This is a genomic window from Lentzea sp. DG1S-22 (genome assembly GCF_036321065.1).
GTDB lineage: Bacteria > Actinomycetota > Actinomycetes > Mycobacteriales > Pseudonocardiaceae > Lentzea > Lentzea jiangxiensis.
Map to the genome: position 1 here is coordinate 512,493 of NZ_CP143276.1, position 57,671 is coordinate 570,163.

At 69.9% G+C, this 57,671-nt stretch carries 46 protein-coding genes (2 of these 46 cut by a window edge); 25 read left to right on the forward strand and 21 right to left on the reverse strand.

Features of this window, described 5'->3' with window-relative positions:
- From V1227_RS02380 to V1227_RS02390, 3 genes are all read left to right on the forward strand, one after another.
- On the forward strand, positions 1-56 hold the final stretch of the coding sequence (locus V1227_RS02380; protein ID WP_329790783.1) for a hypothetical protein. 712 nt of this gene lie to the left of the window's left edge; the window shows 56 of its 768 coding nt (coding positions 713-768); the start codon falls outside the window, past its left edge; it ends in the stop codon at positions 54-56.
- A gap of 154 nt (positions 57-210) precedes the next feature.
- On the forward strand, positions 211-2,181 hold the full coding sequence (locus V1227_RS02385) for an RICIN domain-containing protein (RefSeq protein ID WP_329790785.1): 1,971 nt from the start codon (positions 211-213) through the stop codon (positions 2,179-2,181).
- On the forward strand, positions 2,168-3,061 hold the full coding sequence (locus V1227_RS02390; RefSeq protein WP_329790787.1) for a cellulose binding domain-containing protein: 894 nt from the start codon (positions 2,168-2,170) through the stop codon (positions 3,059-3,061). The genes V1227_RS02385 and V1227_RS02390 overlap by 14 nt, the downstream gene beginning before the upstream one ends.
- Here V1227_RS02390 and V1227_RS02395 read toward each other — a convergent pair whose 3' ends face one another.
- Positions 3,062-4,045, reverse strand: coding sequence for a LacI family DNA-binding transcriptional regulator (locus V1227_RS02395; RefSeq protein ID WP_329790789.1), 984 nt, complete (start codon positions 4,043-4,045; stop codon positions 3,062-3,064). It lies immediately after the preceding gene.
- A 75-nt stretch (positions 4,046-4,120) separates the two neighbouring features.
- Here V1227_RS02395 and V1227_RS02400 point away from each other — a divergent pair, with 75 nt between their 5' ends.
- From V1227_RS02400 to V1227_RS02425, 6 genes are all read left to right on the forward strand, one after another.
- Positions 4,121-5,293, forward strand: coding sequence for an MFS transporter (locus tag V1227_RS02400; protein WP_329790790.1), 1,173 nt, complete (start codon positions 4,121-4,123; stop codon positions 5,291-5,293).
- A gap of 303 nt (positions 5,294-5,596) precedes the next feature.
- Positions 5,597-7,780, forward strand: a complete 2,184-nt coding sequence (locus V1227_RS02405; protein WP_329790792.1) for a pectinesterase family protein — start codon at positions 5,597-5,599, stop codon at positions 7,778-7,780.
- Positions 7,777-8,652, forward strand: coding sequence for a carbohydrate ABC transporter permease (locus tag V1227_RS02410; RefSeq protein WP_329790794.1), 876 nt, complete (start codon positions 7,777-7,779; stop codon positions 8,650-8,652). Before V1227_RS02405 ends, V1227_RS02410 begins: the two co-directional genes overlap by 4 nt.
- Positions 8,649-9,530, forward strand: a complete 882-nt coding sequence (locus tag V1227_RS02415) for a carbohydrate ABC transporter permease (protein ID WP_329790796.1) — start codon at positions 8,649-8,651, stop codon at positions 9,528-9,530. The genes V1227_RS02410 and V1227_RS02415 overlap by 4 nt, the downstream gene beginning before the upstream one ends.
- A gap of 11 nt (positions 9,531-9,541) precedes the next feature.
- Positions 9,542-10,810, forward strand: coding sequence for an ABC transporter substrate-binding protein (locus V1227_RS02420; RefSeq protein WP_329790798.1), 1,269 nt, complete (start codon positions 9,542-9,544; stop codon positions 10,808-10,810).
- Entirely contained in the window at positions 10,807-11,952 is a 1,146-nt protein-coding gene (locus V1227_RS02425) for an enolase C-terminal domain-like protein (protein WP_329790800.1), read from the forward strand. The genes V1227_RS02420 and V1227_RS02425 overlap by 4 nt, the downstream gene beginning before the upstream one ends.
- Before the next feature lie 33 nt (positions 11,953-11,985).
- Here V1227_RS02425 and V1227_RS02430 read toward each other — a convergent pair whose 3' ends face one another.
- On the reverse strand, positions 11,986-12,750 hold the full coding sequence (locus V1227_RS02430) for a pectate lyase (protein ID WP_329790802.1): 765 nt from the start codon (positions 12,748-12,750) through the stop codon (positions 11,986-11,988).
- 169 nt (positions 12,751-12,919) lie between these two features.
- On the opposite strand from V1227_RS02430, the gene V1227_RS02435 reads away from it, so the two are divergent.
- From V1227_RS02435 to V1227_RS02470, 8 genes are all read left to right on the forward strand, one after another.
- Complete coding sequence (locus V1227_RS02435) at positions 12,920-13,852, forward strand: pectate lyase family protein (RefSeq protein ID WP_090096263.1); 933 nt, start codon at positions 12,920-12,922, stop codon at positions 13,850-13,852.
- A gap of 244 nt (positions 13,853-14,096) precedes the next feature.
- A complete protein-coding gene (locus tag V1227_RS02440; RefSeq protein WP_329790804.1) occupies positions 14,097-16,973 on the forward strand; it encodes a glycoside hydrolase family 48 protein in 2,877 nt (958 codons plus the stop codon).
- Positions 16,974-16,984: 11 nt separating this feature from the next.
- Positions 16,985-18,256 (forward strand): lytic polysaccharide monooxygenase, encoded by a 1,272-nt coding sequence (locus tag V1227_RS02445; RefSeq protein ID WP_329790806.1) that lies wholly within the window; start codon positions 16,985-16,987, stop codon positions 18,254-18,256.
- A 35-nt stretch (positions 18,257-18,291) separates the two neighbouring features.
- The gene (locus V1227_RS02450; RefSeq protein WP_143022565.1) at positions 18,292-18,708 is read left to right on the forward strand and encodes a hypothetical protein; all 417 of its coding nucleotides are present in this window, start codon (positions 18,292-18,294) and stop codon (positions 18,706-18,708) included.
- A 15-nt stretch (positions 18,709-18,723) separates the two neighbouring features.
- Entirely contained in the window at positions 18,724-20,469 is a 1,746-nt protein-coding gene (locus V1227_RS02455) for a glycoside hydrolase family 6 protein (protein WP_329790808.1), read from the forward strand.
- A 234-nt stretch (positions 20,470-20,703) separates the two neighbouring features.
- The gene (locus tag V1227_RS02460; RefSeq protein WP_236223055.1) at positions 20,704-21,729 is read left to right on the forward strand and encodes a LacI family DNA-binding transcriptional regulator; all 1,026 of its coding nucleotides are present in this window, start codon (positions 20,704-20,706) and stop codon (positions 21,727-21,729) included.
- Positions 21,730-21,914: 185 nt separating this feature from the next.
- Entirely contained in the window at positions 21,915-22,811 is an 897-nt protein-coding gene (mmuM, locus tag V1227_RS02465) for a homocysteine S-methyltransferase (RefSeq protein ID WP_329790811.1), read from the forward strand.
- Between the two features lie 853 nt (positions 22,812-23,664).
- Positions 23,665-25,188 (forward strand): non-reducing end alpha-L-arabinofuranosidase family hydrolase, encoded by a 1,524-nt coding sequence (locus V1227_RS02470; protein ID WP_329790813.1) that lies wholly within the window; start codon positions 23,665-23,667, stop codon positions 25,186-25,188.
- A gap of 69 nt (positions 25,189-25,257) precedes the next feature.
- Here V1227_RS02470 and V1227_RS02475 read toward each other — a convergent pair whose 3' ends face one another.
- From V1227_RS02475 to V1227_RS02485, 3 genes are all read right to left on the reverse strand, one after another.
- Entirely contained in the window at positions 25,258-26,553 is a 1,296-nt protein-coding gene (locus V1227_RS02475; RefSeq protein WP_329790815.1) for a cellulose binding domain-containing protein, read from the reverse strand.
- Between the two features lie 51 nt (positions 26,554-26,604).
- The gene (locus V1227_RS02480; protein ID WP_329790817.1) at positions 26,605-27,942 is read right to left on the reverse strand and encodes an extracellular catalytic domain type 1 short-chain-length polyhydroxyalkanoate depolymerase; all 1,338 of its coding nucleotides are present in this window, start codon (positions 27,940-27,942) and stop codon (positions 26,605-26,607) included.
- A gap of 340 nt (positions 27,943-28,282) precedes the next feature.
- On the reverse strand, positions 28,283-29,653 hold the full coding sequence (locus V1227_RS02485; RefSeq protein WP_329790819.1) for an endo-1,4-beta-xylanase: 1,371 nt from the start codon (positions 29,651-29,653) through the stop codon (positions 28,283-28,285).
- 478 nt (positions 29,654-30,131) lie between these two features.
- Between V1227_RS02485 and V1227_RS02490 the strand changes: the two genes are divergently transcribed.
- From V1227_RS02490 to V1227_RS02515, 6 genes are all read left to right on the forward strand, one after another.
- Positions 30,132-31,469, forward strand: a complete 1,338-nt coding sequence (locus tag V1227_RS02490; protein WP_329790821.1) for a glycoside hydrolase family 6 protein — start codon at positions 30,132-30,134, stop codon at positions 31,467-31,469.
- A 105-nt stretch (positions 31,470-31,574) separates the two neighbouring features.
- Positions 31,575-32,603: a LacI family DNA-binding transcriptional regulator gene (locus V1227_RS02495; protein ID WP_329790823.1), complete on the forward strand. Its 1,029-nt coding sequence runs from the start codon at positions 31,575-31,577 to the stop codon at positions 32,601-32,603.
- Between the two features lie 146 nt (positions 32,604-32,749).
- Positions 32,750-33,781: a GDSL-type esterase/lipase family protein gene (locus V1227_RS02500; RefSeq protein ID WP_329790825.1), complete on the forward strand. Its 1,032-nt coding sequence runs from the start codon at positions 32,750-32,752 to the stop codon at positions 33,779-33,781.
- A gap of 31 nt (positions 33,782-33,812) precedes the next feature.
- Entirely contained in the window at positions 33,813-35,267 is a 1,455-nt protein-coding gene (locus V1227_RS02505; RefSeq protein ID WP_329790827.1) for a non-reducing end alpha-L-arabinofuranosidase family hydrolase, read from the forward strand.
- A gap of 71 nt (positions 35,268-35,338) precedes the next feature.
- Entirely contained in the window at positions 35,339-36,967 is a 1,629-nt protein-coding gene (locus tag V1227_RS02510; protein ID WP_329790829.1) for a glycoside hydrolase family 27 protein, read from the forward strand.
- The gene (locus tag V1227_RS02515) at positions 36,964-38,907 is read left to right on the forward strand and encodes a family 43 glycosylhydrolase (protein ID WP_329790830.1); all 1,944 of its coding nucleotides are present in this window, start codon (positions 36,964-36,966) and stop codon (positions 38,905-38,907) included. Before V1227_RS02510 ends, V1227_RS02515 begins: the two co-directional genes overlap by 4 nt.
- Here the strand turns inward: V1227_RS02515 and V1227_RS02520 are convergent.
- Positions 38,894-39,133 carry a sigma factor-like helix-turn-helix DNA-binding protein gene (locus V1227_RS02520; protein WP_329790832.1) on the reverse strand — a complete coding sequence of 80 codons (240 nt, stop codon included), beginning with the start codon at positions 39,131-39,133 and terminating at the stop codon, positions 38,894-38,896. The genes V1227_RS02515 and V1227_RS02520 overlap by 14 nt on opposite strands.
- 11 nt (positions 39,134-39,144) lie before the next feature.
- Positions 39,145-40,662, reverse strand: coding sequence for an AMP-binding protein (locus V1227_RS02525; protein WP_329790834.1), 1,518 nt, complete (start codon positions 40,660-40,662; stop codon positions 39,145-39,147).
- Positions 40,663-40,807: 145 nt separating this feature from the next.
- Here V1227_RS02525 and V1227_RS02530 point away from each other — a divergent pair, with 145 nt between their 5' ends.
- On the forward strand, positions 40,808-41,221 hold the full coding sequence (locus V1227_RS02530; protein ID WP_329790835.1) for an NUDIX domain-containing protein: 414 nt from the start codon (positions 40,808-40,810) through the stop codon (positions 41,219-41,221).
- A 54-nt stretch (positions 41,222-41,275) separates the two neighbouring features.
- On the opposite strand, the gene V1227_RS02535 is transcribed toward V1227_RS02530, so the two are convergent.
- The 8 genes from V1227_RS02535 to V1227_RS02570 form a co-directional block, all read right to left on the reverse strand.
- Positions 41,276-42,361, reverse strand: a complete 1,086-nt coding sequence (locus tag V1227_RS02535; RefSeq protein ID WP_329790836.1) for an aldose epimerase family protein — start codon at positions 42,359-42,361, stop codon at positions 41,276-41,278.
- A gap of 13 nt (positions 42,362-42,374) precedes the next feature.
- Entirely contained in the window at positions 42,375-42,626 is a 252-nt protein-coding gene (locus V1227_RS02540; RefSeq protein ID WP_329790837.1) for a family 43 glycosylhydrolase, read from the reverse strand.
- A gap of 2 nt (positions 42,627-42,628) precedes the next feature.
- The gene (locus V1227_RS02545; protein WP_329790838.1) at positions 42,629-43,015 is read right to left on the reverse strand and encodes an immunoglobulin-like domain-containing protein; all 387 of its coding nucleotides are present in this window, start codon (positions 43,013-43,015) and stop codon (positions 42,629-42,631) included.
- A gap of 23 nt (positions 43,016-43,038) precedes the next feature.
- Positions 43,039-44,253 (reverse strand): multiple monosaccharide ABC transporter permease, encoded by a 1,215-nt coding sequence (gene mmsB / locus V1227_RS02550; protein WP_329790839.1) that lies wholly within the window; start codon positions 44,251-44,253, stop codon positions 43,039-43,041.
- On the reverse strand, positions 44,250-45,755 hold the full coding sequence (gene mmsA, locus V1227_RS02555; RefSeq protein ID WP_329793941.1) for a multiple monosaccharide ABC transporter ATP-binding protein: 1,506 nt from the start codon (positions 45,753-45,755) through the stop codon (positions 44,250-44,252). The genes mmsB and mmsA overlap by 4 nt, the downstream gene beginning before the upstream one ends.
- 27 nt (positions 45,756-45,782) lie before the next feature.
- Positions 45,783-46,868 carry a multiple monosaccharide ABC transporter substrate-binding protein gene (gene chvE / locus V1227_RS02560; RefSeq protein WP_329790840.1) on the reverse strand — a complete coding sequence of 362 codons (1,086 nt, stop codon included), beginning with the start codon at positions 46,866-46,868 and terminating at the stop codon, positions 45,783-45,785.
- A 788-nt stretch (positions 46,869-47,656) separates the two neighbouring features.
- Positions 47,657-50,227, reverse strand: coding sequence for a glycoside hydrolase family 9 protein (locus V1227_RS02565; RefSeq protein WP_329790841.1), 2,571 nt, complete (start codon positions 50,225-50,227; stop codon positions 47,657-47,659).
- Between the two features lie 143 nt (positions 50,228-50,370).
- Positions 50,371-50,970, reverse strand: coding sequence for a TetR/AcrR family transcriptional regulator (locus tag V1227_RS02570; RefSeq protein WP_329790842.1), 600 nt, complete (start codon positions 50,968-50,970; stop codon positions 50,371-50,373).
- An 86-nt stretch (positions 50,971-51,056) separates the two neighbouring features.
- On the opposite strand from V1227_RS02570, the gene V1227_RS02575 reads away from it, so the two are divergent.
- Complete coding sequence (locus V1227_RS02575) at positions 51,057-51,614, forward strand: NAD(P)H-dependent oxidoreductase (RefSeq protein ID WP_329790843.1); 558 nt, start codon at positions 51,057-51,059, stop codon at positions 51,612-51,614.
- A gap of 13 nt (positions 51,615-51,627) precedes the next feature.
- Here the strand turns inward: V1227_RS02575 and V1227_RS02580 are convergent, their stop codons facing one another.
- From V1227_RS02580 to V1227_RS02605, 6 genes are all read right to left on the reverse strand, one after another.
- Positions 51,628-52,650 (reverse strand): LacI family DNA-binding transcriptional regulator, encoded by a 1,023-nt coding sequence (locus V1227_RS02580; protein WP_329790844.1) that lies wholly within the window; start codon positions 52,648-52,650, stop codon positions 51,628-51,630.
- Positions 52,647-54,026, reverse strand: a complete 1,380-nt coding sequence (locus V1227_RS02585) for a GH1 family beta-glucosidase (RefSeq protein WP_329790845.1) — start codon at positions 54,024-54,026, stop codon at positions 52,647-52,649. The genes V1227_RS02580 and V1227_RS02585 overlap by 4 nt, the downstream gene beginning before the upstream one ends.
- A 2-nt stretch (positions 54,027-54,028) precedes the next feature.
- The gene (locus tag V1227_RS02590; RefSeq protein ID WP_329790846.1) at positions 54,029-54,841 is read right to left on the reverse strand and encodes a carbohydrate ABC transporter permease; all 813 of its coding nucleotides are present in this window, start codon (positions 54,839-54,841) and stop codon (positions 54,029-54,031) included.
- Positions 54,841-55,800 (reverse strand): carbohydrate ABC transporter permease, encoded by a 960-nt coding sequence (locus tag V1227_RS02595; protein ID WP_329790847.1) that lies wholly within the window; start codon positions 55,798-55,800, stop codon positions 54,841-54,843. The genes V1227_RS02590 and V1227_RS02595 overlap by 1 nt, the downstream gene beginning before the upstream one ends.
- On the reverse strand, positions 55,800-57,080 hold the full coding sequence (locus V1227_RS02600) for an ABC transporter substrate-binding protein (protein ID WP_374237528.1): 1,281 nt from the start codon (positions 57,078-57,080) through the stop codon (positions 55,800-55,802). The genes V1227_RS02595 and V1227_RS02600 overlap by 1 nt, the downstream gene beginning before the upstream one ends.
- 456 nt (positions 57,081-57,536) lie before the next feature.
- A protein-coding gene (locus V1227_RS02605; RefSeq protein ID WP_442916445.1) for a LacI family DNA-binding transcriptional regulator crosses the window boundary here: on the reverse strand, positions 57,537-57,671 show its 3' portion. Its footprint extends 888 nt past the window's final position; 135 of the gene's 1,023 nt are visible here — the last part of the coding sequence; its start codon lies off the right edge, out of view; it ends in the stop codon at positions 57,537-57,539.

The window sequence follows — 57,671 nt, forward strand, 5'->3', positions numbered from 1 at the left end:
GTGTGGACGCGCGGCCTCAGGGGCTGGAGCGCTTCGCCACCTGCTCGCTCGAATAACTCTCCTCGGGGTTCGAGCGGCAGGCCCGTCTCCTCGGGAGCGAGCGTTCCGAGAGGTCCTGCCGGTGGCCGCGCCTCCACCGGCAGGACCTTGACGCACCAGGAGGTTCTCGATAGATGTTAGCGTGAACATCGCGCGTTCAACGGAGAACCGATGACCAGACTTCTAGCTCTGCTCGCCGTTTCGGCGCTCACGCTCTCCACAGCGGCGCCCGCTGTCGCCGCCGTCGAGCAGGTGTCGGTGCGACCGGATCCGACCTACCAGCAGGAGCCGTTCCAGGGCTGGGGCACGAGCCTGGTGTGGTTCGCCAACGCCACCGGCGGCTACCCGGACGAGATCCGCGACCACCTCGCGGAGCTGCTGTTCGGCGAGGACGGCCTCAACCTGAACATCGCCCGCTACAACGTCGGCGGCGGCAACGCGCCGGACGTGCCGGGCTACCTGAGGGCGGGTGCGGCGGTCCCCGGCTGGTGGAAGGCGCCGGAGGGGACGACCCGCGGGGACACCGACTGGTGGAAGCCCGGCGACCCGCGCTTCTTCGACACGGCGGCCGATCCGCGCCAGCGGTGGTGGGTCGACCGGATCAAGCGGGACGTGACCCGCTGGGAGTCGTTCAGCAACTCGCCACCGTGGTTCCAGACCGTGAGCGGGTACGTGTCCGGCGGCTTCGACCCGAACGCGGACCAGCTGCGGGAGGACAGGACCGGTGACTTCGCCGCCTACCTCGCGCAGGCGACGGCCGAGCTGGAACGGGCGCACGGCATCAGGTTCGCGACGGTCGACCCGTTCAACGAGCCCAACACCTCCTACTGGCGCACGACCCTGGGACCGGACGGCAACCCGACGGGCGGCCGGCAGGAGGGCGCCCACATGGGTCCGGCGCTGCAGGCGAAGGTGGTGCCCGAGATGGCGGAGGCGTTGCGCGCCAACGGGCTCGGCGCCGTGGTCTCCGCGCCGGACGAGACCAACCCGGGGCTCTTCGCCGACGACTGGGCGGGCTACCCCGCCGCGGTGCGCGCGCAGGTCGGCCAGTTGAACGTGCACACCTACGGCACCGGACGCCGCACCTCGGCCCGCGACATCGCCAAGGGAGCGGGCAAACCGCTGTGGATGAGCGAGGTCGACGGGCACTGGGGCTCCGGGCAGAGCTTCACGAGCATGGACCCCGGCCTCGGCATGGCCGAGCGGGTGATCGACGACCTGCGCGAGCTGGAACCGCGCGCCTGGCTGCTCTGGCAGGCGGTCGAGGACTACAACAACATGAAGCCCGGCGCCGAGTCGCCGAACGGCATGAACTGGGGCGTCGTCCAGATCCCCTTCGACTGCGGGCCGCGGGACACGCTCGCCACGTGCCCGGCGCGCGTCAACACGAAGTTCCACACCCTGCGCAACTTCACCCACTTCGTGAAGCCGGGTGACCGGCTGGTGAAGGTGAACACCACGACCGACGTGGCGGCGGTGCGCGACACCGAGCTGAAGACCGTGGTGCACCTGAACAAGGCAGACCAGGCGCAGTCCGTGACGCTGGACCTGTCGGCGTTCGCGTCCGTGCGGCAGAACGCGTCCGTCCGGCCGGTCGTGACGGATCAGCACGGCGCGTTGGTGAAGGGCGCCTCCGTGCGCGTGCAGGACCGCAAGGCGACGCTCTCCGTGCCCGCCAGGTCGGTCACGACGTTCGAGGTGAGCGGGGTCGGCGGCGTGAACCGCGCGGCCGCGCTCGGCGGGGAGTACCGGCTCACCGGCGTGCAGAGCGGCAAGTCCCTTGCGCCGTCGGGCACCTCGCTCGTCCAGCGCACCACGGACCTCGCCGCGGCCGACCAGGTGTGGCGGGTGGAGCGGCGGTCGGGTGGTTACGACCACCGCGCCCAGTTCTCCATCACCAACTCCGCCACCGGGCAGCGCGTCGCAGCCGAAGGGGGCGGCGTCGTGCTGGGCGTCGCGGACGGCCCTGCCGCGCGGTGGGTGCTGTCCTCGACCGGGGACGGCACGTGGACGTTCGTGAACGCGGTGACGGGTAGTCTGCTCGACGTCATCGGCGAGTCGCGTGAGGACGGTGCCAGAATTGGTCTGTACCAAGCGACTTCGGGCGCGAACCAGCGCTGGTCGGTCGTTGCGCGCGGCTAGCGGACTCGTGGCGGCCCTGGTGCTGTTCGCCGGGGCCTGCACCGCGGAGCCACCGGCGCCGGCGCCACCCGGGACGCGGACGCCGTTCAAGCCGCCCACGCTCATCAACGAGCAGGTGCGGTCGGAGCGCGTGCTGCACGTCGTGCGGGACGTGGTCGACGGCCGGACCGTCGAGCTGGCGGACGGCACGGAGGTGCGCATCGCGCAGCTGGCGGCACCGGCCGAGTGCTGGGCCGCGGGAGCGCTCACCTTCGCCAGGGCGAGGTTGCTGGCGGCCTCCGTCCGCATCAGTCCTGTGCTGTCGGGAGACGTGAACCTCGCGCTCGAGGACGGCACCGACTACGCCCTGCTGGCCGTGCGCCAGGGCGCCTTGCGGCCCGAGGGCGTCGACGGGGGAGCGCTGCTCACCGCCGAGTCCGAGGCGGCGGCCGCCGACCGGGGGTTGTGGGGACCGCCGTGCGACGGCCAAGCGGTCGCGCCTCCCGTCGTGACGACACCTGGCGCGACGACCACGACGACCACACCTCCTCCCACGACCACCGCGCCACGGCCGCCGGCCAGGACTTGCGCCGTGGCCTACCGCGTCGTCGGGCAGTGGCCCGGCGGGTTCCAGGCGACTGTGACCGTGCGCAACACCGGTACGGCGCCGGTCGACGGGTGGACGCTGCAGTGGGCGTTCGCCACCGGACAGGTCGTGGACGAAATGTGGAACGCGACGCCGCGTCAGTTCCGCGGACTGGTCAACGCGGTCAACGTCCACTACAACCCGAAGATCGCCCCGGGCGGTTCGGTGGAAATCGGGTTCAACGGCTCGGCCAGGGGTGACAACGCGGTTCCGAAGGCGTTCAGCCTGAACGGCGCCCCGTGTTCGGTGGAATGATCAGGCGCTGTCCCGGACGACGAGCCGGGACGGGTAGAACGTCGCCCTGGCACCGTCCCCGCGGTCGAGCACGGAGGTCGCCGCGGCCGTGGCGATCTCCTCGACCGGGTGCGTGCTGGTCGTGAGCGCCGGACGGCTGAGTCCGGCGAACGCGATGTCGTCGAACCCGGCGACCGCCACGTCGCCCGGCACCCGCACGCCGAGCGCGTGCAGTCCGTCGAGGACACCGAGCGCGGTGAGGTCGCTGAGCGCGAAGACCGCGTCGGTGTCGGGCCAGCGCCCCATGACCTCGATGGCGGCGTCGGCACCCCGCGCCGCCGTGAAGTCGCCTTGGACGACGCGCGGCTCGCCACCGGTCTCGCGCAGCACCTGCCGGTACGCCTCGACGGCGCGGTCGCAGCAGAGCAGCCACGACGGCCCGGTGACCATCGCGATCCGCTGCCTGCCGGTGCGCACCAGGTGCCGCACGACGCCGTCCGTGCCGGCGCGGTTGTCGACGTCGAACGAGGGCACGTCGCGGGTACCGCCCCCGACCGCCGCGACCCGGCCGCGCAGCCGGCGCGGCACGGTCTCGAGCGCGGGCCGCGTCGGGTTGACGACCACGAGCCCGCCGAGCCCGCGCCCGTCGGCGAGCCGGGCGAGTGAACCGGGGTCGTCGAGGGGCAGCCAGTGCAGGGACACGCCGACCTCGCGCTCGGCGGCGACGTGCGCCGCCGAGGTCAGCACACGGCCCACGTACGGGTCGTCGAGCACGGCGGCGGTGTGCCCGATGACGGCGATCGCGAGCCGCGTGCCGGTGCGCGTGACCAGTGCGCGGGCGGAGGCGTCCGGCACGTATCGCAGCGCCGTCACCGCCGCGGTGACCCTGTCCCGAGCCCGCGGTGAGGCGGGGCCCTGCCCGGTGATGACACGGGAGGCGGTCGCCCGGGACACGCCTGCGGCCCGTGCCACGTCGTCCAGCGTCGCGGTGCGTTCTGCCGTCATACCGGCAGTATTGCTGTGGAAGCGCTTCCATGTGTGGGGTGAGCACTTCGTGTATCGAGAAAGGGAGGGACCGGGATGTCGGTCACGGTGCCACGCAGCCAGGTCCGAGCAGCCGCGGCGGGCGTGGCGGTCACCTTCGGGTTGAACGGCGTGGCGGTGGCGACCTGGTTCGCCCGCGTCCCCGCCGCCCGCGACGCGCTGGGCCTCACGCCCGGCGCACTGGGCCTGCTGCTCCTGTCGATGTCCGTGGGAGCCTGCCTGGCGATGCTCACCGCGGGCGAGGTCACCCACCGCCTCCGCCCGCGCCGCACGGTGGCGGTCTCCGCCGTGACCGTCGCCGTGGGCCTCGCGGTGGCAGGCGTCGGCATCGGCGCGCACCCGTCCGCCGTGCTGACCGCCATCGGCATCTTCACGCTCGGCTACGGCTCGGGCCTGTGCGACGTCGCGATGAACGTCGAGGCCGCCGAGGTGGAACGCGCGCTCGGCAAGACGGTCATGCCCCGCTTCCACGCGATGTGGAGCCTCGGCACCGTCGTCGCCGCGGGCCTGGCCTCCTTCGCCGCCTGGGCCGTCCTGCCCGTGACGGCCCACTTGGCCGTGGTGGCCTTCATCGTCGCCGCAGGCACCCTCGTGGCGTCGCGCACCTACCGGCTGGCGGTCGAGGCCGAGCACGGCGGCGGCAGCGGGGTCATGGCCGCGTGGCGCGAACCCCGCACCTTGCTCATCGGGCTCCTCGTGCTGGTGCTGGCGTTCACCGAGGGCACCGCGAACGACTGGGTGGCGGTCGCGTTCATCGACGGCTACGCGCTCGACCCGGCGCTGGGCGCCGTGGTGTTCGGCGTGTTCGTCACGACGATGACGTTCGGCCGGATCTTCGGCACGATCGCGCTGGACCGCTGGGGACGGGTGCCGGCGATCGTCGTGTCGATGCTGCTGGCGGCCTCCGGGGTGGCTCTGGCGGTGTTCGCCGGATCCGTGTGGCTCGCGGTCGCCGGGGTGGCCGTCTGGGGACTGGGGACCGCCCTCGGGTTCCCCGTCGGGATGAGTGCGGCGGCGGATGACCCCGAGCGGGCCGCCGCCCGGGTCAGCGTGGTCGCGGTGATCGGGTACACGGCGTTCCTGGCCGGGCCTCCGCTGGTCGGGTTGCTCGGGAACGGCGTGGGGGTGTTGAAGGCTCTGCTCATCGTGCCGTTGCTGTTGCTGCCCGCACTGGCGTTGGTGCCGATGTTGAGGCCGGTCGAGAGCTGAGCACCGCGCAGCCGCACCACCGCTCCTGCCGTCCGTGAGCCACGGGTCCTCCCGTTGCTCACGGACGGTCTTGTTCAGTGGCGCTGGGACGAGCTGGACATCGGTTCACGAGCATGAATTGATCACTCGCTGATCCACCTCACCGCGCATTCGACCGCGTTCGATTCGAACAACCGTCGAACGCGGTGGCGAATTGTCGAATGAATTCACTTCGTTGACGCACGCCGGACGCATTCGTAATACTCGTTTCACGATCGTGGACGCTGTTCAAGAATGTGAATCCTTTGCGAAGGGTATTCCGTCATGCGGCTTTTCGTTGGCGCGCTGGCCGTGGCCTGCGCGTGCACCGGGGTGGTGAGCGTTCCCGCGCACGCCGGCCACGACCCCGCCCGGCAGGTGCTGCCCGCGGGCGACGGCTGGGGATCGGCCGGCACGGGGACCACCGGCGGTGCGGCGGCGCCCAGGGGGAACGTGCACGAGGTGCGCACGCGGGCCGAGCTCGTCGCGGCGCTCGCGGCTCCGGCGCCGCGCATCGTCAAGGTCAGGGGTGTGATCGACGCGAACAGCGGCGACGACGGGAAGCCGTTGCGGTGTGAGGACTACGCGGCGGACGGGTACACGCTGGCCGGGTACCTCGCGGCCTACGACCCCGCCGTGTGGGGGTGGGAGCGCGAGCCCGAGGGGGTGCTGGAGGAGGCGCGGAAGGCTTCGGCGAAGAAGCAGGAAGCCGTCATCGCGCTCAACGTGCCGTCGGACACCACGATCATCGGTGTCGGCGGCGGGGCCGGGATCACGGGCGGGAGTCTGCGGATCCACAACGTGCGCAACGTGATCGTGCGCAACCTGACCTTCCGCGACACCCGCGACTGCTTCCCGCAGTGGGATCCCGCGGACAACAGCCCCGGGGCGCCTCCCGGCAACTGGAACTCGCTCTACGACTCGGTGTCGGTCCAGCGCTCCGAGAACGTGTGGGTGGACCACAGCACGTTCACCGACGAGCCGAACGTCGACAGCACCCAGCCGCTCCACTTCGGACGGCCCTACCAGGTGCACGACGGGCAGCTCGACATCACCAACGGCAGCGACCTGATCACCGTGTCGCGCAACGTCTTCGCCGAGCACGGCAAGACGATGCTGATCGGTTCGTCGAACTCGTCCACGGTCGACCCGGGCAAGCTCAGGGTCTCCGTGCACCACAACGTCTTCCGCAACGTGCTGGAGCGCGCGCCGCGGGTGCGGTTCGGGCAGGTGCACGTCTACAACAACCTCTACGAGGGCGCGCAGACCTACAGCTGGGGCGTCGGCGTCAAGTCGCAGATCGTCGCGCAGAACAACTTCGTCAAGGGCATCGCGCCGGAGAAGGTCGTCTACAACTGGGGCGGCACGGCGATCACCGACACCGGCAACCTCCTCGACGGCCGGCCGTTCAGCTTCGTGAACGCTCACAACGCCGCGTTCCCCGACAAGGCGCTCGGCACGGACGCGGGCTGGACGCCGACGCTGAACCGCGGCCTCGAACCCGCGCACCGCGTCAAGCACCTGAAGGCGGGCGCGCAGCCGGCGGGACGTCACCTCGTCGTCGGCAAGGGCTTCCCGTCCGTCCAGGCCGCGATCGACGCGGCGCCGGCCGGAGCCGTGATCACGGTGCCCGGGGGCGTGCACCGCGAGGTCGTCAAGATCCCGGCCGGCAAGCGGAACCTCACGCTGCGCGGTGCCACCGGCAACGCCGAGGACGTCGTGATCGACTACGACAACGCCAGCGGGACGAAGAAACCCGACGGCACGACGTACGGCACCACGGGCAGCGCGACGGCGACCATCGCCGCGGACGGGTTCACCGCGAAGGACATCACCTTCCGCAACTCGTTCGACCGCGCGAAGCACCCGGAGATCACGGCCACCCAGGCCGTGGCGGTCAAGGCCACCGGTGACCGGGTGCTGTTCGACCGCGTCCGGTTCGAGGGCCACCAGGACACCCTGTACGCGGACACGCCGTCCACGACGGCCCGGTCGCGCCAGTACTACCGGGACTGCGCGATCACCGGCGACGTCGACTTCCTCTTCGGGCGGGCGACGGCGGTCTTCGAACGGGCGACCATCACGGCGCTGAACCGGGGCCAGGACCCCAACGGGTACGTGACCGCGGCGAGCACCCGCAGGGACAACCCGCACGGCTTCCTGATCGTCAACTCGAAGATCCGCAGCGACGCCCCGGCCGGGACGTACTTCCTCGGCAGGCCGTGGCACCCCGGCGGTGACCCGGACGCGATCGCCCAGGTCGTCATCCGCGACACCGAGCTGCCGGCGGCGATCAAGGCCGGGCCGTGGACGGACATGTCCGGCTTCCCGTGGCGGGGCGCCAGGTTCGCGGAGTACCGCAACACCGGGCCCGGCGCGGGCACGAACGCCGACCGCCCCCAGCTCACCGACGAGCAGGCGCGGCAGCACACCAGGGCGGCCTACCTGAGCGGGTGGAACCCGGCGTGAGGACCCGCACCTGGGCGCCCTACGCCCTGATCGCCCCGACGCTCGTGCTGATGGCGGTCTTCCTGGTCTACCCGATCGCGAGCGTCGCCTGGTTCAGCCTGCGGCAGCACACCGTCACGCAGCCGTGGAAGAACGGCTTCATCGGCTTCGAGAACTTCCGGCGGATGCTGTTCGAGGACCCGCTGTTCTGGCAGAGCCTCGTCTTCAGCGCCAAGTGGGTCGTGGTCGAGGTCGGCCTGCAGCTGGTGCTGGGCCTGGTCCTCGCCCTGATCGTCAACGAGACGTTCGTGGGCAGGGCGCTGGCGCGAGCGCTGGTGTTCTCGCCGTGGGCGGTGTCGGGCGTGCTCACGACCGGCATCTGGATCCTGCTCTACAACCCGTCGACGGGCGTCTTCCAGCAGCTCGCGCAGTGGGGCATCGGTGATCCGGGCACGTCGGTGCTCGGCGACCCGGCGACCGTGTTCCCCGCGACCGTCGTCACCGAGCTGTGGCGCGGTGTGCCGTTCTTCGCGATCCTGCTGCTCGCCGACCTGCAGACCATCCCGAAAGACCTGTACGAGGCCGCGAGCGTCGACGGTGCCGGGAGGTGGCGCCGGTTCGTGAGCGTCACACTGCCGCACCTGCGCGACGCGATCGTGCTGTCCACGTTGCTCAGAGCGGTGTGGGAGTTCAACAACGTCGACCTCATCTACACGCTCACCGGTGGCGGCCCGGCGAACCAGACCACCACGCTACCGCTCTACGTGGCGCGCAAGGCCGTCGACTCGCACGACTTCGGCTACGGCTCGGCGCTCACCATGGCGGGCTTCGTGATCCTGCTGTTCTTCTCGATCCTCTACCTGAGGCTGTCCAAGTTCGGGAGCCGGGCATGACCCAGACGCTGATCCGCCCGGAAACGCCGGTCGTACCACCGCCGTCACCACCGAGGCGCAGGAGGCACCGCGACCCGAGCCGGTTCTTCCGGCTGCACCTGCCACTGGTGCTCTACCTGTTGTTCACGCTCATCCCGTTCTACTGGATGCTGGTGTTCGCGGTGCGGCCGGCGGGGGAGACCTCGCTCGTGCCGTGGCCGATCACGTTCGAGCACTTCGACACGGTGTGGAACGGCGTCGGCTTCGGGTTGTTCTTCCAGAACAGCCTGATCATCGGCGTCGGCACCCTCGTCACGGTCACGGTGTTCGCGCTGATGGGCGGCTACGCGCTGGCGCGGTTCAGGTTCCGGGGCCAGCGGGTGTTCCTGCTCGCGTTGCTGTGCACGCAGTTCATCCCCGGCGCGATGATGCTGATCCCGTTGTTCGTGATCTTCAAGTCCGCCGGGCTGCTCAACAGCCTGACGGGGCTCATCATCGCGGACACCGCGTTCCAGCTGCCGCTCGCGCTGATCCTGATGAGCGGGTTCGTGCGGAACGTGCCGGTGGAGCTGGAAGAAGCGGCCATGGTCGACGGTTGCACGAGGCTGCGGGCGTTCTTCGCGGTCACGCTGCCGCAGCTGCGCCCGGCGCTGGTGGCGGTCGGGTCGTTCGCGTTCATCGGTGCCTGGAACAACTTCCTGTTCGCGCTGATGTTCGCGAGCAAGCAGGACAAGTTCACGTTGCCGGTCGGGCTGAGCTACGCCCTCGGCGAGTTCAACACCGACTTCGGGGCGCTCGCGGCCGGCGGCGTCGTCGCCGCGGTGCCCGTCGTGCTGGTTTTCGCCGTGGTGCAGCGGTTCCTGGTGCAGGGACTGAGCGCCGGCGCGGTCAAGGGATGAGGGAGAGAAGCATGAGAAGACTGCTGCTCGCGCTGGCGCTCGTGCTGAGCGCCTGCTCCGCGGGAGGGGACGGACCCACGACGATCACGTTCTGGGACAACAACGGCGGCCCCGGCCGCACGCCGATCTACCAGGAGCTGATCAAGAGGTTCGAGGCCGCGAACCCGGACGTCAAGGTCGAGTACGTCGGCATCCCCAGCTCGTCGGTGCAGCAGAAGTACGACACGGCCATCGCCGGCGGCTCCACCCCGGACGTCGGCGGTGTCACGACGTCCTACCTCGCGCACCTGGTCGGCCAGGACGCGCTCGAGCCGGCCGACGAGCGGATCGAGAACGGCCCGCTCAAGGGCAAGCTGCTGAACGGCCTGCTGGAGACCGTGCGGCAGACCGCGCCGGACGGCAAGCTCTACGCCGTCCCCGCGTCGGGCAACATGGACGTGATCTGGTACCGCTCCGACCGCTTCGAGGAGGCCAAGATCGCCGAGCCGTCCACCTGGGACGAGCTGGCGAACGCGGCCGTGCGGCTGACCAACCCGGCGGCCAACCAGTACGGCTTCACGATCCGCGGTGGCGCCGGCTCGGTCTTCCAGCTGCTGTCCGAGGCGTACTCCTACTCGGGCGTCGAGAAGTTCTACGAGGGCGGCAGGAGCACCGTCGCCGACCCGCGCAACGCCGAGCTCGTGCGGAAGGTGGCCGAGCTGTACAAGAAGGCCACGCCCGAGGCCGACGTGAACAACAACTACACCCAGATGGTCGCCCAGTTCACCGGCGGCACGGTGGCGATGATGCACCACAACCTCGGTTCCACCGCCGACGTCATGAAGGCCCTCGGCCCGGAGCGGGTCGCCGCCATGCCGCTGCCGAAGGGACCTTCGGGCAAGCGGACCGTCGTGCCGAACCCGACCGACGGCTTCGCGGTGTTCAAGGGCAGCCGGAACCCGGACGCGGCCTGGAAGTTCGTCGAGTTCCTGACCTCTGCCGAGAGCAACGGCTACTGGAACGAGAAGGTCGGCCAGATCCCCGCCAACACCGACGTCCGCGGCGCGGAGTGGATCCAGAAGAACGCGGCCGTGAAGATGGCGCTCGGTGTGCTGGAGGACCCGGCGACCGTGCTCGTGCCCGCACCGGTCTACCTGCCCGAGTACTCGTCGATCACCAAGACCGACACCGAGCCGCTGTACCAGAAGGTGCTGCTCGGGCAGATGTCCGCGCAGGAGTTCCTCGACCAGCTCGCGGCCAAGCTCACGACCGCCCAGCAGGACTGGGAGAAGCGCAAGTGATCGAACGGGTAGCGGTGCGCACGTTCACCACGACGGCGTGCACCTCGGTCGACGCGGAGGGCCACCGGCACCCGGCACCCGAGCACGAGATCACCGAGGCGCTGCTGGAGATCACCGACACCGACGGCGCCACCGGCTACTGCGCGGTGCAGCCCGACCAGGTCCGCCCGGCGGTGCTGGACAAGCACGTGCGGCCGGTGCTGCTGGGACAGGACCCGTGGGACCGCGAACGGCTCTGGCGGCTGCTCGCGAGGCGTCAGCGCGGCTCGCACGGCGGTTTCACCGACCGCGCGCTCGGGTTCGTCGACACGGCGCTGTGGGACCTGGTGGCGCGCAAGGCGGGACTGCCCGCGTGGAAGCTCGCCGGCGGCGCGCGTGACCGGATCCCGGCCTACGCCAGCACGATGTGCGGCGACACGGACGGCCTGGCGACGCCGGGGGACTACGCGGACTTCGCGAAGCACCTCGTGTCGGTGGGCTACCGGGCGATCAAGCTGCACACCTGGATGCCGCCGGTCCCCGGCGCGCCGAGCGTCTCGCGGGACGTCGAGGCGTGCCGGGCCGTGCGGGAGGCGGTCGGACCGGACGTCGCGCTGATGCTCGACGCGAGCCACTGGTACTCCCGCACGGAGGCGCTGCGGCTCGGCAGGGCGTTGCAGGAGCTCGACTACTACTGGTTCGAGGAACCGATGGAGGAGGCGTCGGTCAGCTCCTACCGGTGGCTCGCGGACCAGCTGGACATCCCGGTGATCGGCCCGGAGGTGGCGTGGGGCAAGCACCACACGCGCGCCGAGTGGATCAGCTCGGGGGCCTGCGACGTCCTGCGCGCGGGTCCGGCGGGAAGCGGCGGGATCACGCCGGTGCTCAAGACCGTGCACCTCGCCGAGGCGTTCAACGTCGACTGCGAGATCCACGGCAACGGGTCGGCCAGCCTGACCGTGCTCGGCGCGACCGATGCGGGACGGTGGTACGAACGGGGCCTGCTGCACCCGCACGTCGACTTCGACCGGGTTCCGCCGCACCGCGGCTCGATCGTCGACCCGCTGGACGGGAACGGGAACGTGACCTTTCCGGTTCGCCCGGGAATCGGGGACGACTGGAATTTCGAACACATCGGAGTTCACACTCTTGAAGAATGGTGAGAAAAGCCCCGGCGGAGCGCCGGGGCTTTTCCTCTACCGATAGGTGATGTCCGAGGACTTGAACAGGCAGTGGGTGCTGTCGGAACCGGTTCCGATTTTCTTCGGTTCGCCGCTCGTGACACCCTGGTACTTGTCGCAGACAGCGATCTTCCTGCTGCTGTCACCGACGACGGTGATCCGCGAGAACCGGGCGGTGTCGCCGTAGTTGGTGTTGATGCCGGCGAGGTTCTTGCCGGGGGAGAACGCCGTGACGTTCTCCATCACGACGTGCCGCTTGTGCTGGGTCTTGCAGTTGCCGCAGGACCGGTAGAGCTTGCCGAAGTCGTCCACCTGGAAGTTGCGGATGATCATCGTGCCCGGCCCGTTGTGCTGGAACACCTTGTCGGAGGCCTTGCGCGCGCCACCACCGCTGATGGTCATGGTCTGCGAGGACGACGTGCCCTTGAACGTGGCCGCGTCCTCGCCGACGTCCTCCCACCACACGTTGGTGAGCGTGCAGGTGCCGAGGCAGTGGACGCCGTCCGCGGCCGGCGCGCCGAGCACGACGTTCTTCAGCGTCGCGCCGTCGGCCAGCTGGAAGATCGGGTCCTGGCCCTCGTTCTGGCCGCCGGAACCGAGGTTGCCGGTGCCGTAGAACCGCTGCATGCCTCCGTCGTACGTGCCGGCCCCGACCTTGATGGTCGCGCCGACGGGCTTCGGTCCCGTCGGCGTCGGGAATGTGCTGCCCGCCGCCTGTGCCACAGGGGCGAGAAACGCGGCCAACGCCGTGGTCAGAACCGCTGTCAGAACTTTCTTCATGTGCGCTCCGCTTGCAGGGGGATGCGCGGCGGTAATTCAATCCTAGAGCGGGCCCCGGTCGAGTCAACCGATTTCGATTGTTCGAGTCGAATATCGTCGAATTGGTTGACCGTTGTCTTTGTGACTGGTTGTCTGGTTTGTACCGCCGCTCACGAATTGGGAGCGTGGAATGATTCCAAAGCGTGCAGCACTAGTTTCCGCCACCGCGCTGGTCCTCGGTGCGGTCTTCGTCCCCCAGGCGACCGCCGCCCCGTTCGGGCTGGTCGGCTGGGCCACCCAGGGAGGAGGCACGACGGGAGGCGGCAGCGCGTCGCCGATCACCGTCACCACGGCGTCGGCGTTCGTCGAGGCCGCGAAGTCGTCGAGCGCCGCGGTGATCCGGGTCTCCGGCACGATCTCGCTGCCGAGCATGACCAAGGTCGCCTCGAACAAGACCATCGAGGGCGTCGGCTCCAGCGCGGCGATCACCGGGCAGGGCCTCAACATCGCCAACGCCTCGAACGTGATCGTGCGCAACCTCAACTTCCGCAGCTGGGGTGACGACGCGATCAACGTGCAGTACTCCACCCGCGTGTGGATCGACCACAACACCTTCTCCAACGGCTACGACGGTGCGGTCGACGTCAAGCGGGCCTCGGACTACGTCACGGTGTCGTGGAACAAGTTCACGAGCCACAACAAGACGATGCTGCTGGGCCACAGCGACGGCAACGGCTCCGAGGACCGCGGCAAGCTCCGGGTGACCTACCACCACAACTGGTTCGACGGAACGCAGCAGCGCCACCCGCGCGTGCGGTTCGGCAACCCGGTGCACGTCTACAACAACTATTACGGCGGTGTGACCGATTACGGCGTCGCGTCGACCGTCGAGGGCGGTGTCCTCGTCGAGGGCAACTACTTCGAGAACACGAAGGACCCGTTCCACCGCGGTGAGGGCAGCTCGCCCGGTGGCTCGCTCGTGGCGCGCGACAACCACTTCGTCAACTCGGGAACGGGTGACCAGGGCGGCTCGGTCAAGAGCGTGCCCTACTCGTACCCGCTCGACAGTGCGAGCAGCGTGAAGAGCGTGGTCACGGCCGGGGCCGGAGCCGGCCGCGGCTGATGAGGGAAGGGGACGCCCCGTCTGGCCGAGGGCGTCCCCGCCTTCGTCTGGGACCGCTCCCAGGATTCCACTCGAAGAGAGCAGTAAGAGGAACCGGCGGACGTATCATCGTTACGCCGCAAGAACTATCCACGAGCACCGTTCGGTTCAACTTCCGTTGCAACGGCGGCCGGTTGGCTGATGTGGCCCACGTTACAGTGCCGTGAACTCTGGGAGCGCTCCCAGTTGTCGAGAGGGCGGCGGCATGACTCGGCGAACATTGGCGTTGACGGTTGCGGCGGTGGTGCTGGCCGGCGGGGTTCCCGCCGTCGCGGCACCGGCCGCGGTGGCCTGCACCGTCACCTACCAGATCACCAACGAGTGGAACACCGGATTCGGCGCGGCCGTGTCGATCCGGAACGACGGGGAGGCGCTGAACGGCTGGAACCTCACGTGGACGTTCCCCGACGGGCAACGCGTCACGCAGGGCTGGAGCGGAACCTTCACGCAGAACGGCGCTGCCGTGAGCGTGACCAACCCGCCCTGGTCCCCGACGCTGGCCGCGGGCGGCACCGCGCAGGTGGGCTTCAACGGCAGCAAGGGCTCGACCAACCGGCCACCGACGGACTTCGCCGTGAACGGCGTGTCCTGCACGGGACCGAACAAGGCGCCCTCCGTGGCGCTGACGGCGCCCACGAGCGGCAGCAGCTACACCCTGCCCGCGGAAATCCCGCTGGCGGCGACCGCGACGGACACCGACGGCACGGTGGCCAAGGTCGACTTCTACGCCGGCGACACCCTGGTCGCGACCGACACCAGCGCGCCGTTCAGCGGCACGTGGACGTCGGCGCCGGCCGGTGACCACAGCATCACCGCGCGGGCCACGGACAACCGCGGCGCCGTGACGACCTCCGCGCCGGCGGCGGTCAAGGTGCTGTCGGGACCGGCGGTCCTCGCGTCACCGAGCGCGGTCTCGGTCAAGCAGGGCCAGACGGCCACGTTCGACGTCTCGCTGGCCACGGCACCGAGCCAGCCCGTCACGGTCACGATCGCCCGCAGCGGCAGCACGGACCTGACGGCGACCCCGGCGACGCTCACGTTCACCGGCACCGCGAAGCAGACGGTGACGGTGACGTCGGCGAACAACGGCGGCGAGCTCGGCACGGCGACCTTCACGGCGTCGGCCACCGGCTACAGCCCGGCGAGCGTCACGGTCAAGGAGCTCGACCCGTCCACCTCGGACTTCAACAAGGCGTTCCTCGACCAGTACAACAAGATCAAGGACCCGGCGAGCGGCTACTTCCGCAAGTTCGGCGACCTGCTCGTGCCGTACCACTCGGTCGAGACGCTGATGGTGGAGGCACCCGACCACGGCCACCAGACGACGTCCGAGGCCTTCAGCTACTACCTGTGGCTGGAAGCGAGCTACGGCCGCGTCACGGGCGACTGGGCGCCGTTCAAGTCGGCCTTCGCGTCGATGGAGAAGTTCATCATCCCGGCGAAGGCGGACCAGCCGACCAACGACAAGTACGACCCGTCGAAGCCGGCGACCTACGCGCCCGAGCACCCGAGGATGGACCAGTACCCGTCGACGCTCGACGGCACCGTCCCGGTCGGCCAGGACCCGATCGCGGCGGAGCTCAAGACCGCGTACGGCAACTCGGACGTCTACGGCATGCACTGGCTGATCGACGTCGACAACACCTACGGCTTCGGCCGGTGCGGTGACGGCACGACGGCGCCCGCGTACATCAACACCTACCAGCGCGGCTCGTCGGAGTCGGTGTGGGAGACGATCCCGCAGCCCTCGTGCGACACGTTCAAGCACGGTGGCCCCAACGGGTTCCTGGACCTCTTCACCAAGGACTCGTCCTACGCCAAGCAGTGGAAGTACACCAACGCGCCGGACGCGGACGCCCGCGTGGTGCAGGTGGCGCTGCTCGCCCAGCAGTGGGCCACGGCGCAGGGCAAGGCCGGTGACATCTCCAGCGAGATCGGCAAGTCGGCCAAGATGGGCGACTACCTGCGGTACGCCATGTTCGACAAGTACTTCAAGCGCATCGGCAACTGCAACAGCCCGGCGTCGTGCCCCGGCGCGACCGGCAAGAACAGCGCGCACTACCTGATGTCCTGGTACTACGCGTGGGGTGGCGCGACCGACACGTCCGCCGGCTGGGCGTGGCGCATCGGTGACGGTGCTTCGCACCAGGGCTACCAGAACCCGTTGGCAGCGCACGCTCTCGCGAACGTGCCCGCGCTCAAGCCGTTGTCCGCCACCGGGCAGCAGGACTGGGCGACGTCGCTGAACCGGCAGCTCGAGATGCTGCAGTGGCTGCAGTCGGCCGACGGCGGTCTCGCCGGTGGCGTGACGAACAGCTGGGAGGGCCAGTACGCCTCGCCTCCCGCCGGCACGCCGACGTTCTACGGCATGTACTACGACGCCCACCCGGTGTGGCGCGACCCGCCGAGCAACCGGTGGTTCGGCTTCCAGGTGTGGGGCATCGAGCGCACGGCCGCGCTGTACCGGCTGACCGGTGACGCGCGCGCCAAGAAGATCCTCGACAAGTGGGTGCCGTGGGCGATCGCGAACACCACGACCGGCACGAACTTCCAGATCCCCGCGGACCTCGAGTGGTCGGGAGCGCCGGACACGTGGAACGCGACCAACCCCGGCTCGAACGCGAACCTGCGGGTGCGCGTGGTGAACCACAACCAGGACGTCGGCATCGCCGCGTCGTACGCGAAGGTGCTGCTGAACTACGCGGCGCGGTCGGGCAACGCCTCGGCCAAGACCACGGGTGAGGCGCTGCTGACCGGGCTGCTCGCGCACCAGGACAGCCTCGGCATCGCGACGCCGGAGACGCGCGCGGACTACAACCGGTTCGACGACGTCTACAACACCTCCACCGCCGAAGGCCCGTACGTGCCGAGCGGCTGGACCGGCCGGATGCCCAACGGCGACCAGATCGGGCAGGGCTCGTCGTTCCTGTCGATGCGGTCGATGTTCCGCAACGACCCGCAGTGGCCCAAGGTCCAGGCCTACCTGGACGGCGGACCGGCACCGACGTTCACCTACCACCGGTTCTGGGCCCAGGCGGAGATCGCGACCGCCTTCTCCCTGCACGCCGAGATCTACGGGTGAGGAGTACGCAGATGAGAAAACGCATAGCACTCCTGGCCGTGGCGGCCGCGGTCGGCGCCGTCCTGGTGCACACCGGTGGCACGGCCGTCGCGCACGGCTCGATGGTCTGGCCCGGCAGCCGCACCTACCTCTGCTACGAGGACGGCCGCGCGGGCGGCGGTGGCGGCGACCTGCAGCCCACCAACCCGGCGTGCGTCGCGGCGGTGGCCCAGGGCGGGAAGCAGCCGCTGTGGGACTGGTTCGGCAACCTGATCAGCAACGCCGGCGGACGCCACCGGGAGATCGTCCCCGACGGCAGCCTGTGCGGTCCCACCACGAAGTTCGCCGCCTACAACCTGCCGCGGGCCGACTGGCCCACCACGCAGGTCACGGCGAACAGCACCGTCACCTTCCGGTACAACGCCTGGGCACCGCACCCCGGCACGTGGGAGCAGTACGTCACCAAGGACGGCTTCGACGTCACGAAGCCGCTCAAGTGGTCGGACCTCGAGTCCGTGCCGTTCGACAAGGTGACGAACCCGCCGCTGGCGAACGGTGAGTACGCCTGGCAGGCCAGGCTGCCCAACAAGACCGGCCGCCACATCATCTACTCGCTGTGGCAGCGCTCGGACAGCCCCGAGGCGTTCTACAGCTGCTCGGACGTCGTCTTCGGCGGGGGTACCGGCACGCCGGACACCACCGCGCCGTCGGCACCGGGCACGCCCGTCGCCTCCGGCGTCACCGGCAGCTCGGTGAAGCTCGACTGGCCGGCGTCGACGGACGACGTCGGGGTGACCGGGTACCGCGTCTACAGCGGTGGCCAGGTGGTCGCGACCTCCGCCACGAACTCGGTGACGGTCACCGGGCTCAGCGCGGACACGTCGTACTCGTTCACCGTGGTCGCGACGGACTCGGCCGGCAACGCCTCGGCGGCCTCGTCGGGCGTCACGGTCAGGACGTCGGCGGGTGGCGGCGGTCCCACCGGTTCCTGCACGGTCGCCTACACGCGGCCGAGCACGTGGAGCGGCGGGTTCACGGCCAACGTGACGGTGACGAACACCGGCACCAGTGCGCTCAACGCCTGGGAGCTCGTGTGGGACTTCCCCGCGGGACAGCAGCTCTCGCAGGCGTGGTCGTCGACCGTGACCGTCGCGAACGGACGGGCCACAGCGAAGGGCGTGTCGTACAACGCGAACCTCGCGCCCGGTGGCACGGCGTCGTTCGGCTTCAACGCCACGACGGCGTCCACGCCGGCTGATCCGACGTCGTTCACGCTCAGCGGTTCTCCGTGCGCCATCCGGTGACGAGGGCGTTGATCGCCCTTCTGGTGGTGGGTTCGGTGACGTTCGCCCTCCTCGTAGGACGCGCCGAACCCACCCCCGACCTGAGCAGGGGCGTCGACGGCATCGCCGCCTGGCTGAACGAGCTGACCGACGAGTGCGCCACCGTCCGGCGGGGTGACGACTTCACGGACTTCGCCGGACCGGTGCGGTCGAAGGTCTACGCGCCGTTCGTCGCCGAATGGGGGACCTGCGCCAAGGAGCCGTACGGGCGGCTCGGGCTGCTGGTCCTGCGGCCTGGCTTGGACCAGGCCTGGCGGACGGCGCTCGCGAACGGCGAGGTCCGGGGCGACCCGGACCTCGCCTTCGGGGACGGCTTCGCGCTCACCGGCTCGATCGGGATGGAGTACCTCGGCCTGAAACGGCTCGAATGCACGCCCTCCGCGTGCTCCCTGGTCCAGATCCAACACCACTAGGAAGTCAGGAGATCAATGAAGCTCAACGGACAGAGGCGGTGGGCCGCGGCGGGTGTCGTGGTCGCCACCGCCGTGGCGACCTTCGGGGTGGCGATGAGCGCACCCGCGGGCGCCGCACCCGGCTGCCGCGTCGACTACAAGGCGAACAGCTGGGGCGGCGGAGGGTTCGGCGCCTCGGTGAAGATCACCAACCTCGGTGACGCCGTGTCGGGCGGCTGGACGCTCAAGTTCACCTTCCCGGGCAGCCAGCGCGTGGCCCAGGGGTGGAACGCGACCTGGTCGCAGTCCGGCGCCGACGTGACCGCGACGAGCCTGTCGTGGAACGGGAACCTCGGTACCGGTGCGTCCATCGACATCGGCTTCAACGGGTCCAACGCGGGCGCCAACGACGCCAACCCGTCGGCTTTCACGCTGAACGGCACGCTGTGCACCGGTGACACGGTGCCCACCACCACGACGACCACGACGACCACGACCACGACCACCTCGAACGGACCTGGCCCCGGCCCGGGCCGCGTCGACAACCCGTACGTGGGCGCGAAGCAGTACGTGAACCCGGACTGGGCGGCCAAGGCCGCCGCGGAGCCCGGCGGCAGCCGGATCGCGAACCAGCCCACCGGTGTGTGGATGGACCGCATCGCGGCGATCAACGGCACGGTCGACTCGCGCGGCCTGGTCGGACACCTGGACGAGGCGGTGCGCCAGGCGGCGGGCTCACCACTCGTCATCCAGGTGGTCATCTACAACCTGCCCGGTCGTGACTGCTCGGCCCTCGCCTCGAACGGTGAGCTCAAGCCGACGGAGATCGACAAGTACAAGACCGACTACATCGACCCGATCGCGGCGATCTTCGCCAGGCCCGAGTACGCGAGCCTGCGCATCGTCACGACGGTGGAGATCGACTCGCTGCCGAACCTGATCACCAACGTGTCGCCGCGGCCGACCGCTGTGCCGGCGTGCGACGTCATGAAGGCGAACGGCAACTACGTCACCGGTGTCGGCTACGCGCTCGCGAAGCTGGGTGCGGTTCCGAACGTCTACAACTACCTGGACATCGGCCACCACGGCTGGATCGGCTGGGACGACAACTTCGGCCCGACGGCCGAGCTGCTGTACCAGGCCGCGAACGCCTCCGGCAGCACGAAGGCGAACGTCCACGGCTTCATCGCCAACACCGCGAACTACGGCGCGCTGCGCGAGCCGTACTTCAAGATCGAGGACTCGGTGAACGGCACCTCGGTCCGCCAGTCGAAGTGGGTGGACTGGAACCGCTACGTCGACGAGCTGTCCTACGCGCAGGCGTTCCGGCAGCGCGCCGTGCTGGCGGGCTTCGACGCGAACGTCGGCATGCTGATCGACACCAGCCGCAACGGCTGGGGTGGCAGCGCCCGTCCGACGGGCCCCGGCCCGACGACGGGTGTGGACGCCTACGTCAACGGCGGCCGGCTCGACCGGCGCATCCACCTCGGCAACTGGTGCAACCAGTCGGGTGCCGGTCTGGGTGAGCGCCCGAAGGCGGCCCCGGAGCCCGGTATCGACGCCTACGTGTGGATGAAGCCCCCGGGCGAGTCCGACGGCGCGAGCGAGGAGATCCCGAACAACGAGGGCAAGGGCGCGGACAAGATGTGCGACCCGGCCTACACCGGCAACGTCCGCAACGGCAACAACCTGTCGGGCGCGCTGCCGAAGGCACCGTTGTCCGGCAAGTGGTTCTCCGCCCAGTTCCAGGAGCTCATGCGCAACGCCTACCCGGCGCTCTGAGCTGCGGGATGTGAGCGTGCCCATGCGGCCGGCGCCGGACCACGGTGTCGCGCCGCGTGGGTGCGCTCTTCCACCCCGCACCGGTTTCCGTCCAGCAAGTTTCCAGACAGAGGCGAATTCGTCTGGACCACCCGAAAAGCGCAATGTTAACGCACACATAACTCTTGATGTCATCAGAAGGTGCTCCCTATGGTGTCGACACCGTCACTGACAGCGAGCGGGAAAGGGGGCTGTGTGGTCACCATCGCCGACGTCGCGAGGCACGCCGGGGTCGCTCCGAGCACGGTCTCCTACGTGCTGACGGGCAAGCGGTCGATCTCCGCGGACACGAAGTCGAGAGTCCGGGAGAGCATCAGGCAGCTCGGCTACCAGCCGCACGCGACCGACCGCGCGGCCTCGGCCGGCAGGACGAACGTGATCGGCCTCGTGCTGCCCCTGCGCGCGGGCACGCACCTGCCCGCCGTGATGCGCTTCGTCACCGCCGCCGTCACCACCGCGCGCCGCTACGACATGGACCTGCTGCTGATGACCGCGGACGACGGCGCGGCCGGCCTGCGCCGGGCCGCGAACAGCGCCCAGGTCGACGGCTTCCTCGTGATGGACGTGGAGATGGACGACGAGCGCGTGCCCCTGCTGCGCCAGCTGTCCAAACCGTCCGTCCTCATCGGACACCCGGCCGCCGCGCGCGGCCTCACCTGCGTGGACCTGGACTTCGAGGCGGCGGGCGCCAAGTGCGTCGACCACCTCGCGGACCTCGGTCACCGCTCGATCGGCTTCCTCGGCGCCCCCAGCGCGGTCTACCGGCGCAGCACCGGCTTCGCGCACCGCACGATGAACGGCTTCAGCGCCGCCGCCATGCGCAGGGGGGTCGCCGCGACGGCGTTGTCCGTCGAGGGCGACCACGACTCCGTGCTCAGGGCGACCAAGGCCCTGATCCGGGCCCACCCGTCGATGACGGCGCTGGTGGTGCACAACGAGGCGGCCCTCGGCTGGATCACGACGTGCCTGCGCGCGGCGGGCCGCCAGGTCCCCGGCGACGTGGCCGTGGTGGCGATCTGCCCGGACGAGGTCGCCGAGCAGACCTCACCCCTGCTCACCTCCGTCCGGCTGCCCGCAGAAGAGCTCGGCAGGCACGCCGTGGACCTGCTCGTGGCCAAGCTCTCCGGCAAGCAGCCGCCCCCGCTGATGCTGCTGCCTCCCCGGCTCTCCCGCCGGGCGAGCACACCGGATCCCGCCGCGCACCGCGGCGCCACCGGCTGACCGGTTCCCGTTCCGGGGAACCGGTTGTCGACGGACGGCCGTCGAGATGACGTTGCCCCGTGCGAAAATGCGGCGCGCACGGGTCGGCGTCGGCTCCGGCGGTCGTTCTGGGGGAGTGCGCGATGTTCTCGGCGGAGCGGCTGTCGCGCACTCCTCCTCACCACTCGTTCCGTAGACTTCTCCTGGTGGAACTGGCAGCAGCGCTGGCGCAGCGCGTGGTCGTGCTCGACGGCGGCATGTCGACCGCCCTGGAGCTCGCCGGGCACGACCTGTCCGACGAGCTGTGGTCGGCACGGCTGCTGCTGAGCACCCCGGACGCCGTGCGAGCCGCCCACCTCGCCTTCTTCCGGGCGGGTGCCGAGGTGGCCATCACCGCGAGCTACCAGGCGAGCTTCGCCGGCTTCGCCCGCCGGGGCATCAGCTCGCAGGAGACCGGGCGCCTGCTGCGGTCCAGTGTGGAGCTGGCCCGCTCGGCCGCCTCCGATGTGGACGGCCGGCGGTGGGTCGCCGCGTCGGTCGGCCCGTACGGCGCGGTCCTGGCGGACGGGTCGGAGTACCGCGGGCGGTACGGCCTGAGCCGGCGGCAGCTGGTCGAGTTCCACCGGCCGCGCATCGAGGAGCTGTGCGCCGCCGATCCGGACGTGCTCGCGGTCGAGACCGTGCCCGACGTCGACGAGGCCGTGGCCGTGCTGGACGTCGTGCGCGGCAGCGGCGTGCCGCTGTGGCTCTCCTACAGCGTGCGAGACGGCCTGACCTGCGCGGGGCAGTCGCTCGAGGAGGCGTTCTCGGTGGTGTCCGGCGTGGACGAGGTGATCGCGGTCGGCGTGAACTGCTGCGCGCCCGCGGACGTGGCCGAGGCGGTCGCCGTGGCGCGGCGGGTGACGGGGCTGCCCGTCGTGGTCTACCCCAACAGCGGCGAGGAGTGGGACGCGGACGCGCGGGCGTGGACCGGGGACGGGACGGGGTTCGCCGCGTCGGCGGGGGAGTGGACCGAGGCCGGGGCGCGGTTGGTGGGTGGGTGTTGCCGGACCGGGCCTTCGGCGATCTCGGTGCTGGCGGGGAGTCTGGCGGCGCGGGCCTGAGCGGCTGGCCGGGCGAGGCGCTCCGCAGCGCGGTCGGATACCGGTTCGTTGGTGTGGGACGCGGACTCGTGGACCGGGGGCGGGTTCGCCGCGTTTTGGCGAGTGACCTGGGGCCGGGGCGCGGTTGAGAGTGCGTGTTGCCGGGCCTTCGGCGATCTCGGTGCTGGCGGGGAGTCTGGCGGCGCGGGCCTGAGCGGCTGGCCGGGCGAGGCGCTCCGCAGCGTGGTCGAACGCCGATTTGTCGGCGTGGAACGCATTCGACAGGCCATGACCGCAAGCGGAGTTCGCCTCGCGGCGGGCGGGTGCGCCGAAGTCGAGGTCGGCCCGCGGGTGCATCTCACCGGACCGCAACCTCCAGGACCTCGGCACTGGCGGCGCTCCCCGCTGTCAAGCCCGGAACGGCTAGCCGGGCGAGGCGCCCCGCCGGCGTCGAACGCCGGATCTCTTTGCAGTCGAACGATTCGACACCGGTCAACCGCGGCGGGGTTCGCCGCGTCGGTCGCGCAGTGAGCCGACGTCGGGGACCGGCTGGTGGGAGGCTGCTGCTGGACAGGTCTTCCCGGTGCCCGCGGGGAGCCTCTCGGCCGAGTCCGCAACGGTTCGCCGGGCACGCTGCTGCACCGTGGTCGAACGCCGGTTGTCGTTGCAGTCGAACGCATTCGACTCGCCTTGACCACGCGGAGATCGTCCTCCACAGTTTGGAGACGACCCGGTTCCAGCATCCGTCGTAGTTCATCGGCGTGATCGCTGCTCGTCCCCCGGGAGCGCGTGGTGGATCGCTCGGCGCAAACGGTCCATCGAACGTCGTTTCTCAACCGCGGTCGAACCCACCTCGACGAAGAGGAGCACGCCCATGGCCGGATCAGGCCATCGCCCACCCGTTCCCCGCGCCCGCGGACGTCACCGTGCCGCCGCCGTCACCGCCGCCGTGGCGGTTCTGCTCGGCGGTCTGCTGGCGGCCTTCAGCACCACACCCGTGTCGGCGGCGACCGTCGACACCTCCGCCTGGTACGTCCTCGTCAACCGCAACAGCGGCAAGGCGCTCGACGTCTACAACCTCGCCACGAACGACGGCGCCCGCATCACCCAGTGGACCCGCAACGACGGCAACCAGCAGCAGTGGCAGTTCGTCGACTCCGGCGGCGGCTACTACCGGCTGAAGTCGCGGCTGTCGGGCAAGGTGCTCGACGTCTACAACTTCTCCACCGCGGACGGCGGCAACATCGTCCAGTGGTCCGACTCGAACGGCACCAACCAGCAGTTCCGCCTCGCCGACTCCGACGGCGGCCACGTCCGGCTGGTCAACCGCAACAGCGGCAAGGCCGTCGAGGTCCAGGGCGGCTCGACCGCCGACGGCGGCAACATCGTGCAGTACAGCGACTGGAACGGCGCCAACCAGCAGTGGCAGCTCGTCCGCGTCGGTGGCGGCACCGGTCCCACCACCACGACGACCACTTCGCCGGGCGGCACCTGCCAGCTCCCCTCGACCTACCGCTGGTCGTCGACCGGCCCGCTGGCGCAGCCGAAGCAGGGCTGGGTGTCGCTCAAGGACTTCACCCACGTCCTGTACAACGGCAAGCACCTGGTCTACGCGACGACGCACGACACCGGGTCCACGTGGGGCTCGATGAACTTCGGCACGTTCACGAACTGGTCGGACATGGCCTCGGCCAGCCAGAACGGGATGAGCCCCGGCGCGGTCGCGTCGACGCTGTTCTACTTCGCCCCCAAGAACATCTGGGTGCTCGCCTACCAGTGGGGACCGACGGCGTTCAGCTACCGGACGTCGAACGACCCGACCAACGCCAACGGCTGGGGCCCGGCGCAGACGCTCTTCACCGGCAGCATCCCCAACTCCGGCACCGGTCCGATCGACCAGACGCTCATCGCCGACGGCCAGAACATGTACCTGTTCTTCGCCGGTGACAACGGCAAGATCTACCGCGCGAGCATGCCGATCGGGAACTTCCCCGGCAGCTTCGGCTCGTCCTGGACCGAGATCATGAGCGACACCCAGGCCAACCTGTTCGAGGGTGTCGAGGTCTACAAGGTGCAGGGCCAGAACCAGTACCTGATGATCGTCGAGGCGATGGGGCGCAACGGCCGCTTCTTCCGCTCGTTCACGTCCAGCAGCCTGAACGGGTCGTGGACGCCGCAGGCCGCGACCGAGAGCAACCCGTTCGCCGGCAAGGCCAACAGCGGTGCGAGCTGGACCAACGACATCAGCCACGGTGACCTCATCCGCAGCAACCCCGACCAGACCAAGACCATCGACCCCTGCAACCTGCAGTTGCTCTACCAGGGCCGCGACCCGAACTCGGGTGGCGACTACGGCCGCCTGCCCTACCGGCCCGGTCTGCTGACGCTGCAACGCTGACCGTCTGACACGACACACAGCACGAGGCCCCCGGCATCCTGGAATGCCGGGGGCCTCGTCGTGAACAGGTCAGGCGGTGGTGCAGGTGTTCCCGTTGAGGCTGAACGACGACGGCGCGGCCGCGTTGCCGGTGTGCGTCGCCTGGAACCCGACCGTGATCGAGGCGCCGGGAGCGATGCCGGGGTTGTAGGCGACGTTGCGCGCCGTGACCTGGCCCGTGGTGGGGGAGTAGGTGGCGCTCCACCCGCCCGTGATCGTCTGCCCGCCGGGCAGCGTGAAGGCCAGCGACCACCCGTCGACCGCCGACGAACCGGTGTTGGTGATGGTGATGTTCGCCGTCAGGCCGTTGTTCCACGCGTTGACCGCCGTGCTCACGCGGCAGGCCGCGTCACCGGGAGGCGTCGTGGTCGTGGTCGTGGTCGTGGTGGTCGTCGTGGTGGTAGGAGGCACGTCGCCGGCGAACTGCGTGAGGAACTTCCACGCCTCACCGGAGGTCCACGTGCGCCAGCCGTCGCCGCCGGAGTCGATCGGGGCCGGTGTGTGGCCGCCGTCGAACGCCGCCCACACGACGGGATATCCCGCCCGGCACCCGCTGTACGCGGTGACGATGTGGGTGCGGCTTCCCGCGGAGGGTTCGCGGGGGTTCTGCGGTGTGCAGCCGTTGTTGCGCACGAACGTGTCGCGCAGACCGCGGCCCAGGCCGATGCCCAGCACGTTGTCGCTGATGCCGTGGAAGCCCAGGTAGCCGATGGGCTGGGTGCCCCTGTCACAGCCGCTGAGCTGCGCGCCGGCGTAGACGACGACGGCGCGGAAGACGTTCGCACGAGCGCAGGCGACGGCGTAGGACATGCCACCGCCGTAGCTGAAGCCACCGGCGAAGCGCTGGGTCGTGTCGAGGCACAGGCTCGAGCCGAGCAGCGCCACGAGGTCGTCGACGAACCTCAGGTCCTGGCCGCCGGGGTTGGCCCAGCCGTTGCCGTTGCCCTGCGGCGCCACGAAGATCGTGCCGTTGTCCGCGGCGTCGGAGAGCCTGCGCAAGCCGTAGTAGGACCAGTTGTAGCCGTCGGACCCGCCGGAGTCGACGTCGTTCGCCGTGCCGCCGCGCCAGTGGAAACCGACGAACAGGCGGTACTGGCGGTTGTTGTTGTAGTTGGGTGGCAGGCGCAGGATGTAGGACCGGTTCTGCCCACCGCTGCTGATGGTGTGCTGGCCGCTCGCCAGTGCCGGTGGCTTGCCGCAGCCCGGCGTGGCCGCCGCCGTGCCGGCCTCCCCGGCGACGGCACCGCCGACGGCGATGCCGGCCGCGCCGAGGAAGACCACCGCGCTCGCGACGGCCGCCGCGATCACCGACCTATGCCGGGACATGGCTCGTCCCTTCGGGTTCGTGGAACATCGGGATCCCTTCGTGGCGCTGGATCAGGCGACGGCGCACTGCACGCCGTTCAGCGTGAACCCAGTGGCGGGCGCGCTGTTGCCGGTGTGCGTGGCCTGGAGGCCGATCGAGATCTGGGCGGAGGGCTGGATCTGGCCGTTGTACGAGACGTTCGACGCGGTGACCTGGCCCGTGCTGGGGGAGTAGGTGGCGCTCCAGCCACCCGTGATCGTCTGTCCGCCCGGCAGCGTGAACTGCAGCTTCCAGCCGTTCACGGCCGTGGACGACGTGTTGGTGATGGTGATCGTCTCGGTCAGGCCGTTGTTCCAGGCGTTGACGGCGGCCTTGACCGAGCAGCCCGGGGACGGCGGCGGGGTCGTGGTGGTCGTAGTCGTCGTGGTCGTCGTCGTGGTGGTGGGGTCGGTGCCGGGGCGGTCGAGGCCGAGGAACGTGATGGCGTGCCCGACCATCCCGGCGGTCGGGACGTCGTGCCCGGTGCCCTGGGCGCTGATGCCCTCGACGACGCCCGAAGCGCCGTAGCGGGTGCGGGTCCAGTTCGCCTGGGGCTGGTCGGTCGACACCGGGGTCCTGCTGACGCCGTGCACGTTCGTCCACTGGTCGAGCGCCTCACCGAAGTTCGGGTACGCCAGCGTGGTGTCGTTCGTGCCGTGCCACAGCTGCATCCGCGGGTAGCTGCCGGTGTAGCCGGGGAACATGGCCCGCGCCTGGTCGCCCCACTGCTGCGGGGTCTTCAACAGGGTGCCGCCGGAGCACTGGCTGTTCCACATCGACCCGTCGGCGGTCGCGAAGCACCCGGCGGGCACACCGGCGAACGCCGAGGCCGCGCTGAACACGTCCGGGTACTGGGCGGCCAGCACGTTGGTCATCATCGCGCCGGACGAGATGCCGGAGACGACGATGCGCGACGGGTCGACGTTGTAGCGCTGGCGCGCGTACGACACCATCGACATGATGCCGGTGGAGTCGCTACCTCCGTTGCGGCGCAGGCCGTTCTGGGTGGAGACGTCGAAGCAGCGGCCTTCCCGCGTCGCCTCCGGGTAGACGATGACGTACCCGTGCCGGTCCGCGGCGGTGACGTAGTCCCGGCCGCCGCCGTTGTGCACCGCGCTCGCCGTGCCGGTGCAGTAGTGGATCATCAGGAGCAGCGCGGGGCGGGCGGCGAGCCGGTCCGGCGCGTAGACGTACATGTTGAGGTTGGTCGGGTTGGTGCCGAAGCCGGTCACCCGCGTCAAGGACGCGGCGTGCGCCTGCTGCGGTGTGTAGGAGAGGGCGACGGCGGCGATGACCGACAGCACCGCCGCGATGAGCGCGATGACTCGGTACCTGGTCGTGTGCTGCCAGGAGGAGTGGGAGAGGGTCACAGTGACCTCGTTCTCGTGCTGGGGAAGGAAGTTCGTGGGGGGCAGGCGCTGAACCGCCACCGGTTCACGTCGAGCGGGTAGCGGCCGCCGTTCACCGCGCAGGAGGCGGTGGTCACGTCTGCCGGCCGCCCGTGTTCGGGACGGGGCAGCTGCCCGCGAGGGCGTCAGCTCCACGTTGCCGCGGGTGAACGATTCACGCTTCGTACGGCGGGGCGGCTTCACCCGCTCCATCGCCGTCGTGAGGATCGCCCGCGAGACCTCGCGGCCGTCACCGTCGCCCAAGGGCAGGCGGGCTCCCGCGGAGGACGTCACGTCGCACCGCGGGAGCCCGCCGGGATCGTCAGCGCGCCGAGCAGGTCGGGTTCAGCCCCGCACCGCTGCCGCTGCCCTGGAAGCCGAACTCGGTGGACCCGCCCGCCGGCACGTCGGCGTTGTAGTCCACGTTGGTCCAGGTGACGGATCCGCTGGTGCCGCTGCGGTTCGCGCTCCACGAACCGGTGACCGTGCCGTTGGACAGGGTGGTCGTGACGGTCCAGCCCCTCAGCGCGCTGGACCCCGCCGTGACCTTGACCGTGGCGACGAAGCCCTCGTTCCACTGGTTCAGCGACACCGTCGCGGTGCAGGCGCCGTTACCGGGGTCGTTGCTCGTCGTCGTGGTGGTCGTGGTGGTGGTGGTCGTCGTCGGGCCGGGGCCAGCCGCGTTGAGCGCGTCCAGCGTGGAGTTGTACGCGGCCTTCTTGTTGCCGCTGCCGTCGAACAGCAGCGGGGTGCCCGAGGCACGCCACGAGTCGGTGTCGCGGATGCCCCACACCGTGATGCCGGTGCAGCGCGCGACGTTCAGGCACGCCTGGGTGACCCTCTGGTAGTTCTGGGCCTGAGCGCTGCCGGAACCCTCGATGTCGAGCTCGGTGATCTGCACGTCCACGCCGAGGTTCGCGAAGTTCTGCAGCGTGGTCTGGTAGTTGGACGGCACCGGGCTGTTGCTGTTGAAGTGCGACTGCAGCCCGACGCAGTCGATCGGCACGCCGCGGGACTTGAAGTCCTGCACCATCCGGTAGACGGCCTGGGTCTTGGCGTGCGTCCAGTCGTCGGTGTTGTAGTCGTTGTAGCAGAGCTTCGCGCCGGGGTCGGCGGCCCTCGCCGCGCGGAACGCGGCCTCGATCCAGTCGTTGCCGGTGCGCTGGAGGTTGGAGTCGCGCCGCGCACCGCTGCTGCCGTCGGCGAAGGCCTCGTTCACGACGTCCCAGGCGTAGATCTTGCCGCGGTAGTACGTGGCGACCTGGGTGACGTGGTTCAACATCGCGTTGCGCAACGCCGTGCCGGACATGCTCTGCATCCAGGCCGGCTGCTGCGAGTGCCACGCCAGCGCGTGACCGCGGATGCGCTTGCCCTGGCCCCGGGCCTGGTTCACGATCCGGTCCGCGTTGCCGTAGTTGAACCGGTTCTGGGCCGGCTCGGTCGCGTCCATCTTCATCTCGTTCTCGGCCGTGACCATGTCGAACTCACGGTTCAAGATCCCGACGTAGGTGGAGTCGCTCAACTTGTTCGCCGCGACGGCGGTGCCGAAGTACCGGCCGCTCTGCTGAGCGGCGGCGGCGAGGGTGGTCGCCGCGTTCGCGACGGGTGGGGCGATCAAGGTGGCGCCGATCGCGGCGGTCGCGACCGTGGCGATGATCGGGATCAGGGCCACTGACTTCGATGTCAGTTTCATCTTCCACACTTCCCGGGGTCGACCCGAATGCAGGGCGGGTGATGGGCAGGACAGAAGGCCGGACCCGGTGCGCCATTGCCGGATCGCGGTGGGCGGTGAGAATTGACGGGAGTTGTTCCGCCGCCGCCCTCCGTTGCCGTTCCGGAGTGTCGCAGCCACTGCGGCGCGGTCACAAGAAGTGGTCGTCGAATTCGACAGCAGGTTGCCCTGATCGGCGTAAACCGGTTGCGGGAGCGCTCCCAACTACCACGTCACAGCGTTGATCGCAGTTCAGGGAAAAGTTTCGAAACTTTGTCCCCCGCATCGACTGATGAGAGCTCCCGGCGTTGACGATTCAGAGTTCCGTGGTTACGTTGGCCCGAACTCGCATTCGCTTCTCCGACGTTATGAGAGCGCTCTCGCGTCGCTGATTCTCAACTCCGGACAGCAATGACGCTGCGAGAACTGAATCACTGCAACCGAGCGAACTGGAGACACGATGACACGGTGGAAGCGGGGTGCGGGCGCGGGCCTGCTCTCGGCGGCGGTCGTCGCGGGAACCGTCACACTGGTGGTCGGGGGCGGCGCGTCCGTCAGCGCCGCCGAGTCGGCGTTCTACGTCGACCCGTCGAGCTCGAGCGCGCGTTGGGTGGCCGCGAACCCGGGTGACTCCAGGGCGGCGGTCATCCGCGACCGCATCGCGTCGGTCCCGCAGGCGCGCTGGTACACCACGACCAACACCTCGACGGTGCGGTCCGAGGTCAGCTCCTTCGTGGGGGCGGCGGCCTCCGCGGGCAAGATCCCGATCCTGGTGGTCTACAACGTCCCCAACCGCGACTGCGGCGGCCCGAGCGGCGGCGGCGCGCCCTCCCACGAGGCGTACCGGGCCTGGGTCGACGAGGTCGCGGCGGGCCTCGCCGGCCGTCCGGCGACGATCGTGCTGGAGCCGGACGTGCTGCCGTTGATGACGAGCTGCCAGAACGCGGACCAGCAGAACCAGACCAAGGCGTCGATGGCCTACGCGGGCAAGAGGCTCAAGTCCGGGTCGAGCCAGGCCAAGGTCTACTTCGACATCGGCCACTCCGCGTGGCTGAGCCCGTCGGAGGCGGCGAACCGCTTGCGCGGGGCGGACATCTCCAACAGCGCCGACGGCATCTCGACCAACGTGTCGAACTACCGCGCGACCTCCGACGAGGTGAACTTCGCCAAGAACGTGCTCAACGCCGTCGGCGACAGCCGCCTCAAGGCCGTGGTCGACACCAGCCGCAACGGCAACGGTCCCGCCGGCAGCGAGTGGTGCGACCCCGCCGGGCGCGCGATCGGCACGCCCAGCACGACGAACACGGGCGACTCGAGGATCGAGGCGTTCCTGTGGGTCAAGCTGCCGGGCGAGTCGGACGGCTGCATCGCGCCGGCCGGTCAGTTCGTGCCGCAGCGGGCCTACGAGCTCGCGATCGCGGCGGGCCCGATCACGACGACCACCACCACGACGACGACCACCACGACAACCACGTCCGGCGGTGGCAACCCCGGTGGCTGCACGGCGACCCACCGCGTGACGAGCCAGTGGCAGGGCGGCTACTCCGCGGAGGTCGTGATCGTCAACCGCGGCGCGGCTCTCAACGGCTGGACCTTCTCGTTCTCGGCCCCCGGTGTGTCGGTGACGCAGGGCTGGAACGGCACGTGGAACGACACGGGTGACGAGGTCCGGGTCACGAACGCGGCCTGGAACGGCACGCTCGGGTCCGGCGCCCAGGTGAGCATCGGCTACAACGCGAACCACAACGGCACTCCGCCGTTCTCGTCGCCGGTGCTGAACGGCGTCGCCTGCTCCTGATGTGGTGACAAGGGGGTCCCTGGCCGCAGCAGCGGCCAGGGACCCCGTTCCCGTGCCGTCGCAACGGCGGCTCCGGGCCCGAGAGCGGGAGGAGGCGGACCCGCGGTGGGACGTTCGCGCGTGACCCTGGCCGACGTGGCGGCGGCGAGCGGGGTGTCGGTGACCACGGCCTCGCTCGTCCTGACCGGACGGGCGAGGGAGCTGCGCATCTCCGAGGCGGCGGAACAACGGGTGCGGTCCACGGCGAGGGAGCTGGGCTACCGGCGTGGCTCGCCCGAGGCGTCGCGTCCGGGGCTGTCGCGGACGATCGGGTTCGTCCTCGACGCCGTGGAGTCCCCCGGCTCCACCGGCGACCTGGTGAAGGGTGCCCTGGAGGCGGCTCACCGCCTCGGGTTCATGCTGCTCGTCGCCGAGTCCGGCGGAGACCCGGCGCGGGGGCGGAGCCTGGTCGAGGCGATGCACGACAGACGGGCGGACGGCGTGGTGTTCGCCGCCGTGCGCTCGGGGGCGGTCGCCGAAGCGCACGGCCTGCGGCGCGGGCCGGCCGTGCTGCTCGGCGCCACCGCGCCCCGCTCCGGCCTGCCCGCGGTGGTGGCCGACGAGGCGCAGGGCGTCCGCTCGGCGGCGCGGCGGCTGCTGGAAGCCGGGCACGCCCGCGGCGTCCACCTGATCGGCGCCGACCCGGGCAGCGGGGACGTCCCGGGACGGCTCACCGGTCTGCGCGAGGTGTTCGAGGCTTCCGGCGCGGAGGTGGCCGGCGCCCTGAACTGTCCTGAACGGACACCGGAGTGCGGGTACGCCGCGACCGCGGAGCTGGTGCGCGACCACCGGCCGCAAGCACTGGTCTGCCTCGACGACCGCCTGGCGTTCGGGGCGTACCAGGCGCTCGCCGACGCCGGGCTGTCGGTGCCGGGCGACGTGTCGGTGCTCGGGTTCGGCGACCTCCCCGCCGCTTCCTGGATGCGTCCCCGCCTGACCACGATCGCCACGCCCCACCACGAGCTCGGTGAGCGGGCCGTGGAGGTCCTGGTGGAGCTCGTGGAGCGGCGTGGACGCGTCGGCAGGACGCCACTGGTCTACCGGGTGCCGATGCGGGTGCGTGAGGGTGGATCCGTGGCGCGGGCGACCGGGTGACGTCCGCATGTTCGCGTTAACAGTGCGCTTACCAGCTATGTTGGGCAAGTGGTTTCAAAAACCGGAAAAGCTAAAAGTTAGCGCTCACATTTAGCTTTGACCCCGATGAAAGCGCGTAGTTACAGTGCTGGGAGCCGCCCCTGCCGTTGACCGTCGTCGACGAAAGGCTCACCATGCCGTGCCTGCCGAAAGCGCTGTGCGGTGCGCTGGTCGCCGCCCTGCTGGCCACCTCACCCGCGCTCGCCGAACAGCCCACCATGCAACCAGCGGCCGATCCCGTGCGGGTGATGCCGCTGGGCGACTCGATCACCCAGGGCGGCTCGATCGGCGGCTACCGGCTCGACCTCGGCGCGAAGCTGCGCGCCGCGGGACGCACCGTGGACTTCGTGGGGTCGCTCGCCGACGGCCCCGGCTCGCTGCCCGACCGCGACCACGAGGGCCACCCGGGCTGGACCATCGCGCAGATCGACGCGATCGTCGTGAACCGGCTCAGGACCTACAACCCGCGCACGATCCTGTTGCACATAGGCACGAACGACATGTACGGCAGCGATCCCGCCGGCGCGCCACGACGGCTCTCCGCGCTCGTGGACAAGATCACCGCGCAGGCGCCGGGCGCGGAGGTGTTCGTCTCGACGATCATCCCGATCCGGTTCGCGGACGCCACCGTGCGCAACTACAACGCGGCGATCGTCCCGATGCTGCGGGCGAAGGCGGCAGCGGGCAAACGCGTGCACGTCGTGGACATGTACCCGGCGGTGCCGATCTCCGACCTGCCCGACGGCATCCACCCCAACGCCGCCGGCTACAGCAAGATGGCGAACGTCTGGTTCAACGCCCTGTCGTCGGTGCCCGGCAGCGTCGGTGACCCGCCGGCTCCCGGCGGCACCTGCACCGCGACGCCGAAGGTGACGGGCACGTGGAACGGCGGCTTCCAGGCCGAGGTCACCGTCACCAACCCCGGTGCGACCGCCACCGCCGGCTGGACCGTGCGGTTCCCGCTGCCCGGCGGGCACGTCGTGACGCAGCTCTGGGGCGGCACGGTGAGTGGCCAGGTCACCGTCACCAACGCGGCCTACAACGGCGCGATCGGTCCCGGCGCCTCGACGACGTTCGGGTTCATCGCCTCCGGTTCCTCCGCGGCCCAGGTCGGTCCGGCCACCTGCGCCTCCGCGTGATCCCTGCCCCCTCCAACGACGAAGGGTGATCATGTTCTTCGCACGGTTGTTCACGTCCCGGCGTGCCCGGCTCACGGCGCTGGCGGCGGTTCCGCTCGTCGCGGTCACCACGCTGACCGCGGTGGCCCACCAGCCCGCCTCGGCCGCGCCCGGTTGCTCGGTCACCTACACGGCACCGTCTCAATGGGACGGTGGCTTCACCGCGAACGTCGTCGTCACCAACCTCGGTGACGCCGTCGACGGCTGGACGCTCACCTGGAGCTTCGGTGCAGGCCAGCAGGTGCGGCAGGCCTGGAACGCCGAGGTGACCCAGTCCGGCGCGCAGGCGACCGCCCGCAACGTCTCCTACAACGCGGCGATCCCGACCGGCGGGCGCGTCGAGTTCGGGTTCAACGGCTCCAGCAGCGGCTCCAACCCCAACCCGACCGCGTTCACCCTCAACGGGACCCTGTGCACCGGCGACGTCGGTCCCACCACCACTACGACGACCACGACCACGACCACCACGGGCAACCCGCCGGTGGGGAACCTGCCGTCGAGCTTCCGCTGGTCCTCGAGCGGCCAGCTGATCAGCCCGAAGCCCGACGCCACGCACCCCAACGTCGCGGTCAAGGACCCGAGCGTCGTGTACTACAACGGCAAGTACCACGTCTTCGCGTCGACCTACACCGACGGCTACAACCTGATGTACACGAGCTTCAGCGACTGGTCGCAGGCGTCGTCGGCACCCCACTACTACCTCGACCGATCCGGCATCGGCGGTGGTTACCGGGCCGCGCCGCAGGTGTTCTACTTCGCGCCGCAACGCCTCTGGTACCTCGTCTACCAGACCGGGTCGAACGCCTCCTACTCCACGACGACCGACATCTCGAACCCGTCGTCGTGGTCGGCCCCGAAGAACTTCTACGCCAACGGGATGCCGCAGATCATCCGCGACAACATCGGCAACGGGTACTGGGTCGACTTCTGGATGGTGTGCGACACCGCGAAGTGCTACCTGTTCTCCTCCGACGACAACGGTCACCTCTACCGCTCGGAGACGAACCTCTCGCAGTTCCCCAACGGCTTCACCAACACCGTGATCGCCATGCGGGACAGCGACCGCAACCGGCTCTTCGAGGCGTCCAACGTCTACAAGATCGCCGGCAAGAACCAGTGGCTGCTGGTGCACGAGGCGATCGGCACCGACGGCCGCCGCTGGTTCCGCTCCTGGACCGCGCCCTCGATCACCGGGCCGTGGACGGCGCTGGCCGACACCGAGTCGAACCCGTTCGCCCGCGCCAACAACGTGACGTTCCCGGGTGGGCAGTGGACCCGCGACATCAGCCACGGCGAGATGGTGCGCACGAACGTCGACCAGACGATGGAGATCAGCCCCTGCAAGCTCAGCTACCTGTACCAGGGCATGGATCCCAACGCAGGTGGTGAGTACAACCGGCTGCCCTGGCGGCTCGGGCTGCTGACGCAGACCAACTCGACCTGCTGATCCCCCCAAGGACAGACGCCGCCGGTCGCGCCGCCGGCGGCGTCTCCCACCCCTGCCAGAAAGGGGCGACGATGCCCACCCCGTTCCACAAGCTCGTCCTCGCCGCAGCCCTGCTGGCGGCGACCGCCACCACCTCGCCGCCGGCCGCGGTCGCTGCTCCCGGCAGCCCGGCCCTGACCCCGCCGCTGGGCTGGAACAGCTGGAACAGCTTCGGCTGCGGCATCACCGAGAGCCAGGTCCGCCAGGCCGCCGACGCTATGGTGTCGTCGGGCATGCGCGACGCCGGCTACCAGTACGTCGTCGTGGACGACTGCTGGTTCGACCCGCAGCGCGACGCGTCCGGTGCCCTGCGCTCGCACCCGACGAAGTTCCCGAGCGGCATGAAGGCCCTCGGCGACTACATCCACGCGCGCGGCCTCAAGTTCGGGATCTACCAGGTGCCGAACGAGCGCACGTGCGCGCAGACCACCGGCGCCCACCCCGGCTCGACCGGCAGCAAGGGCCACGAGGTCCAGGACGCGCGCACCTTCGCCTCCTGGGGCGTCGACTACCTGAAGTACGACTGGTGCTCCGGCGCCGGCACGCGCGACGAGCAGGTCGCCCGGTTCACGATCATGCGCGACGCCCTGCGCGCCACCGGCCGCCCGATCGTCTACAGCATCAACCCCAACAGCTTCCACCCCATCACGGGCGACCGGTACAACTGGGGCGAGGTCGCCGACCTGTGGCGCACCACCGAGGACCTGCTGGACATCTGGCAGAACGGCAACACCAACAGCTACCCGATGGGCGTCGGCAACGTCGTCGACGTCACCGCCCCGCTCGCCGTCCAGGCAGGCCCCGGCCACTGGAACGACCCGGACATGCTGGTCGTCGGACGGCCGGGACTCACGCTGACGGAGTCCCGCTCGCACTTCGCGCTCTGGGCGTTGATGGCGGCGCCGCTGATGGCGGGCAACGACATCCGCACGATGTCGGCCGACGTGAGCGCGATCCTGCGCAACCAGCGCCTGATCGCCGTGAACCAGGACCGGCTCGGCGCGGGCGGCCGCCGGGTCCGCGACGACGGCGCCACCGAGGTCTTCGCCAAACCGCTCTCCGACGGCTCGGTCGCCGTCGGGCTGTTCAACCGGGGCGGCGGCACCGCGACCGTCGCCACCACGGCCGCCCAGATCGGTCTCTCGGGAAGCGGCTTCACGCTGACCGACCTGTGGACGGGTGGCACCTCGACCACGTCCGGCGCGATCTCCGCCTCGGTGCCCGCCCACGGCGTCGCCGCGTTCCGGGTGAGCGGCGGCAGCCCGATCCAGAACACCACCTCCCGGCTGCGCGGCGCGGGGTCGAACCGCTGCCTCGACGTGGAGAACGGCTCCACGGCCTCGGGAGCCGCCGTCGTGGTCCAGGACTGCCTCACGCCCGCCTCCCAGCACTGGGCGTCCTGGGCGAACGGTGAGCTCCGCGTGTTCGGCGACAAGTGCCTCGACGCGTACGACCAGGGCACGACCAACGGCACGCGGGTCATCGTCTGGCAGTGCAACGGCCAGGCCAACCAGCGGTGGACGCTCGGCTCCGACGGAACGGTCCGCAACGCCGGCGCCGGGCTGTGCCTCGACGTCGAGGGCGCCGCGACCGGGAACGGCTCCCGGCTCGTCCTGTGGACCTGCAACGGCCAGTCCAACCAGAGGTGGGCGCGATCATGAGATGGGTTCCGGCAGGAGCGGCGCTGTCCGCCCTCGTCCTGGTGGCCGCGGGTGTCGCGGCGAGCACCACGGCGCAGGCGGCGCCGGGGTGCTCGGTCACCTACACCAAGACCTCCGAGTGGCAGGGCGGCTTCGGGGCGTCCGTGTCCATCACCAACACCGGTGACGCGATCACCGGCTGGACGCTGGAGTGGACCTACGAGTCGGGCCAGCAGGTCGGGCAGCACTGGAACGCCGTGATCACGCAGAGCGGCGGCCAGGTCAGCGCGCGCAACGCCCCCTACAACGGGTCCGTGCCGACCGGCGGCAAGGTCGAGTTCGGCTTCAACGCCACGGCCGGCTCCACCAACACCGACCCGGTCTCGTTCCGCCTCAACGGCACCACCTGCAGCGATACGGGAGGCCCGACCACGACCACGACGACCACCACCACCACGACCCCGGCCCCGGCGTCGTTCACGAACCCGGTGCTGTGGCAGGACTTCGCGGACATCGACATCATCCGGGTCGGCGACGCGTACTACTACTCGGCGTCGACCATGCACTACTCGCCGGGTGCTCCCGTGCTGCGGTCCTACGACCTCGTGAACTGGGAGTTCGCCGGGCACTCCGTGCCGCGCCTGGACTTCGGCTCCAAGTACGACCTCAACGGCGGCAGGGGGTACGTGCGCGGGATCTGGGCGTCGTTCCTCAACCACCGCAAGAGCAACAACACCTTCTACTGGGGCGGCTGCGTCGACTTCGCCCAGACCCACATCTACACGGCCACGTCGGTGGACGCGCAGTGGTCGAAGCTGTCGACGATCAACAAGTGCTACTACGACGCCGGGATGCTGGTCGACGACAACGACACGATGTACGTCGCCTACGGCAACACGACGATCAGCGTGGCGCAGCTGTCGGCCGACGGGAAGTCCGAGGTGCGGTCGCAGCAGGTGTTCCAGACGCCGTCCAACATCGGAACCCTGGAGGGCGCCCGGTTCTACAAGCGCAACGGCAGCTACTACATCTGGCTCACCAGGCCCGCGAACGGCCAGTACGTCCTCAAGGCCTCCAGTCCCTTCGGCCCGTACACGGTGCAGCAGGTGTTGCTGGACATGCGCGGCCCGATCCAGGGCGGGGGAGTGCCGCACCAGGGCGGCATGGTCCAGACGCAGAACGGCGACTGGTACTACATGGCCTTCGTCGACGCCTACCCCGGCGGCCGCGTGCCGGTGCTGGCCCCGATCACCTGGACCTCCGACGGCTGGCCGCGCGTCACCACGGTCAACGGCGCCTGGGGGGTGAACTACCCGAGGCCGAACCTGCCGTCGAGACCGGTGAAACCGATGACCGGTGTCGACACCTTCGACGGCACGGCGCTCAAACCGCAGTGGGAGTGGAACCACAACCCGGACACGACGAAGTACAGCGTCAACAACGGTTTGCGGCTGTCCACCGCGACCGTCACCAACGACCTCTACAGCGCCCGCAACACCCTCACCCACCGCGTCCAGGGCCCGACCTCGACCGCCACCGTCACGCTGGACCTCGCGTCGATGCGCGACGGTGACCGCACAGGGCTCGCGATGCTGCGCGACTCGTCGGCGTGGATCGGCGTCAAACGCGACAACGGCCGCAACCGGGTGGTCATGGTCAACGGCCTCACCATGGACAGCAGCTGGAACACCACGGGCACGGGAACGGAGGTGGCGAGCGCGGCCCTGTCCGGCACGAGGATCTGGTTGCGCGCCAACGCCGACATCCGGCCCGGCAGCGGACGCCAGGCCCGGTTCTCCTACAGCACCGACGGGGTGAACTTCACACCGCTGGGCACCGGCTTCACGCTGAAGAACGAGTGGCAGTTCTTCATGGGCTACCGCTTCGGCATCTTCAACCACGCCACCCAGGCGCTGGGCGGGTCCGTCGCCGTTCAACGCTTCGAGCTCACGACTCCATGACGCCGTTCTCCAGCAGCGTGCGCCTCAACGCGCGCAGACCGTGGTGCAGCCGCGACTTCACGGCGCCCTGCGGCAGCTCCAACGCCTCGGCGAGCTCGGCGACGGACTCACCGCGGTAGAAGGCCCGCACGACCACCACCCGGTGCTCGGGCTCCAGCGCCGACAGCGCGTCGGCGACGAGCGAGGCGCCGGGTGGCAGGTCGTCGCGGGCCTTGCGCGTGGTCACGGACGCCCGCCCTACCCGCGCAGGGCGGGCGAACGTCCGTCCAGGCAGGACAGCAGGGCGCGGCGATCGACCTTGCCGCGCCCGGTGGTCGGCAGCGCGTCGACCGGAACGATCAGCGTCGGCACGCAGTAGTGCGGCAACCGCTGCGAGACCGCGAGCTTGGCCAGCTCCGGCGCCGCCGTCCGGGGACTGATGAACCCGACCAGCCTGCCGTCGTGCACCAGGGTCGTGGCCTGCTCGCAGTCCGCCGCGCGTTCCAGGGCGGCGGTGACGGTGTCCAGCTCGAACCGGTACCCGAGCACCTCGACCTGGTCACCGGCGCGGCCGTGGTGCTCCAGCTGCCCGTCGGCCGTCCACCGGCCCAGGTCGCGCGTCCGGAACATCAGGCGGCCACCACCGAGGAACGGATCGGGGCGGTAGCGCCGCGCCGTCAGCTCGAGGTCGCCCACGTAGCCGGCGGTCACGCCCGCGCCGCCGACCCACATCTCCCCGATCTCGCCGGGGGGAAGCGGCTCCTGCGCGTCGTCGAGCACGTACACGGTCGTGTTCGGCACCGGCCGCCCGATGGTGAGCTGACCGCGCCCGGTCTCGTAGCGCTGCACGGTGTTGACGATCGTCACCTCGGTGGGACCGCACGCGTTGTGGAAGGTGGTCCGGCCGGACCACCTGTCCGCCAGCGACTGCGGGCAGCGCTCACCGGCGACGGCGACCGTGCGCACCCGCGGGCACGCTTCGGGGTCCACAGTGGCCAGGACGCTCGGCGTCGCGATCAGGACGTCCACCGCTCGAGCCGTCGGCCGGACGTCCTCACCGCGCAGCACGAGCGTGCCGCCGTTGGCGAGCGTGCCGAGCACCTCCCACATCGCGAGGTCGCAGCCGATGTCCAGCAGCTGCGCCACCCTGGTGCCCGGCGTGATCCCGAGTGAACCGGGAGCGGTGAGCAGGAGGTTGCACAGGCCGGCGTGCGAGATCCGCACGCCGCTGGTGCCGGTGAAGACGACGGCGGCGATGTCCGACTCGGCGGTGTTGGTGCGGCAGAACGACCCCACGTCGGGCAGGGTGTCGATCTCGACGACCGCGGCCAGGTGGCCGGGCAGGGTGTCCGCGCTCGTGGTGAGCACGACGTCGATGCGCGCGACGCGGACGGCGTGCCGCAGCTGCGCCTCCGGCGTGGTGCTCACGTCCAGCGGCACGTACGACGCACCTGCTTTGAGCACGGCGAGAACGCCCACGACCATGGAGATCGACCGCGTCAGGAACAGTCCCACGTGGTCACCGGGGCGCACGCCGCGGCGGACCAGGAACTCCGCCAGCAGTCCGGCCTTGGCGTCGAGCTCCGCGTACGTCAGCGACTCGCCGAGGTGCTCCACGGCCGTCAGCCGCGGATGCCGCGCGGCGTGCGCCTCGAAGGCGTGGTGGACGTGGTCGAACGGAGGGGTTCGGATCGGTCCGGCGCCGTACGACTGGAACAGCGCGCGGTCGGCGGCGGACAGCTCTCCGAGAGCGGGTTCGAGGAACTCGGCTGTCACAACGGCCTCCTCTCGTGCGGTGTTCTCCATCTTGAACGAGACAGACCACCGAACGCGGACGAGTTGTCGAATCACCAGTCGAATCGATCAAGTTCCTGTGCCGCAGCAGCTTGCCGCACGCAGCCGACGCAGGCAGAGTCGCGGTGTGGACGAAGGCACCAACATCGTGATGATCAACCCCGCCGGCCAGGTCCTGCTGTACCTGCGCGACGACAAACCCGGCATCCGGTTCCCGAACACGTGGTGCCTGCCGGGCGGCTACCTGGAGGAGGGGGAGCGGCCGCACGAGTGCATCAGGCGGGAGATCGAGGAGGAGATGGGCGTGGTGCTCGCGCCGGAGGCCGTCCACTCGTTGTGCTCCGAGCGGAGGCCGTACGGCGTCGAGCACACGTTCTGGGCGGAAGCCGACCTCGACCTCGGTCAGGTCGTGCTCACCGAAGGGCAGCGCCTCAGGTGGTTCACCCGCGAGGAGGTCGAGGCGCACGAACTGGGGTACGAGGACAACGCCGTCCTCGCCGAGTTCTTCGCGCGCCACGACCGGGGCGACCTGACCACCTGACCGTCACCCGGACAGCTGATCAACCTCGGGCCGACCCCCCGCACGCGACCTGGTTCAGTCCGTCGTGGACAGCTGGAAGACCGTCTCCTGCCGGTAGACCTCACCGGGCCGCAGCACCGCGCTCGGGAAGTCCGGGCGGTTCGGCGAGTCCGGGAAGCGCTGGGCCTCCAGGGCGAAGCCGGCGCCGCGGCCGTAGGGACGGCCGCCGGTGCCGACCAGGTCGTCGGTCAGGAAGTTGCCCGAGTAGAACTGCAGGCCCGGCTCCGTGGTCCACAGGGTGAGCAGGCGGCCCGACTCCGGGTCGCACGCCTGCGCCGCGAACGACGCGCCGGAGGAGTCCAGCACCCAGTTGTGGTCGTACCCGCCCGCGATGCCGAGCTGCGGGTGGGACGCGCCGATGCGGGCGCCGATCGCGGTCGGCAGCCGGAAGTCGAACGGGCTGCCCTCGACCGGTGCGGGGTCCCCCACCGGGATCAGGTCGTCGTCGACGGGGCAGTAGCGGCTCGCGTTCAGCATCAACGACTGGCGGTGCACGTCGCCGCTGCCCTCGCCGGCGAGGTTCCAGTAGGTGTGGTTGGTCAGGTTGAGCACCGTCGGCGCGTCCGTCGTCGCGTGGTAGGCGATGCTCAGGCGGTTCTGCCGGTCGAGCCGGTACGTCACCTGCGTGGTCACGGTGCCGGGGAAGCCGCCGTCGCCCGCCGGGCTGACCAGCTCGAGCCGCACGCCCACGCTGTCGGCTTCGTGCAGCTCGGTCGCCGACCACACCTTCGTGTCGAAGCCCTCCGGCCCGCCGTGCAGGCTGTTCGGGCCGTTGTTGAGCGGGAGCCGGTGCACCACGCCGTCGAGCGTGAACGTGCCGCGGGCGATCCGGTTGGCGTACCGGCCGATCAGGGCGCCGAAGAACACCCTGTTCGCGCCGGGCTCGCTGTTCTTGACGTAGTCGTCGAGCGAGGAGAACCCGAGCACCACGTTGGCGGGCACGCCGTCGCGGTCCGGCGCCTCCAGCGACTGGACCACGCCGCCGTAGTCCAGCACCCGCACGGTGAGCCCACCCGGCCACGCCAGGACGTACCGGTGGACGTCGGCTTCACCGACCCGGCCGAACGGCTCGCGGACGATCCCGGGTTCCCGCTGCGACATCGAACTCCTCGAATCAGTTGACCAGGGCCCGGCGGTGCTGGGGCCGGATCCGTTGTGGTGCGGCGCTTTCGGGAGTCGGCGTGACCGGGACGGCCAGACCGTCCCCGCCGAACCTCATCCTGTCGATCGTGGTCTCGCGGTGCGTGCCGTCCCCGCCGGGGAGGGCGAAGCGGTGGTGGACCAGGTACCAGTCGTCGGTGCCCGGTACCTGGAGCATCGAGCTGTGGCCCGTGCCCAGGATCCCGAGCTCCGGCTCCTCGTTCAAGATCAGACCCCTGTTCGTGAAGGGGCCGGTGGGCTCGGAGCGGTGGCGTAGGCCACGCGGTAGTCCTCGCTGCGGGTGTCGTCGACCGACCAGCTGAGGTGGTAGGTCCCCTGGCGCTCCACCATGAACAGGCCTTCGCGGAAGTCCGCCGGCCCGGTGAGCCGGGTGGTCGCGGCCGGGCCGTAGGAGATCACCTCGTCGTCGGACGACCGCCAGGTGATCGTCGTGCCGTGTGAACCGGTGGTGGGCAGCGTCAGGCGGCCGCGGACGTCGCCGATGTTCGGCACCTCCAGCGCGGCCGCCGCCGCCCGCACGAGCGGTTCGGCGGCGGCCGGCGGCACCGCGGCCGTCACGACCGCGACGAGGCAGAGGTGGCGCAGGGGTGCCATGGTCGCCTTCGGTGGGTGATGGGTCAGGCGCGGCGCTTGGTCCAGACGTCGTAGGCGACCGCGATGAGCAGGACGAGACCCTTCACGAGCATCACGCGCTCGCTGGGCGCGCCGATCAGCGACATGCCGTTGTTGATCACACCCATGATCAGGCCGCCGGTGATGGCGCCGACGACCTTGCCGACACCGCCCTGCACCGCCGCGCCGCCGATGAACGCGGCCGCGATGGCGTCGAGCTCGAAGGACATGCCCGCCGTCGGCCCGGCCTGGTTGAGCCGTCCGGCGAAGATGACGCCGGCGAGCGCGGCGAGAGCGCCCATGTTGACGAACACCCAGAACGTGACGGCCTTGACCTTCACGCCGGACAGCGTGGCGGCCTGCAGGTTGCCGCCGATCGAGTAGATGTGCCGCCCGAACACGGAGTTGTTCGCCATCAGCGAGTAGCCGAGCGCCAGCGCCGCCAGCAGCACCAGCACCCACGGCAGGTTGCGGAACCGGGCGAGCTGCACCACGACGGCCATGACGACGACGGCCACGCCCACGATCTTGAGCACGAACACCGGCATCGGGTCGACGGTCTGGCCGTACCCGAGCCGGGCCGAGCGCTTGCGCCACTGCGACAACGCGAAGCCCGCGACGCACAGGCCGCCCGCCAGCAGGCTCACGAGGTCGGCGCCACCGAGCGGGCCGAGGCCGACGTTGCCGAGGTAGCCGCCGGTGAACCCGTTGGCGAGCGACCGGATCTCGTCGGGGAACGGCCCGATGCCCTGGTTGCCGAGCGTCGTCAGGGTGAGAGCGCGGAACACCAGCATGCCGGCCAGCGTCACGATGAACGCGGGGATGCCGAAGTACGCGATCCAGTAGCCCTGCGCCGCGCCGATGACCGCGCCGGACAGCAGCGTCAGCAGCACCGCCACCGGCCACGGCAGTCCCCATTGGACGGTCAGCACCGCGCAGATCGCGCCGGTGAGCGCGACGGTGGAACCGACCGAGAGGTCGATGTGCCCGCCGATGATCACCAGGATCATGCCGATCGCGAGGATCAGCACGTAGGAGTTCTGCACGATGATGTTCGAGATGTTCTGCGGCTGCAGCAGTGCGCCGTCGGTCAGCACCGTGAACAGCACGACGATCAACGCGAACGCGACGTAGATGCCCGACTGCCGCAGGTTGACGTTGATCCGGCGGGACGGCCGCGGGGGAGCGGCGGCCGGAGCGGGAGCGGTCTTCGTGGTCATGAGCTCTGTCCTCGCGTCATGTACTGCATCAAGCGTTCCTGCGTGGCCTCTTCGCGGCTCACCTCACCGGTGATGCGGCCTTCGGACAGCGCGTAGACGCGGTCGCACAGGCCGAGGAGCTCCGGCAGCTCCGAGGAGATCACCAGCACCGCGCGGCCCTGGGCGGCGAGGTCGTTGATGATCGAGTAGATCTCGTACTTGGCGCCGACGTCGATGCCTCGCGTCGGTTCGTCGAGGATCAGCACGTCCGGGTCGGTGAACATCCACTTCGCCAGCACGACCTTCTGCTGGTTGCCGCCCGACAGCGTGCCGGTCGGCGTCGTCACGGTGGACGTCCTGATGCCCATCGACCTGCGGAACCGCTCCGCGACCGTGTACTCCTCGTTCTCGTTGACCCAGCCGCGCTTCGAGAGCTTGCCGAGCGCCGCCGCGGAGACGTTGCGCTGCACGCCCTCGATCAGGTTGAGCCCGTACCGCTTGCGGTCCTCGCTCACGTACGCGAGCCCGTTGCGGATCGCGGCCTGCACCGACCGGGTGTCGATCTCCCGGCCGTCCTTGAGCACACGTCCGGAGATGCCGACGCCGTAGGAGCGGCCGAACACGCTCATCGCGAGCTCGGTGCGGCCCGCGCCCATCAGCCCGGCGAGACCGACGATCTCCCCGCGCCGCACCGACAGCGTGGCGCCGTCGACGACCACCCGGTCCGGCTGCGCGGGGCTGTGCACGGTCCAGTTCTCGATGCGCAGCACCTCCTCGCCGATGTCCGGCGTGCGCGGCGGGAACCGGTGCTCGAGGTCGCGGCCGACCATGCCGGCGATGATGCGTTCCTCGCTGAGCCCCTGCGCGGGCAACGTCTCGATGGTCCTGCCGTCGCGCAGCACCGTGACGGTGTCGGCGATCCGGGTGACCTCGCCCAGCTTGTGGGAGATGATCACGCAGGTGATGCCCTCCGACCGCAGGCCCTCGAGCAGGTCCAGCAGGTGCTGCGAGTCGTCGTCGTTGAGCGCCGCCGTCGGCTCGTCCAGGATCAGGAGCTTGACCTCCTTGGACAGCGCCTTGGCGATCTCGACGAGCTGCTGCTTGCCGACGCCGAGGTCGTTCACCGGCGTCGTGGGGTTCTCGCGCAGCCCGACGCGGTCCAGCAGGGCCTGCGCCTCGTGGTTGGTGCGGTTCCAGTCGATGAACCCGCGCCGCGCCCTTTCGTTGCCCAGGAACAGGTTCTCCGCGACGGAGAGCTGACCGCACAGAGCCAGCTCCTGGTGGATGATCACGATGCCGCGGCGCTCGCTGTCGCGAACACCGCCGAATGCGCACGGCTCGCCCTCGAAGAGGATCTCGCCGTCGTACGTGCCGTGCGGGTGCACCCCGGACAGCACCTTCATCAGCGTGGACTTGCCCGCGCCGTTCTCGCCGCAGATCGCGTGGATCTCACCGCGCCGCACGGTCAACGAGACCTCGTGCAGCGCGGTGACACCCGCGAACCTCTTGGTGATGCCGCGCATCACCAGGACGTCGTCAGACACGTCGGCTTACCTGAGCTGGTCGGCGGTGTAGTAGCCGGACTCGATCAGTTCCTTCTGGTAGTTCGCCTTGTCCACGGGGACGGGCTGCAGCAGGAACGAGGGCACGACCTTGTTGCCGTTGTCGTAGTCCTTGGTGTTGTTGACCTCGGGCTTGCCGCCCTTGAGCACCGCGTCGGCCATCTTCACCGTGACCTCGGCGAGCTTCCGCGTGTCCTTGTGGATCGTCGAGTACTGCTCACCGGCGATGATCGACTTCACCGAGGCGACCTCGGCGTCCTGGCCGGTGACGATCGGGTACGCCTGCGCCGGCGTGCCGTAGCCGCTGCTCTTGAGCGCCGACAGGATGCCGATCGAGATGCCGTCGTAGGGCGAGAGGACGCCGTCGACCTTGGCACCGCCGTAGGTCGAGGTGAGGATGTCCTCCATGCGCTTCTGCGCGGTGGCCGGGTCCCAGCGCAGGATGGCGACCGTCTTGAAGTCCTTCTGACCGGACTTGACGACGAGCTTGCCCTGGTCGATCAGCGGCTGCAGCACGGACATGGCGCCGTTGAAGAAGAACGTGGCGTTGTTGTCGTCCGGCGAACCCGCGAACAGCTCGACGTTGAACGGGCCCTCGCCCTTGGCCTTGAGACCGGCCAGGAGGGAGTTCGCCTGCTCGACGCCGACCTTGAAGTTGTCGAACGTGGCGTAGTAGTCGACGTTCGGGCTCTTGCGGATCAGCCGGTCGTAGGCGATGACCGGGATCTTCGCGTCCGCCGCCTGCTGCAGCTGCGAGGTGATCGCGGTGCCGTCGATCGAGGCGACGATCAGCAGCTTGGCGCCCTTGGTGATCTGGTTCTCGATCTGGTTGGCCTGCGTGGGGATGTCGTTCTCCGCGTACTGGAGGTCGACCTTGTACCCCTTGCCCTCCAGGGCGCTCTTGATGTTGTCGCCGTCGTGGATCCAGCGCTCCGACGACCGGGTCGGCATGGTGACGCCCACCAGCGCACCCTCGCTCGAGGTGCTCTGCTGGTCGACCGTCTTCTGCGCCGAGCCGCAGGCGGCGAGGGTGACGGCGAGTGCGGTGGTGGCCGCTATCCGGACAAGCCTCATTGGTTCTCCTCGATGTCACCGACTGGCAACAGTGCTGTAGGCGAGGGAGTGTTATCGCTAACAACTTTGCCGTCAAGTGTCATCTGTATAACGCCAGGTTGGGCCTGTTAGCGCTCACAGCGAGGGGTTCGGCGGAGGTGGGCTGCCGGGCGGGTGCCGTGCGGCGTCGAGGGGCAATGGTCTGGTTGAGGTGAATTCTGGTGGGTGACGGCGGAGCTGGCAACGGGTGGCGGCGGATTGCTGTTCGGTCCTGTTCGTTGTGGGCTTTTGTTCGTCGCGTGTGGCTTGTCATGGCTGCGCGGGTCGGCTTGTGACGGCTCTCCGCCTGGTTCGGCGGGGTGGTGGGGTTTGGGTCGCGAAGTCGGTTGGGTGCGGTGGTCGCCTTGGGACGCGGAGGCGGCTTGGTGGGATGGTCGTTTCGGGTGGCGAAGTTGCTTGATGGGGTGATCGCTTTGGGGAGCGGGGTCGGCTTGGCGGGCTGGTCGCCTTGGGGTTGAAGTCCGGCTTGGCGAGGTCGTTCCGGGTCGCGACGTCGGCCTGGTGGAGTGGTCACCTTCGGCCGCGAAGTCACCTTGCGGGGCGGCCGCCTTCGGGGTGATGTCACCTTGAGGTGGCGGCCGCCTTGGGTCCCGCATCGCGCGTGGTTGAGGCGTCGCCACTCCGCCGCCTCCTCCGCAGCCCGGGGGTCAAGGCTCACGTTCGACTCAGCGGATGGTTCCGCCGGCGGAAGCCAAGCGCCCGCTGCCACCGGAGTGACAGCGGGCGCATCCCTGGTGCGTGCCTGTGGATCAGGCGGTCTTGCAGGTCTTGCCGTTGACCGTGTAGGACGTCGGATCAGTCCCGGCGCCCGACCCGTTCAGTCCGATGTAGACGGACTTGCCGGGGTCGACCTTGCCGTTCCAGGACATGTTGGCCGCCGAGACCTCCTGGCCGGTCTGGCTCCAGGTCGCCGACCACCCGGTGGTGACCCGCTGGGTGCCGGGGAACGTGAAGCCCAGCTTCCACGAGGACCAAGCGGAGGTGCCGGTGTTGGTGATCTTCACGGAAGCCGAGAGGCCGTCGGGCCAGCGGTGGGCGGTGAAGCCGACCTCGCAGTCGGACTTCGGGGTGGTGGTGCCGCCGGACTTCTCGGCTGCCCAGCCGGAGACCCAGGCGAGGGCCGAGTTCCAGTTGATCGCGACCTCGTTCACCGAGTAGGCGCCGATGTCGTCGACCCAGCACTTCTGCTGCGGGCAGCCCGTGAGCAGGCGTTGGGCGACCGGGTCCTGCAGTGCGCTGTTCGGGCCGCCGGAGAGGGAGCCCGCGGGGGCGATGGGGAGGCTCGGGTCGTTCTGGTGTGCCCAGAAGCGGTGGTGGGCGTTGACCATCGCCTGGTCGCCGTAGCCCGCGACGTAGGAGGTGCTGAGCGGGTTGCGGCCCTGGATGTAGTGCAGGGCCTCGAAGACGCCGTCGCGGTACTTGGTGGCTCCGGTGAAGTCGTGGGCCAGGGCGAGGACCTGGGCGTTGTTGAGGACCGTGGAGTTCGAGCCCCAGACGTAGCCCGCGGTGCTGTTGTCGTACGGGGTGGCGTAGCCCATCGACGCCATGGCGGTCAGGTGCTCGTCGGCCACGGTGGCGAACTTCTGCTTGATCGCCGCCACGTCCGCCGCCGGGAGGCCGGGGACCAGGGCGAGGGTGATGTCGCCCAGGGGTGCCGTGCCGCCCCAGTGGAAGCCGCCGCGGTTCAGGCTCGCCGCCTTGTAGTGCGGTGACGCGGTGACGTCGGTGCGGTAGGCGCTCTCACCCGTGGTGGCGAGCAGCTCCGACGCGGCCCAGTAGAACTCGTCGGTCACGTTGTCGTCGCTGTACGCGCCGCCGCCGGTGCCGTCGTTGGGGTCGGCGAGCTTGGCCGGGTTCGCCTTGGCCGCCGCGTAGGCCTTGCGGGCCGCCGCGAGCAAGGTGGCCGAGTAGGTGGCGTCGACGCCCTTCCACAGGCGGGACGCCTGGGCCGCCACCGCGGCCAGGTTCAGGGTGGCGGCGGTGCTCGTCGCCGAGAGGCGGCGGGGCTGGTCGTCCAGTTCGGGACGGGTCGGCAGGGCGGTCCAGTTGGCGTCGTGGACCTTGTGGTGCGCCATGCCGTCGGGCGCCTGCATCTTCAGCAGGAAGTCGACCTCCCAGCGGGCCTCGTCGAGGAGGTCCGGGACGCCGTTGGACTTCTCGGGGATGTTCAGCGAGCCGTCGCGGTACGCGGTGGCGTCGCCGAGCACGGACGCGCGCTCGTAGGCGTTGAGGAGCTGCCAGGTGGCGATGCCGCCGTTGACGACGTACTTGCCGTGGTCACCCGCGTCGTACCAGCCGCCGCGCACGTCGAGGGTGTAGCCGCAGGCGAGGTCCGCACGGCACGGCACGTTGTTGTCGCCCTGGTTGGGGGCGACGTTCACGTGGCCGGCGGGACGCGCGTACTCCTCACCGACGTACTGCGCCTCGATCGGCGTGCCGCTGCGCTGGTGGTAGAAGAACGCGAGCGAGTCGTAGCGCAGGCGCTTCACCGGGTCGGCGGAGATGTCGAACGGGAAGCTGCTGTCCTCGCCGACGGACAGCACGTAGCCGGTGCCGGCCGTGTCGAACGACGAGAAGTCGATCAGGTGCACCGAGTCGCCGGACGTGGCGTCCAGGCCCTTCGGCGTGCTCTGCCCGGACGCCACCGTCGCGCCCGCGGAGTTCTTGAGGGTCCACGTCTGCGGCGTCGTGGCCGTGGAGACGAGCGTCGCGCGCTTGGGCAGGCCCGGCACGTACGCCACCAGGTCGACCTGGACCTTCTTGGTGGGGTTGGGGTTCACCCCGCCGGGCGGCTTCACGCCGCCGATCACCGAGACGTTGTCGACGCAGATCGTGTTGTCGGACGGCTGGCCGCCGAGCTGGAACGCGACCTGGCCGTTGCCCGCGTCCGGGAAGTCCAAGGTGGACGTGAAGGTGAAGGAGAAGCGCTGCTTCTCCGGGGAGACCGTGAACTGCTGGCTCGCGATCCCGCGGTACGGGCTGACGCTCTCGCCCGCGGCGGCCGTCACCGGCTGCGCGGTCGTGGCGCGGGCGTCGAACGAGAACGTGTAGGACTGGCCCTCCTCGAACGGGACCCCGTTCTGGCCGATCAGGGCGTCCCAGGGGTTCGTGGTGCCGCCGGTGACCGCCGCGCACAGTTCGCCGCCGGTCACGCGGTGGGTGACGCCGGCGCCGGCCCACCAGGGGTCCGCCGAACCGCTGTCGAACGTGCCGTTGAGCACGCGCTCGTAGTCCGCGGCCGCGGCGGCGGACTGGAGCGAGGTCGCCGTCAGCACCGCGAGCAGGGTCGCGGCGAGGAGACGTGGGGGTTGCGATCTCATGCTGTGAGGTTCTCCGTCCTCGTCGACGGTGCGTCTGGGAGCGCTCCCAGGGGCACCGTAGGGCGAGTCCGGTGACGGCAACAAGCTCCGGTGCGGTCATCGGTCGAATTCGACGCGTGATTCGACTCGAACCGAACGGGGAGTCAGCGCAGGAGGCGGTCGAGGAGGTCGTGCCAGCCCGCTTCCGCCCGTGCGAGCGACCTGTCGCGCGGGCGGCCGAGGTGCTCGACGAGGACCACGTCCACCGACGCCAGCAGGGTGTGGGCGAGCAGGTCGGCGTCGGCGTCCGGGAGGACCTCGCGCACCAGCAGGGCCACGTGCCGGTGGCGCAGCTGCCGGGCGGGGACCGTGAACCGGCGTTCGGGCGAGGGCTCGGCGGCGAGGTAGAGGTCGAGGTGGGCGTGTTCGTGGCGCAGCAGCGCCGGGCCGAACGCGCGCAGCCTCGTCGCCGCGTCGGCGTCGGGGCCGAGCGGTGCGGGGCCGCTCAGGAACGCTTCCTGGAACTGGCGCTCCGAGTGGTCCAGCAGGGCCTGCAGCAACCCCTGCCGGTCGCCGAAGCGGCGCGACACCGTGCCCTTGCCGACGCCCGCCGCGGTGGCCACGGACTCCATCGTGATCGCCGCCGCCCCCCGCTCCGCCACCAGTCGCACGGCCGCTTCCAGCAGCAACGCCCTGTTGCGCACGGCGTCCGCGCGCAGGGGCGCCTCCGGGCCGACGAGGGGGAGAGGTGTGCCGTCGATCACCTCAGCAGCCTAGCCGGAAGATAAGCGGAACGCATCCCGTTTATGGTGTAGTCGTTCAACCGCACCCCGCACACAGGAGTCCCGCCATGACCGTCCGCATCCTCACGCTCGTCGGCAGCCTCCGCTCCGGATCGCACAACCGGCGGCTCGCCGAGGCCGCGGTCCAGATCTCGCCGGACCACGTCGAGGTCGGCGTGTTCGAGGGCCTCGACACCGTGCCGTTCTACAACGAGGACATCGACACCGAGGACGCCGTTCCCGCCTCCGCCGTGAAGCTGCGCGAGGCCGCCGCCGAGGCCGACGCGCTGCTGCTCGTCTCGCCCGAGTACAACGGCACCATCCCCGCCGTGCTGAAGAACGCCATCGACTGGCTGTCCCGCCCCTACGGCGCCGGCGCCCTGTCCGGCAAGCCCGTCGCCGTCGTCGGCACCGCGTTCGGCCAGTACGGCGGCGTGTGGGCGCAGGACGAGGCCCGCAAGGCCGTCAGGATCGCCGGTGGCGTGCCCGCCGAGGACCTGACCCTGTCGATCCCGGGTTCGGTGGTCCGCTTCGCCGAGCTGCACCCGGTCGACGACCCCGAGGTCACCGAGAAGCTGTCCGGTGTGATCGAGGGCCTGGCCAGCCGCGCGAAGGCCGCTGTCTGACCGCGAGCACGCCCTAGGCGCTCGCCCGGCGCACCAGCGACGTCGGCAGCAGCATCGACGACGGGAGCTTCTCCTCGCCGGCCAGTTCGGCGAGGAGGCGCCACGTCATGGTGCGCCCCAGCTGCTCGACGTCCTGGCGCACGGTGGTGAGCGGCGGCGTCGCGGTCGAGGCGAGCACGGAGTCGTCGAACCCCACCACGGCGACGTCGTGCGGAATCCGGTAGCCGCGAGCGTGGAGCACCCGCAACGCGCCCACGGCCAGGATGTCGGCCGCCACGAAGACCGCGTCGAGATCGGGTGCGCGTCGCAGCAGGTCCTCCATCGCGAACGCGCCGCTCTCGGGCGTGAAGTCGCTGCTGTGGGCCACGAGCTCCACGGGCATCCCGTGTTCGGCGAGCCCGCACCGCCAGCCGCTCAGGCGGTCCATGCCGACCGCCATGTCGTGCGGACCGGCGATCGTGGCGATCTTCTCGCGGCCCAGTGAGATCAGGTGGCGCACGGCCCCCAGCGCGCCGTTGAAGTTGTCCGCGTCGACGAACGGGACCGCGCCGCCCGCGAGCGGACGGCCGCCCGACACCACGGGCAGCCCCGTCTCGTGCAGGATCCTCGGCAACGGGTCCTCGCCGTGCAGGCTCACGACGAGCGCCCCGTCGACGTGCCCTCCGGTGAGGTAGGCGACCTGGTCCTCACCGTCGAGCGGCTGGTTCATCATCAGCAGGAGCTGGACGTGCCGTCCGGTGAGCTCGGCGTGCACCCCGCGCAGGATCCCGGCGAAGAACGGGTCCGCGAGGACCTGGCTGCCCTGTTCGGAGATCACGAGCGCGATCGCGTTGGCCTTGCTGCCCGCCAGGGTGCGCGCGGCGTGGTTGGGGCTGTACCCGAGCATGGCGATGGCGCGGTGCACCGCCTGGCGCGACCGCTCGCTCACGTACTTCTCGCCGTTGATCACCCTGGAGACGGTGGACTTCGACACCCCGGCCACGCGCGCTACCTCCTCGATGCGCGGGCCGGGGCGACGACTCCTGCCTTCCGTCATGAGGTGGCGACCAGCGCGTTGTCGCGTGCCACCCTGCTGAACCACCTCGCACTCATCTTCGGGGTGCGGATCTGGGTGTCGTAGTCCACGTGGACGATGCCGAACCGCTTCGCGTACCCCTCTGCCCACTCGAAGTTGTCGAGCAGCGACCAGCAGAAGTACCCGCGCAGGTCGACCCCCGCCTCGATCGCCGCGTGGGCGGCGCGCAGGTGGGAGGCGATGAAGCCGGTGCGGTCCACGTCGTCGATCGCACCGTTGCCGGTGAAGTCGTCGCGGAACGCGGCGCCGTTCTCGGTGATGTACAGCGGGAGCCGCGGGTAGTCCTGGTGCACCCGCATCAGCACGGTGGTCAGCCCGTCCGGCCTGACCTCCCAGCCCATGTCGGTGACCGGGGCGTTGCGGACGGGGAACGACGCGTGCTCCACGCCGACCCACGGGTTGCGGCCGCCGCCGTCGCCGTTGGGCGTCGAGCTGACGTAGTGCTCGGTGTAGTAGTTGACGCCGAGCATGTCCATCGGGCCGGAGATGACGCCGAGGTCGCCGTCCTTGATGTGGTCGCCGAAGCCGAACGGCTCCAGGTCCTCGAGGATGTCGGCCGGGTACTCGCCGCGCAGCAACGGGTCCAGGAAGATCCGTTGCTGCAGCCCGTCGAGCCGGCGGGCCACGTCGAGGTCGGCCGGGTTGTCGGGGTCGACCGGGATGATCGGGTACATGTTGAGCGTGATGCCGACCTTGGCGTCCGGCTGGGTCGCGCGGATGGTGTCGGCGGCGAGCCCGTGGCCGAGCAGCAGGTGGTGCACCGCGGCGACGGCGGCCTTCGGCTCCTGGCGGCCGGGGGCGTGGATGCCCGCGGCGTAGCCGAGGAACGCCGAGCACCACGGCTCGTTCAGCGTCGTCCACGTGCCGACCCGGTCACCGAGCGCCTCGACGGTGGCGGCGGCGTAGTCGGCGAACCGGAACGCGGTGTCGCGGTTGGCCCACCCGCCGTTCTCCTCCAGCGCCTGCGGGAGGTCCCAGTGGTAGAGCGTCGGCCACGGCACGATGTCGTGCGCCAGCAACGAGTCGATGAGCCGCTTGTAGAAGTCGAGACCCGCCGGGTTGACCTTCCCGCCGTCCGGCCGCACGCGCGGCCAGGCGATCGAGAAGCGGTAGGCCTGGAGTCCGAGGTCCGCCATCATGGCGACGTCCTGCTCGAACCGCCGGTAGTGGTCGGCGGCGGGTTCACCGCAGTCGCCGCCGACCACCCTCCCTGGCTGCCGGCAGAACTCGTCCCAGATGGAGTCGGTGCGGCCGTCCACGGCGGTCGCACCTTCCACCTGGAACGCCGCGGTAGCGGCTCCCCACAGAAATCCCTGTGGGAAAAGAATGTTCTCCATTTTCACCCCTTGACGGCGCCCTGCATCACACCGGCGACGATCTGCCGCCCGAGCACGAGGAAGACGATGAGCACCGGAACGGTCGCGAGCGTGGTTCCGGCGAGTACGAGCGAGTAGTCGACGTAGTAACCGCTCTGCAGCTTCTCCAGAGCGACCTGCAGAGTCGGGTTGTCGGCGTTGAGGACGACCAGCGGCCACAGGAAGTCGTTCCAGGACTGCATGAACGTGAACACGCCCAGCATCGCGGCGGCCGGCCTGGCGGCGGGCAGCGCGACGTGCCAGAACGCGCGCCACAGGCTGCAGCCGTCCATGCGCGCCGCTTCGACGAGCTCGTCGGGAATGGCGTCGACGAGGTACTGGCGCATCCAGAACACGCCGAACGCCGTGACGAGGTTCGGCACGATGACGGCTTCCAGCTCGCCGGCCCAGCCGAACTCGGCCATCGCCATGTAGAGCGGGATGATGCCGAGCTGCGTCGGCACCGCCAGCGTCGCCACGACGAACAGGAACAGCACGCCGCGGCCGCGGAACTTCAGCTTGGCGAAGGCGAACCCGGCGAGCGTCGACAGCAGCACCACCGAGAACGTCACCGTGCCGGAGACGACGAAGCTGTTGCCCAGCGCCTTCCAGAACGGGACCGTGTCGAACACGCGCACGGCGTTGGTCCAGAAGTTCCCGCCGGGGACCAGCGTGAAGTCGCCGGTCAGCACCGAGTTGTCGCGGCTCGCGACGAGGAACGACCAGTAGAACGGGAAGGCGGAGCCGAGCACGAACGCGGCGAGGATGCCGTAGATCGCGAAGGACGGTCGTTTCATCATCGGACGGCCCTCCTGGTGAGGAAGAAGTTGAGGACCGCGACACCGATCACGACCAGGAACAGCACCCACGCGATCGCGGAGGCGTAACCGAGGTCGAGCCCCTGGAAGGCCGACTGGTAGAGGTAGAGGACGACGGTCTGGTACTGGTGCTCCGAGCCGCCGCCGCTGCCGCCCGAGGGCTCGAACAGCTTCGGCTCGGTGAAGATCTGCAGGCCACCGATCGTCGAGGTGACGATCACGAAGATCAGCGTGGGCTTCAGCATCGGGAGCGTGATGCTGAAGAACCGCCGCAACGCGCTCGCACCGTCCACCAGCGCCGCCTCGTACACGTCGCGCGGGATCGCCTGCATCGCAGCGAGGATGATCAGCGCGTTGTAGCCGGTCCAGCGCCAGTTGACCATCGACGCGATCGCGACGTGGCTGCCGAAGGTGCTGGCCTGCCAGTCGATCGGGCTGATGCCGACCAGACCGAGCACGTCGTTCACGAGGCCGTACTGCGGGCCGAACAGGTTGCCGAAGATGATCGTCAACGCCACGAGGCTCGCGACGTAGGGCAGCAGAACGCCCATCCGCCAGCCGGTGCGGGCGCGCAGGTTCGCGTTGAGCAGCGCCGCGATCACGACCGCGACGATGATCTGCGGGACGCTCGAGAGCAGGAAGATGCTGAACGTGTTGAACAGCGCGTTCCAGAACTGGTTGTCCTCGAACAGCGTCCGGTAGTTCTCCAAGCCGATGAACAGCGGCTCGTCGGCGCCCACCTCCCAGTCGAACAGGGAGACGTAGGCGGTGTACAGCAGCGGGAAGAGCCCGATGGCGCCGAAGAGCACGAAGAACGGTGCGACGAACAGGTAGGGCGAGACCTTGGCGTCCAGGTTGGACAGCCGGTACCGCCGCGGAGGCCGCGGGCCGGCCTCCTGTGCCGGCCCGCGGTCCACCTTGGAGAGAGTGGCGGTCACTACTTGGCCGCCTTCTGAGCACCCTCGACAGCGGCCTTCCAGGCCTCTTCGGAGTTCTTGCCCTGCTCGACCGACTGCAGGGCCGGGCTGAACACCGTCTCCTGGATCTGGCCGTCGGCCGGGCCCTTGTACTGCGCGGCCTTGATCTTCTTGGCCTGGGTGGCGAACAGCGCGCCGGCCTTCACGTCACCGAAGTAGGCGTTGGTCTGCTCCAGCAGCTCCGGCGCGTCGAGAGCCTTGAGCTGGCTGGGGAAGGTGCCCTTGGCCTTGAACGCCTTGACCTGCTGCTCCGGCGCGGTCAGCCACGCGGCGAGCTCGGCGGCCTTCTTGGCGTTCTTGCTCTGCTTCGGCACGGTCAGGTACGAGCCGCCCCAGTTGCCGCCGCCGTTCGGGAACGCGTCGGTGACAGCCCACTTGCCCTTGTTCTCGGGGCCGGCCTGCGTCTCGACGACACCGAGCATCCACGACGGGCACGTCTTGGTGGCGAACTTGCCGAGCTTGAAGCCGGTGTTCCACTCGGGGCTGAACGCCGCGAGCCGCGCCGACTGACCCTTCGCGACGGCCGCGGTCACCGCGGTCCAGTCCTTCTTGATGTCGGCGTTGGTGTCGACGACCAGCTTGTCGGACTTGTCGTAGTAACCCGTCTCGAGCTGGTTGTGCATCGCGTTGTAGACCTGGGCCGCGCTGTCGAACCAGGCGACACCCGGAACCTTCGCGATGAACTGGTCACCGGCGGCGAAGTAGCTGTCCCACGTGGCGAAGAGCGCCTTCACGCCCTCGGGGTCGGACGGCAGGCCGGCCTGCGCGAAGAGGTCCTTGCGGTAGCACATGGCCAGCGGACCGATGTCCGTGCCGTAGCCGATGAGCTTGCCGTCCTTGGACGTGATCGCGTCGGTCTTCCACTGCAGCCAGCGGTTGTCCTCGATCTTCGGGCCGATCTCCTTGAGATCGTTGAACTGCCCGGACTTCGACATCACCTGGCTGAGGTAGCCCTCTTCGACGCCCTCGATGTCGGCGAGGCCGGAGCCGGCGCCGAGCTTGGTGAACAGGTTCTGGTGGTGGGGCTGGCCCTGACCGGTCTTGCGCTGCGTGATCTTGACGTCCGGGTGAGCGGCTTCGTACTCCTTGAACAGCTCTTCGTAGCCGAACTCGTTGAACGTCGCGATGGTGAGCTCGGTCTTTCCGTCTGCGGACTGGCTCGCTCCACCTGACCCGCACGCTGTGGTGGCGGCGGCGGACACGGCGGCACAGATCAGCACGCTGACCCAACGGTGTCGCACGGGAGAACTCCTCTGGTCTCGGCGGCGGGTTCTGGGAGCGCTCCCAGACGGGGAGGAGTGTCGTACCGGCTTCGAACGTGTGTCAAGACACACTCCGGGGTACACCAGGTGTTTCCGCCGTCGCTCGACCGGGTGACCTCGTGGTTTGCGGCTCAGGTCACAGTTGAGAAAACTGGGAGCGTTCCCGGAAGTGTGACCTTTGGGTTAACACTGAGTGCTGCGGCCGGTACGCAGAGCGCCAGCGCGGGCACGGCGAAACCCGCGCGCCCAGGGCCGGAGCGGGGGCGGCGGTGGGAGCAATGCCCTGGTGCGACTGGACGTGCGGGGATGAGGACGAACGGCGCGCGGCGACCGGGTCGATGGGCGGCCGCGCGGCGCCGCGGGTGAACGCGCGGGTGACCGGCGGTCGGCCGTGACCGGGGTCTGGAGGCCGGCGGAAGGGGCGAGGCCGTCGCGTCAGGCGCTCGCCCGGCGCACCAGGGAGGTCGGCAGCAGCAGCGACGGCGGCAGCCCGTCGTCCCCGGCCAGCTCGCCCAGCAGCCGCCACGTCATCGTCCGCCCGAGCTGCTCGACGTCCTGCCGCACCGTGGT

Bases quoted from the DNA above. Each gene is read 5' to 3' on its own strand.
- V1227_RS02385 (WP_329790785.1), top strand. From the start codon at position 211: ATGACCAGACTTCTAGCTCTGCTCGCCGTTTCGGCGCTCACGCTCTCC.
- V1227_RS02395 (WP_329790789.1), bottom strand. From the start codon at position 4,045: ATGACGGCAGAACGCACCGCGACGCTGGACGACGTGGCACGGGCCGCA.
- V1227_RS02400 (WP_329790790.1), top strand. From the start codon at position 4,121: ATGTCGGTCACGGTGCCACGCAGCCAGGTCCGAGCAGCCGCGGCGGGC.
- V1227_RS02405 (WP_329790792.1), top strand. From the start codon at position 5,597: ATGCGGCTTTTCGTTGGCGCGCTGGCCGTGGCCTGCGCGTGCACCGGG.
- V1227_RS02415 (WP_329790796.1), top strand. From the start codon at position 8,649: ATGACCCAGACGCTGATCCGCCCGGAAACGCCGGTCGTACCACCGCCG.
- V1227_RS02420 (WP_329790798.1), top strand. From the start codon at position 9,542: ATGAGAAGACTGCTGCTCGCGCTGGCGCTCGTGCTGAGCGCCTGCTCC.
- V1227_RS02430 (WP_329790802.1), bottom strand. From the start codon at position 12,750: ATGAAGAAAGTTCTGACAGCGGTTCTGACCACGGCGTTGGCCGCGTTT.
- V1227_RS02435 (WP_090096263.1), top strand. From the start codon at position 12,920: ATGATTCCAAAGCGTGCAGCACTAGTTTCCGCCACCGCGCTGGTCCTC.
- V1227_RS02440 (WP_329790804.1), top strand. From the start codon at position 14,097: ATGACTCGGCGAACATTGGCGTTGACGGTTGCGGCGGTGGTGCTGGCC.
- V1227_RS02445 (WP_329790806.1), top strand. From the start codon at position 16,985: ATGAGAAAACGCATAGCACTCCTGGCCGTGGCGGCCGCGGTCGGCGCC.
- V1227_RS02455 (WP_329790808.1), top strand. From the start codon at position 18,724: ATGAAGCTCAACGGACAGAGGCGGTGGGCCGCGGCGGGTGTCGTGGTC.
- V1227_RS02470 (WP_329790813.1), top strand. From the start codon at position 23,665: ATGGCCGGATCAGGCCATCGCCCACCCGTTCCCCGCGCCCGCGGACGT.
- V1227_RS02475 (WP_329790815.1), bottom strand. From the start codon at position 26,553: ATGTCCCGGCATAGGTCGGTGATCGCGGCGGCCGTCGCGAGCGCGGTG.
- V1227_RS02485 (WP_329790819.1), bottom strand. From the start codon at position 29,653: ATGAAACTGACATCGAAGTCAGTGGCCCTGATCCCGATCATCGCCACG.
- V1227_RS02490 (WP_329790821.1), top strand. From the start codon at position 30,132: ATGACACGGTGGAAGCGGGGTGCGGGCGCGGGCCTGCTCTCGGCGGCG.
- V1227_RS02505 (WP_329790827.1), top strand. From the start codon at position 33,813: ATGTTCTTCGCACGGTTGTTCACGTCCCGGCGTGCCCGGCTCACGGCG.
- V1227_RS02510 (WP_329790829.1), top strand. From the start codon at position 35,339: ATGCCCACCCCGTTCCACAAGCTCGTCCTCGCCGCAGCCCTGCTGGCG.
- V1227_RS02515 (WP_329790830.1), top strand. From the start codon at position 36,964: ATGAGATGGGTTCCGGCAGGAGCGGCGCTGTCCGCCCTCGTCCTGGTG.
- V1227_RS02535 (WP_329790836.1), bottom strand. From the start codon at position 42,361: ATGTCGCAGCGGGAACCCGGGATCGTCCGCGAGCCGTTCGGCCGGGTC.
- V1227_RS02545 (WP_329790838.1), bottom strand. From the start codon at position 43,015: ATGGCACCCCTGCGCCACCTCTGCCTCGTCGCGGTCGTGACGGCCGCG.
- mmsB (WP_329790839.1), bottom strand. From the start codon at position 44,253: ATGACCACGAAGACCGCTCCCGCTCCGGCCGCCGCTCCCCCGCGGCCG.
- mmsA (WP_329793941.1), bottom strand. From the start codon at position 45,755: ATGCGCGGCATCACCAAGAGGTTCGCGGGTGTCACCGCGCTGCACGAG.
- chvE (WP_329790840.1), bottom strand. From the start codon at position 46,868: ATGAGGCTTGTCCGGATAGCGGCCACCACCGCACTCGCCGTCACCCTC.
- V1227_RS02565 (WP_329790841.1), bottom strand. From the start codon at position 50,227: ATGAGATCGCAACCCCCACGTCTCCTCGCCGCGACCCTGCTCGCGGTG.
- V1227_RS02575 (WP_329790843.1), top strand. From the start codon at position 51,057: ATGACCGTCCGCATCCTCACGCTCGTCGGCAGCCTCCGCTCCGGATCG.
- V1227_RS02580 (WP_329790844.1), bottom strand. From the start codon at position 52,650: ATGACGGAAGGCAGGAGTCGTCGCCCCGGCCCGCGCATCGAGGAGGTA.
- V1227_RS02585 (WP_329790845.1), bottom strand. From the start codon at position 54,026: ATGGAGAACATTCTTTTCCCACAGGGATTTCTGTGGGGAGCCGCTACC.
- V1227_RS02590 (WP_329790846.1), bottom strand. From the start codon at position 54,841: ATGAAACGACCGTCCTTCGCGATCTACGGCATCCTCGCCGCGTTCGTG.